At 53.6% G+C, this 57,671-nt stretch carries 49 protein-coding genes (1 of these 49 cut by a window edge); 24 read left to right on the top strand and 25 right to left on the bottom strand.

The annotated features are described in order from the left end of the window. On the top strand, positions 1 to 1,229 hold the 3' portion of the coding sequence (der, locus tag HVX64_RS16850) for a ribosome biogenesis GTPase Der (RefSeq protein WP_042999836.1). Its footprint begins 244 nt before the window's first position; 1,229 of the gene's 1,473 nt are visible here — the last part of the coding sequence; its start codon lies off the left edge, out of view; it ends in the stop codon at positions 1,227 to 1,229. A gap of 58 nt (positions 1,230 to 1,287) precedes the next feature. After that, positions 1,288 to 1,509 (top strand): zinc ribbon domain-containing protein, encoded by a 222-nt coding sequence (locus HVX64_RS16845; RefSeq protein WP_042999837.1) that lies wholly within the window; start codon positions 1,288 to 1,290, stop codon positions 1,507 to 1,509. Here the strand turns inward: HVX64_RS16845 and HVX64_RS16840 are convergent. Both HVX64_RS16840 and HVX64_RS16835 read right to left on the bottom strand, forming a co-directional pair. Beyond that, positions 1,506 to 1,856, bottom strand: a complete 351-nt coding sequence (locus HVX64_RS16840) for a protealysin inhibitor emfourin (protein WP_042999838.1) — start codon at positions 1,854 to 1,856, stop codon at positions 1,506 to 1,508. The two genes, HVX64_RS16845 and HVX64_RS16840, sit on opposite strands and share 4 nt — an antisense overlap. Continuing rightward, positions 1,857 to 2,876: a M4 family metallopeptidase gene (locus HVX64_RS16835; protein ID WP_044253068.1), complete on the bottom strand. Its 1,020-nt coding sequence runs from the start codon at positions 2,874 to 2,876 to the stop codon at positions 1,857 to 1,859. A gap of 159 nt (positions 2,877 to 3,035) precedes the next feature. On the opposite strand from HVX64_RS16835, the gene HVX64_RS16830 reads away from it, so the two are divergent. Next, a complete protein-coding gene (locus HVX64_RS16830) occupies positions 3,036 to 4,169 on the top strand; it encodes an MFS transporter (RefSeq protein WP_044253066.1) in 1,134 nt (377 codons plus the stop codon). A gap of 7 nt (positions 4,170 to 4,176) precedes the next feature. Here the strand turns inward: HVX64_RS16830 and xseA are convergent, their stop codons facing one another. Then, on the bottom strand, positions 4,177 to 5,547 hold the full coding sequence (xseA, locus tag HVX64_RS16825) for an exodeoxyribonuclease VII large subunit (protein ID WP_044253063.1): 1,371 nt from the start codon (positions 5,545 to 5,547) through the stop codon (positions 4,177 to 4,179). A gap of 161 nt (positions 5,548 to 5,708) precedes the next feature. Here xseA and guaB point away from each other — a divergent pair, with 161 nt between their 5' ends. Together guaB and guaA are read left to right on the top strand one after the other, a co-directional pair. Further along, a complete protein-coding gene (guaB, locus tag HVX64_RS16820; RefSeq protein WP_042999842.1) occupies positions 5,709 to 7,175 on the top strand; it encodes an IMP dehydrogenase in 1,467 nt (488 codons plus the stop codon). 67 nt (positions 7,176 to 7,242) lie between these two features. After that, entirely contained in the window at positions 7,243 to 8,820 is a 1,578-nt protein-coding gene (gene guaA / locus HVX64_RS16815) for a glutamine-hydrolyzing GMP synthase (protein ID WP_042999843.1), read from the top strand. A 112-nt stretch (positions 8,821 to 8,932) separates the two neighbouring features. Here guaA and HVX64_RS16810 read toward each other — a convergent pair whose 3' ends face one another. Continuing rightward, entirely contained in the window at positions 8,933 to 9,124 is a 192-nt protein-coding gene (locus HVX64_RS16810) for a YfgG family protein (protein WP_042999844.1), read from the bottom strand. A 348-nt stretch (positions 9,125 to 9,472) separates the two neighbouring features. Here HVX64_RS16810 and HVX64_RS16805 point away from each other — a divergent pair, with 348 nt between their 5' ends. Then, positions 9,473 to 11,713 (top strand): sensor domain-containing phosphodiesterase, encoded by a 2,241-nt coding sequence (locus tag HVX64_RS16805; RefSeq protein WP_042999845.1) that lies wholly within the window; start codon positions 9,473 to 9,475, stop codon positions 11,711 to 11,713. A gap of 7 nt (positions 11,714 to 11,720) precedes the next feature. Here HVX64_RS16805 and ppx read toward each other — a convergent pair whose 3' ends face one another. The 4 genes from ppx to purM all read right to left on the bottom strand — a co-directional run bounded on the left by ppx (position 11,721) and on the right by purM (position 17,197). Continuing rightward, on the bottom strand, positions 11,721 to 13,262 hold the full coding sequence (gene ppx, locus HVX64_RS16800; protein ID WP_042999846.1) for an exopolyphosphatase: 1,542 nt from the start codon (positions 13,260 to 13,262) through the stop codon (positions 11,721 to 11,723). A gap of 4 nt (positions 13,263 to 13,266) precedes the next feature. Continuing rightward, positions 13,267 to 15,333 carry a polyphosphate kinase 1 gene (ppk1, locus tag HVX64_RS16795; RefSeq protein WP_042999847.1) on the bottom strand — a complete coding sequence of 689 codons (2,067 nt, stop codon included), beginning with the start codon at positions 15,331 to 15,333 and terminating at the stop codon, positions 13,267 to 13,269. A gap of 188 nt (positions 15,334 to 15,521) precedes the next feature. Beyond that, on the bottom strand, positions 15,522 to 16,163 hold the full coding sequence (purN, locus tag HVX64_RS16790) for a phosphoribosylglycinamide formyltransferase (protein ID WP_044328044.1): 642 nt from the start codon (positions 16,161 to 16,163) through the stop codon (positions 15,522 to 15,524). After that, on the bottom strand, positions 16,160 to 17,197 hold the full coding sequence (gene purM, locus HVX64_RS16785) for a phosphoribosylformylglycinamidine cyclo-ligase (RefSeq protein ID WP_044256983.1): 1,038 nt from the start codon (positions 17,195 to 17,197) through the stop codon (positions 16,160 to 16,162). Before purM ends, purN begins: the two co-directional genes overlap by 4 nt. Before the next feature lie 262 nt (positions 17,198 to 17,459). On the opposite strand from purM, the gene HVX64_RS16780 reads away from it, so the two are divergent. The 4 genes from HVX64_RS16780 to HVX64_RS16765 all read left to right on the top strand — a co-directional run bounded on the left by HVX64_RS16780 (position 17,460) and on the right by HVX64_RS16765 (position 21,881). Further along, entirely contained in the window at positions 17,460 to 18,890 is a 1,431-nt protein-coding gene (locus HVX64_RS16780) for a 6-phospho-beta-glucosidase (protein ID WP_042999849.1), read from the top strand. Positions 18,891 to 19,072: 182 nt separating this feature from the next. Then, positions 19,073 to 19,699, top strand: a complete 627-nt coding sequence (upp, locus tag HVX64_RS16775) for a uracil phosphoribosyltransferase (RefSeq protein ID WP_003037929.1) — start codon at positions 19,073 to 19,075, stop codon at positions 19,697 to 19,699. Positions 19,700 to 19,794: 95 nt separating this feature from the next. After that, positions 19,795 to 21,084 carry a uracil permease gene (uraA, locus tag HVX64_RS16770; RefSeq protein WP_042999850.1) on the top strand — a complete coding sequence of 430 codons (1,290 nt, stop codon included), beginning with the start codon at positions 19,795 to 19,797 and terminating at the stop codon, positions 21,082 to 21,084. 95 nt (positions 21,085 to 21,179) lie between these two features. After that, positions 21,180 to 21,881: a DnaA inactivator Hda gene (locus tag HVX64_RS16765; protein ID WP_061069784.1), complete on the top strand. Its 702-nt coding sequence runs from the start codon at positions 21,180 to 21,182 to the stop codon at positions 21,879 to 21,881. Positions 21,882 to 22,000: 119 nt separating this feature from the next. On the opposite strand, the gene HVX64_RS16760 is transcribed toward HVX64_RS16765, so the two are convergent. From HVX64_RS16760 to celB, 3 genes are read right to left on the bottom strand one after another with little or no spacing between them, the layout of a single operon-like run. After that, positions 22,001 to 23,446, bottom strand: a complete 1,446-nt coding sequence (locus HVX64_RS16760; protein ID WP_044256921.1) for a leucyl aminopeptidase family protein — start codon at positions 23,444 to 23,446, stop codon at positions 22,001 to 22,003. After that, positions 23,446 to 24,402 (bottom strand): N(4)-(beta-N-acetylglucosaminyl)-L-asparaginase, encoded by a 957-nt coding sequence (locus tag HVX64_RS16755; protein ID WP_042999853.1) that lies wholly within the window; start codon positions 24,400 to 24,402, stop codon positions 23,446 to 23,448. Before HVX64_RS16755 ends, HVX64_RS16760 begins: the two co-directional genes overlap by 1 nt. 3 nt (positions 24,403 to 24,405) lie before the next feature. Beyond that, positions 24,406 to 25,725 (bottom strand): PTS cellobiose transporter subunit IIC, encoded by a 1,320-nt coding sequence (celB, locus tag HVX64_RS16750; RefSeq protein ID WP_042999854.1) that lies wholly within the window; start codon positions 25,723 to 25,725, stop codon positions 24,406 to 24,408. A 156-nt stretch (positions 25,726 to 25,881) separates the two neighbouring features. Between celB and HVX64_RS16745 the strand changes: the two genes are divergently transcribed. Then, entirely contained in the window at positions 25,882 to 26,724 is an 843-nt protein-coding gene (locus HVX64_RS16745; protein WP_044256919.1) for a homeodomain-like domain protein, read from the top strand. On the opposite strand, the gene arsC is transcribed toward HVX64_RS16745, so the two are convergent. After that, a complete protein-coding gene (gene arsC / locus HVX64_RS16740; RefSeq protein ID WP_042999856.1) occupies positions 26,725 to 27,084 on the bottom strand; it encodes an arsenate reductase (glutaredoxin) in 360 nt (119 codons plus the stop codon). A gap of 12 nt (positions 27,085 to 27,096) precedes the next feature. Then, entirely contained in the window at positions 27,097 to 28,560 is a 1,464-nt protein-coding gene (bepA, locus tag HVX64_RS16735) for a beta-barrel assembly-enhancing protease (RefSeq protein ID WP_044256917.1), read from the bottom strand. A 223-nt stretch (positions 28,561 to 28,783) separates the two neighbouring features. On the opposite strand from bepA, the gene HVX64_RS16730 reads away from it, so the two are divergent. Beyond that, positions 28,784 to 29,848: an AI-2E family transporter gene (locus HVX64_RS16730; protein ID WP_181825064.1), complete on the top strand. Its 1,065-nt coding sequence runs from the start codon at positions 28,784 to 28,786 to the stop codon at positions 29,846 to 29,848. A gap of 183 nt (positions 29,849 to 30,031) precedes the next feature. Here the strand turns inward: HVX64_RS16730 and bcp are convergent, their stop codons facing one another. Both bcp and HVX64_RS16720 read right to left on the bottom strand, forming a co-directional pair. Continuing rightward, a complete protein-coding gene (gene bcp / locus HVX64_RS16725) occupies positions 30,032 to 30,502 on the bottom strand; it encodes a thioredoxin-dependent thiol peroxidase (RefSeq protein WP_042999859.1) in 471 nt (156 codons plus the stop codon). Next, a complete protein-coding gene (locus HVX64_RS16720; protein WP_044256915.1) occupies positions 30,502 to 31,074 on the bottom strand; it encodes a glycine cleavage system transcriptional repressor in 573 nt (190 codons plus the stop codon). Before HVX64_RS16720 ends, bcp begins: the two co-directional genes overlap by 1 nt. A 145-nt stretch (positions 31,075 to 31,219) precedes the next feature. On the opposite strand from HVX64_RS16720, the gene dapA reads away from it, so the two are divergent. The 6 genes from dapA (at position 31,220) to ypfH (ending at position 37,762) form a co-directional block, all read left to right on the top strand. Next, positions 31,220 to 32,098, top strand: a complete 879-nt coding sequence (gene dapA / locus HVX64_RS16715) for a 4-hydroxy-tetrahydrodipicolinate synthase (RefSeq protein WP_042999861.1) — start codon at positions 31,220 to 31,222, stop codon at positions 32,096 to 32,098. A 16-nt stretch (positions 32,099 to 32,114) separates the two neighbouring features. Further along, positions 32,115 to 33,149 (top strand): outer membrane protein assembly factor BamC, encoded by a 1,035-nt coding sequence (gene bamC, locus HVX64_RS16710; protein WP_042999862.1) that lies wholly within the window; start codon positions 32,115 to 32,117, stop codon positions 33,147 to 33,149. A gap of 112 nt (positions 33,150 to 33,261) precedes the next feature. Next, positions 33,262 to 33,975 (top strand): phosphoribosylaminoimidazolesuccinocarboxamide synthase, encoded by a 714-nt coding sequence (gene purC / locus HVX64_RS16705; protein WP_044256914.1) that lies wholly within the window; start codon positions 33,262 to 33,264, stop codon positions 33,973 to 33,975. A gap of 124 nt (positions 33,976 to 34,099) precedes the next feature. Next, positions 34,100 to 34,966, top strand: a complete 867-nt coding sequence (locus tag HVX64_RS16700; RefSeq protein ID WP_042999864.1) for a neutral zinc metallopeptidase — start codon at positions 34,100 to 34,102, stop codon at positions 34,964 to 34,966. Between the two features lie 14 nt (positions 34,967 to 34,980). After that, complete coding sequence (locus HVX64_RS16695; protein WP_042999865.1) at positions 34,981 to 36,990, top strand: GNAT family N-acetyltransferase; 2,010 nt, start codon at positions 34,981 to 34,983, stop codon at positions 36,988 to 36,990. Between the two features lie 73 nt (positions 36,991 to 37,063). Next, positions 37,064 to 37,762, top strand: a complete 699-nt coding sequence (gene ypfH / locus HVX64_RS16690; RefSeq protein ID WP_181825063.1) for an esterase — start codon at positions 37,064 to 37,066, stop codon at positions 37,760 to 37,762. Positions 37,763 to 37,802: 40 nt separating this feature from the next. Here the strand turns inward: ypfH and HVX64_RS16685 are convergent, their stop codons facing one another. The 3 genes from HVX64_RS16685 to HVX64_RS16675 are packed head-to-tail and all read right to left on the bottom strand — an operon-like array spanning position 37,803 to position 39,517. Beyond that, positions 37,803 to 38,003 (bottom strand): YpfN family protein, encoded by a 201-nt coding sequence (locus HVX64_RS16685; RefSeq protein WP_012906607.1) that lies wholly within the window; start codon positions 38,001 to 38,003, stop codon positions 37,803 to 37,805. 26 nt (positions 38,004 to 38,029) lie between these two features. After that, on the bottom strand, positions 38,030 to 39,157 hold the full coding sequence (gene dapE / locus HVX64_RS16680) for a succinyl-diaminopimelate desuccinylase (protein WP_042999867.1): 1,128 nt from the start codon (positions 39,155 to 39,157) through the stop codon (positions 38,030 to 38,032). Positions 39,158 to 39,160: 3 nt separating this feature from the next. Next, positions 39,161 to 39,517 carry an ArsC family reductase gene (locus HVX64_RS16675; protein ID WP_042999868.1) on the bottom strand — a complete coding sequence of 119 codons (357 nt, stop codon included), beginning with the start codon at positions 39,515 to 39,517 and terminating at the stop codon, positions 39,161 to 39,163. 388 nt (positions 39,518 to 39,905) lie between these two features. Here HVX64_RS16675 and ypfM point away from each other — a divergent pair, with 388 nt between their 5' ends. Continuing rightward, complete coding sequence (gene ypfM / locus HVX64_RS16670; protein WP_001386977.1) at positions 39,906 to 39,965, top strand: protein YpfM; 60 nt, start codon at positions 39,906 to 39,908, stop codon at positions 39,963 to 39,965. Positions 39,966 to 40,058: 93 nt separating this feature from the next. On the opposite strand, the gene acrD is transcribed toward ypfM, so the two are convergent. Both acrD and narQ read right to left on the bottom strand, forming a co-directional pair. Then, entirely contained in the window at positions 40,059 to 43,172 is a 3,114-nt protein-coding gene (gene acrD / locus HVX64_RS16665; RefSeq protein WP_054176573.1) for a multidrug efflux RND transporter permease AcrD, read from the bottom strand. Between the two features lie 168 nt (positions 43,173 to 43,340). Then, positions 43,341 to 45,047, bottom strand: coding sequence for a nitrate/nitrite two-component system sensor histidine kinase NarQ (gene narQ / locus HVX64_RS16660; protein WP_044256907.1), 1,707 nt, complete (start codon positions 45,045 to 45,047; stop codon positions 43,341 to 43,343). A 212-nt stretch (positions 45,048 to 45,259) separates the two neighbouring features. Between narQ and aegA the strand changes: the two genes are divergently transcribed. From aegA to HVX64_RS16645, 3 genes are all read left to right on the top strand, one after another. After that, positions 45,260 to 47,221 (top strand): formate-dependent uric acid utilization protein AegA, encoded by a 1,962-nt coding sequence (gene aegA, locus HVX64_RS16655; protein ID WP_044256905.1) that lies wholly within the window; start codon positions 45,260 to 45,262, stop codon positions 47,219 to 47,221. Positions 47,222 to 47,393: 172 nt separating this feature from the next. Next, complete coding sequence (gene nudK / locus HVX64_RS16650; RefSeq protein WP_044256903.1) at positions 47,394 to 47,969, top strand: GDP-mannose pyrophosphatase NudK; 576 nt, start codon at positions 47,394 to 47,396, stop codon at positions 47,967 to 47,969. Between the two features lie 125 nt (positions 47,970 to 48,094). Continuing rightward, complete coding sequence (locus HVX64_RS16645) at positions 48,095 to 49,135, top strand: DUF1176 domain-containing protein (protein WP_042999873.1); 1,041 nt, start codon at positions 48,095 to 48,097, stop codon at positions 49,133 to 49,135. Positions 49,136 to 49,180: 45 nt separating this feature from the next. On the opposite strand, the gene tkt is transcribed toward HVX64_RS16645, so the two are convergent. Beyond that, on the bottom strand, positions 49,181 to 51,175 hold the full coding sequence (gene tkt / locus HVX64_RS16640) for a transketolase (protein ID WP_044256901.1): 1,995 nt from the start codon (positions 51,173 to 51,175) through the stop codon (positions 49,181 to 49,183). 20 nt (positions 51,176 to 51,195) lie between these two features. Further along, positions 51,196 to 52,146: a transaldolase gene (gene tal, locus HVX64_RS16635; protein WP_044256900.1), complete on the bottom strand. Its 951-nt coding sequence runs from the start codon at positions 52,144 to 52,146 to the stop codon at positions 51,196 to 51,198. 274 nt (positions 52,147 to 52,420) lie between these two features. Between tal and maeB the strand changes: the two genes are divergently transcribed. Together maeB and HVX64_RS16625 are read left to right on the top strand one after the other, a co-directional pair. Then, positions 52,421 to 54,700, top strand: coding sequence for an NADP-dependent oxaloacetate-decarboxylating malate dehydrogenase (gene maeB / locus HVX64_RS16630; protein ID WP_044264854.1), 2,280 nt, complete (start codon positions 52,421 to 52,423; stop codon positions 54,698 to 54,700). 217 nt (positions 54,701 to 54,917) lie between these two features. After that, entirely contained in the window at positions 54,918 to 55,982 is a 1,065-nt protein-coding gene (locus tag HVX64_RS16625; protein WP_044256896.1) for a glycosyltransferase family 9 protein, read from the top strand. A 58-nt stretch (positions 55,983 to 56,040) separates the two neighbouring features. Here the strand turns inward: HVX64_RS16625 and HVX64_RS16620 are convergent, their stop codons facing one another. From HVX64_RS16620 to HVX64_RS16610, 3 genes are all read right to left on the bottom strand, one after another. Then, complete coding sequence (locus HVX64_RS16620) at positions 56,041 to 56,271, bottom strand: RHS repeat-associated core domain-containing protein (RefSeq protein WP_256434246.1); 231 nt, start codon at positions 56,269 to 56,271, stop codon at positions 56,041 to 56,043. Positions 56,272 to 56,376: 105 nt separating this feature from the next. Beyond that, positions 56,377 to 56,787 carry a hypothetical protein gene (locus HVX64_RS16615; RefSeq protein WP_156135243.1) on the bottom strand — a complete coding sequence of 137 codons (411 nt, stop codon included), beginning with the start codon at positions 56,785 to 56,787 and terminating at the stop codon, positions 56,377 to 56,379. Positions 56,788 to 56,841: 54 nt separating this feature from the next. After that, a complete protein-coding gene (locus HVX64_RS16610; RefSeq protein WP_044256895.1) occupies positions 56,842 to 57,243 on the bottom strand; it encodes a hypothetical protein in 402 nt (133 codons plus the stop codon). Positions 57,244 to 57,671: the final 428 nt, after the last annotated feature.

The raw sequence follows: 57,671 nt of genomic DNA, 5'->3' as shown, positions 1-57,671 counted from the left end.
CGGATGTGGTGCTGTTCATGGTGGATGCGCGCGCTGGCCTGATGCCTGCCGATGAAGCGATCGCCCAGCATTTACGCTCTCGTGAAAAACCGACGTTCCTGGTCGCCAACAAAACGGACGGACTTGATCCGGATCAGGCTATCGTTGATTTCTACTCGCTGGGCCTGGGTGAAATCCATCCGATCGCCGCGTCTCATGGCCGTGGCGTGCTCAGTCTGCTGGAACACGTTCTGCTGCCGTGGATGGACGATGCCGCGCCGCAGGAAGAGGTGGACGAAGACGCCGAATACTGGGCACAGTTTGAAGCTGACGAGAACGGTGAAGAAGAGCCTGAAGATGACTTCAATCCGCAGGATCTGCCGATTAAGCTGGCTATTGTCGGTCGTCCGAACGTCGGTAAGTCCACACTGACTAACCGTATCCTGGGTGAAGACCGCGTGGTCGTTTATGACATGCCGGGCACCACGCGTGACAGTATTTATATCCCGATGGAACGTGATGAGCGCGAATACGTGCTGATCGATACCGCCGGGGTACGTAAACGCGGGAAAATCACCGATGCGGTAGAAAAATTCTCCGTTATCAAGACGTTGCAGGCGATAGAGGACGCTAACGTGGTGTTGCTGGTGATTGATGCCCGCGAAGGTATCTCTGACCAGGATTTGTCGCTGCTGGGCTTTATCCTCAATAGTGGGCGCTCACTTGTTATCGTAGTGAACAAGTGGGATGGCCTGACTCAGGAAGTGAAAGAGCAAGTGAAAGAGACGCTGGACTTCCGTCTGGGCTTTATCGATTTCGCGCGTGTGCATTTTATCTCTGCGTTGCATGGCAGCGGTGTCGGCAACCTGTTTGAATCCGTCCGCGAAGCCTATGACAGCTCCACCCGTCGCGTTAGCACGGCGATGCTGACCCGAATCATGACGATGGCGGTTGAAGATCATCAGCCACCGCTGGTCCGTGGTCGTCGCGTGAAACTGAAATATGCTCATGCGGGGGGCTATAACCCGCCGATTGTGGTGATTCACGGTAACCAGGTCAAAGACCTGCCGGATTCCTATAAGCGCTACCTGATGAACTACTTCCGTAAATCGCTGGAAGTGATGGGGACGCCGATCCGTATTCAGTTTAAAGAGGGCGAGAACCCGTATGCCAACAAGCGCAATACGCTGACCCCGACTCAGATGCGCAAGCGTAAACGTCTGATTAAGCACATCAAAAAAAGCAAATAATTCATTACGCCCTCTCCCGGCGGGGAGGGCGCCATCAACAGGAATATGAGGAGAAAGTGTGGAACTCATTTGTCCCGTTTGTCAGCATCCGCTCGATCGTCATGGCGATAACGCACATTGTGAAACCTGTCAGACAGACTTTAGCGTAGAAGCGCGTTGCCCGGACTGTCATCAGCCGCTCCAGGTCTTGAAAGCCTGCGGCGCAGTCGATTATTTCTGTCACAACGGTCACGGGCTGATTTCGAAAAAACGCGTTGAGTTTGTGCTGTCGCAGGATTAATCGCAGATACAGGCTTCGCCCTTTTGCCAAAGATCGACCAGTGAGGCTGGCGCATCGTTTTCCGGTACCAGTACGATGATGTCGGTAACGCCTGCCTGATTATGCTGTGTCCAGATGATCTGTATACGAAAGTAGCGCTGGTCGCCGCGACCCGGCGATCCCGTCTGTCCCGGAGGCATACCGACGGTCAGGCTCTGCCGGAGAATGTCGGCCACGCGCTGACGCTGAACAGTCGATAAGGTCGACAGCGCAATTTTGCGCTGCCGTGCCAGTTTGGGCATAAACGCGACGCCACCTTCCCGGGCCAGTTCTACCACGGCGTCATCGGTTAATTCTGGGATCTCCATTCACATCACTCCTGTGGCTTTCCAGGCCGCTTCTATCGCCTTCGCCGTTTCCGCGCCGCTGCGCTTGTCGCCGTGATAAACGGTTAAGCGGGCAAAATCAATGAAGTCTGCATCCTGTGCCAGTTGTCGATCGCAGACCGTATCATACCAGGCATAACCTGCTTTTTCCCATGCGTAGCCGCCGAGCGCGGTGGCTGCCAGATAAAACGCCCGGTTCGGGATGCCAGAGTTAAGATGAACACCGCCATTGTCTTCGCGTGTCTTAATAAAGTCCCGCATATGCGCAGGTTGTGGGTCTTTCCCAAGCAACGGGTCGTCATAGGCTGTGCCCGGTGCTGACATGGAGCGCAATCCCTTGCCATTAATGCTGTCCGCCAGCAATCCTTGCCCGATAAGCCAGTCAGCCTGATCGGCGGTTTGTTTGAGATGATACTGTTTAACCAACGCACCAAATACATCGGAAACCGATTCGTTGAGCGCCCCGGCCTGTTCAAAGTAAATCAACCCTGCTTCTGATTCGGTGATCCCGTGTGCCAGTTCATGAGCCACGACATCAATGGCAATCGTAAATCGATTAAATATCTCACCATCGCCGTCGCCAAAGACCATCTGCTGACCGTTCCAGAACGCATTCTGGTATTCATGCCCGTAATGCACGGTCCCGGTGAGAATTAAGCCTTTGTTATCCAGCGAGTCGCGGCGCCAGTTTTTCCAGAAAAAGTCATGCGTGACACCGAGGTAATCATAGGCTTCGTCCACTGCAACATCCCCGTTTGAGGGATGGCCTTCATAGCGCACCTGCGTGCCGGGTAATTCCTGCCTGTTTTTCGCATCGTAGATATCACGTTCAAGTTGACCGGGTTGATTCACATGCGGCGCCGCTGGTTTTCCGGGCATGTGCGCCATCAGGGTTTGTACATGAGTCAGCGTCTGGCGTGCGCACTGTTGCTGCATCGCCGAACCGCTTTCAATAATGCGTCGCAGGATATAGGGCGGGATCACACTGTAAGCATGGGACATAAGGCTCTCCTGAGTCTGGCAATGCCGAAAAAGTAAGCATGTTAAGTGTAAATCATAGAAGCAAACCTGCAGGAAAGTCGGACAAATCAGCGCTGCTGAAAGTGGCGCAACTGACTATCAGGGTTTACGTTTTTAACGACGCATAAGGTGAGGGGAACAATGAATAAACATGTCGCGCTGGGGATGACGGGTTTCTCACTGATTGCTGTGACTTACGGAATGGCGAGATTTTCATGGGGAATCATGCTGCCTGATATCCGTCAGGCGATTCCCTTCACGCCAGAAGTTGCCGGGATAATTGCGGCCTGCAGCTATGTTGCCTACTGTTTATCCGTTTTTTTGGCCTCCTTTCTGACGGATCGCTTTGGTCCACGACTCCCGGCCGTTCTGGCGGGGATCTCCGCAGCAATTGGATTAGTTATCCTGGCGTTGGCGTATTCCCCCCTTATTCTGGCGACAGGTCTTTTTATCGCCGGGCTCAGCTCCGGGCTGGCCTCACCGTCCCTTGCCGCAGCGGTGAGTAAGCGAATCTCTGCGGAACGGCAAACCCAGGTAAATACCCTTATCAACGCCGGAACGAGTGGGGGGATCATCCTGTCGGTTCTGGTGTTACGGGTTATGTCGGGTAACTGGCGCATGGCATGCATCGTCTTTGCAGTCATGGCGCTACTCTGTCTGTTTGCCGCTCTGCGTACGTTGCCTGGGGAACACGCGGAACAACTCCGAGCGCCGCCGCGCTGGCGCGTTGTCCTTGCGAAATCGGGGATGTTTCGCCTGCTGGTGATAGCCTTTGTTAGCGGTGTCGCCAGCGCGGCATGGTGGAGTTTTGGCCCCGAATTGCTGCAGCGCCATACCGGGCTGGACAGTGCCATCACCCATATGCTGTGGCTGGTCAGCGGTGGTGCAGGAATTGCCGCTGTATTTACCGGAAGTGCGGCAAAGCGTATCGGTATGCGCGGGGTTTACTGTTGCTCGCTGCTGTTTATGGCGGTTTCGCTAGTGTCCCTGGCGCTAAGCCACGGTTTCGCCTGGTGGCTGTTTCCGGTGGCGGCGTTAAACGGGGCGGGATATGTCATTTTATCCGGTGTGCTGTTGGTGCGGGGCGCCGCGCTGGCGGAGCCTTCACCAGCGGCGGGCGTCAGTCTGGCTTTCCTGATGCTGGCCGTTGGGCAAATTGTTGGCTCAGTGGCATTTGGTCAGCTTTATGGCGCGATTGGCGCGGCGGGGGCACTGGTTGTTTTTTCTGGGCTGTCGGGGGCATTGCTGTTCATTTCACCTGAAGACGAACGCTAGCCTGATGTCAGGCTTTTTTTCGCGCGCGTTTTTTCACCGGCGTTATGCTTTTGACTTCACTTTCTACCCAGCCGTCTTCCAGCCGGGTCGTCATCACATCACCGGCTTTCACTTGTGTCACTTTTTTCAGCACTTTGCCGTCGGTGGCCGTAGAGACGCTGTAACCACGCGCCAGGGTCGAGAGTGGGCTGACCGCTTCCAGGTGGGTAACTGCGTTGCCAAAGCGTTCCCGCGTGGCGCTCAGACGGGAACGCACATTCTCCGCCAGACGATATTCCAGTTGCTGAATGCGGGTTTGCGCACGATGAATGCGTGGCTGCGGATTTTGCTGGTTCAGGCGTTGCAGCAGACGGGATTGCCGCTGGCTGGTGCGCTTCAACTGGCCGTCGATGGCCACGTTCATACGCTGATTCAACCTCTCCAGTGCCGTCTGCTGACGAGCGAGACGCAACTGCGGATGTTGCTGTTGCAGGCGATGATAAATCTGAGTGAATCGACGACTGCGGTTCGCCAGAAAGTAATCCATCGCCATGCCGAGACGCTGCTGTGCAGACAGGATCTGACGCAGCAACTCATGCTGATTGCGGCTGACCATTTCAGCGGCGGCCGAAGGCGTCGGCGCACGCAGGTCGGCAATAAAATCGGCAATAGTGACGTCCGTTTCATGGCCGACGGCGCTGACCACCGGAATCGCGCTGGCAAAAATAGCCCGTGCGACACGCTCGTCGTTAAAACTCCATAAATCTTCCAGCGAACCGCCGCCGCGACCGACGATCAGGACATCACACTCCTGGCGCGCATTCGCCAGTTCGATTGCACGGACAATCTGTCCCGGTGCGTCGTCACCCTGGACGGCGGTCGGATAGATGATAACCGGTAAAGAGGGATCGCGACGTTTCAGAACATGGAGAATATCGTGCAGTGCGGCCCCGGTTTTCGAGGTAATCACCCCCACGCAGTGGGCGGGAGAGGGAAGTGACTGCTTATGCTGCTGATCAAAAAGCCCTTCAGCCTGCAGTTTAGCTTTTAACTGTTCATATTTTTGCTGGAGCAGACCTTCACCGGCAGGCTGCATGCTTTCGACGATAATCTGATAATCGCCGCGCGGCTCGTACAGGGTGATATTGGCGCGAACCAAAACCTGCTGGCCGTGCTGGGGGCGAAAGGTCACCCGACGATTGCTGTTGCGGAACATGGCACAGCGAACCTGTGCCGTGTCATCTTTTAGCGTGAAGTACCAGTGCCCCGATGACGGCTGTGAGAAATTGGAAATCTCGCCGCTGATCCAGACCTGTCCCATTTCCTGTTCTAACAGCAGACGAACCGTCTGATTAAGGCGGCTAACAGTAAAAATTGCGGAGGTCTGAGAGGATAACATGTGAGCGGGATCAAATTCTAAATCAGCAGGTTATTCAATCGATAGTAACCCGCCTGAGCAGGAGCGCAAGCATTATTTGCAAAAAAGTGTGGATGCAACCGATTACGCTCTGTATAATGCCACGGCAATATTTATCCACCCCCAGGTTAGAGATATTGCCCATGCTACGTATTGCTAAAGAAGCTTTGACGTTTGACGACGTCCTCCTCGTTCCCGCTCATTCCACCGTTCTGCCGAATACTGCTGACCTCAGCACGCAGTTGACGAAAACGATTCGTCTGAACATTCCTATGCTCTCCGCAGCGATGGATACCGTGACTGAAGCGCGCCTCGCGATTGCACTGGCACAGGAAGGTGGCATTGGTTTTATCCACAAAAACATGTCGATTGAGCGTCAGGCAGAAGAAGTCCGCCGCGTGAAAAAACATGAATCTGGCGTAGTAACTGACCCGCAAACCGTTCTGCCGACGACTACCCTGCGTGAAGTGAAAGAACTGACTGAACGCAATGGCTTTGCAGGTTATCCTGTCGTGACCGAAGACAATGAGCTGGTTGGGATCATCACCGGTCGTGACGTGCGTTTTGTCACCGATTTGAGCCAACCGGTCAGCGTTTACATGACGCCGAAAGAGCGTCTGGTCACCGTTCGCGAAGGCGAAGCGCGTGACGTCGTGCTGGCAAAAATGCACGAGAAACGCGTTGAGAAAGCGCTGGTTGTTGATGACAGTTTCCATCTGCTCGGCATGATCACCGTAAAAGATTTCCAGAAAGCTGAACGTAAGCCGAACTCCTGTAAAGATGAGCATGGCCGTCTGCGCGTTGGCGCTGCGGTTGGCGCAGGCGCTGGCAACGAAGAGCGTGTTGATGCGCTGGTCGCGGCAGGTGTTGACGTGCTGCTGATTGATTCTTCTCACGGCCATTCTGAAGGTGTTTTACAGCGCATTCGTGAAACCCGTGCGAAATACCCGGATCTGCAAATCATTGGCGGTAACGTGGCGACCGGCGCGGGGGCTCGTGCCCTGGCGGAAGCGGGCGTGAGCGCGGTGAAAGTGGGTATTGGCCCTGGCTCCATCTGTACCACTCGTATCGTGACTGGCGTGGGTGTTCCGCAGATCACCGCAGTGTCTGATGCTGTTGAAGCGCTGGAAGGGATGGGGATTCCCGTTATCGCTGACGGCGGTATCCGTTTCTCTGGCGATATCGCCAAAGCTATCGCGGCTGGTGCAAGCGCGGTGATGGTGGGTTCCATGCTGGCGGGCACGGAAGAATCCCCGGGTGAAATCGAACTTTACCAGGGCCGTTCCTACAAATCCTACCGCGGTATGGGCTCTCTGGGCGCAATGTCCAAAGGTTCTTCTGACCGTTACTTCCAGAGCGATAACGCCGCAGACAAACTGGTGCCGGAAGGTATCGAAGGCCGCGTTGCCTATAAAGGCCGCCTGAAAGAGATTATTCACCAGCAGATGGGCGGCCTGCGCTCCTGTATGGGGCTGACCGGCTGTGGTACTATCGACGAATTGCGTACTAAAGCGGAATTCGTACGTATCAGTGGTGCGGGTATTCAGGAAAGCCACGTTCACGACGTGACCATCACCAAAGAGTCCCCGAATTACCGTATGGGCTCCTGATAAGTTTCCGCGCCCGGTTTTAACCGGGCGTTTTGTTATTGTTTCACTTGCCTCGGAATTAGCGTCAATGACAGACAATATTCACAAGCATCGCATTCTCATCCTTGATTTCGGATCGCAGTACACACAACTGGTTGCACGTCGCGTACGTGAACTGGGCGTTTACTGTGAACTGTGGGCGTGGGATGTAACTGAAGCACAGATTCGCGAGTTTAATCCTAGCGGCATCATTCTTTCCGGTGGCCCGGAAAGCACCACGGAAGCAAACAGCCCACGTGCACCGCAATACGTTTTCGAAGCCGGCGTTCCGGTCTTCGGCGTGTGCTACGGCATGCAGACGATGGCGATGCAGTTGGGCGGTCATGTTGAAGGGTCGACTGAGCGTGAATTCGGCTATGCGCAGGTTGAAGTTGTAACCGATAGCGCGCTGGTTCGCGGTATCGAAGACTCCCTGACCGCTGACGGCAAACCGCTGTTGGATGTGTGGATGAGCCACGGCGATAAAGTGACGGCAATCCCGTCCGACTTCGTCACCGTTGCCAGCACCGAAAGCTGCCCGTTTGCCATTATGGCGAACGAAGAAAAACGCTTCTACGGCGTTCAGTTCCACCCGGAAGTGACCCATACCCGTCAGGGGATGCGTATGCTGGAGCGTTTTGTCCGCGATATCTGCCAGTGTGAAGCGCTGTGGACGCCGGCAAAAATCATCGACGACGCCGTTGAGCGTATCCGCCAGCAGGTTGGCGATGACAAAGTGATCCTCGGCCTTTCCGGTGGCGTGGACTCTTCCGTCACGGCGATGCTGCTGCACCGTGCGATTGGTAAAAACCTGACCTGTGTCTTCGTCGATAATGGTCTGCTGCGTCTGAATGAAGCCGGGCAGGTGATGGATATGTTCGGTGATCACTTTGGTCTGAACATTGTTCATGTTCCGGCTGAAGATCGTTTCCTGACCGCGCTGAAAGGCGAGAACGATCCGGAAGCGAAACGTAAGATCATTGGCCGCGTTTTTGTTGAAGTCTTCGACGAAGAAGCGCTGAAGCTGGAAGATGTGAAATGGCTGGCGCAGGGCACCATCTATCCTGACGTTATCGAATCTGCCGCTTCTGCGACCGGTAAAGCGCATGTCATCAAATCTCACCATAACGTAGGTGGTCTGCCTAAAGAGATGAAGATGGGTCTGGTTGAGCCGCTGAAAGAGCTGTTCAAAGACGAAGTGCGTAAAATTGGTCTGGAACTGGGCCTGCCGTACGATATGCTCTACCGTCACCCGTTCCCGGGACCAGGTCTGGGCGTGCGCGTGCTGGGTGAAGTGAAGAAAGAATATTGCGACCTGCTGCGTCGTGCGGACGCTATCTTCATTGAAGAACTGCACAAAGCCGACCTGTACAACAAAGTGAGTCAGGCGTTCACCGTGTTCCTGCCGGTTCGCTCTGTTGGCGTGATGGGCGATGGCCGTAAATACGACTGGGTGGTTTCTCTGCGTGCGGTTGAAACCATCGACTTCATGACCGCGCATTGGGCACACCTGCCGTATGACTTCCTGGGCCGTGTGTCTAACCGCATCATCAACGAAGTGAACGGCATTTCCCGCGTCGTGTATGACATCAGCGGTAAGCCGCCAGCTACGATCGAGTGGGAATAATATCCCCACACGTCACTGACGGATAATCGACAAAACCCTCTGTTTAGACAGGGGGTTTTTGTTTTATTTGGGCGTATAAAAGACCAAATGGCGTCTGTCTGAAATAACAGGATTAACGTTGAGCAGGCGTTTCGACAGACAGAGTAGACTGTTGCGCGTCTTTTTTGTCCTGATGATGATGCCAGGCGCCGATAGAAGAGTAGACAAAACGTCCAAAAAAGAAGATAAAGCTGATAAGCAATACGATACGGGTCATGCGACTGTTAAATCGATGTCGTTTTCGCATACTGGTTGCCTGACTCACAAAAGGTTCCTTAAGGGATGCCCATACGGGCGATAGATACATTAAGGCACACTGTGTCAGGCGGGTCAATTCTTGATTATGTAAAATTGCGTCAGTTGAACCATATCTCGTTGTTATGAAGAATAATGATATTATTTACATTAATAATATGAGAATGATAACACCGTGAAATAAAGGTAATAATTGATTAATGGGGACGGAATTATTTGATATACGTCAAAAATAACTTCCCGTTGATAACTAAAATCTGTGCGACATGTATGGTGAGTTTTTCATCTTAATTTTGACGTCAGGTGGGATGCCTGTCTGATTCACCCCTTAAGGATCCAGGGGTTCCGCTGAGCGTCTATGCGACTGAATAAAACTTATATTGCAATCAGAGATAAGTGGTGGGGACTGCCTCTGATTTTGCCTTCCCTGTTTTTACCGCTCGTGAGCCATACGAATACCTATGCGCATGTGGCCACCGGGGATGTCATCCTTTTCTACTTACCGTTATCACTCATGATGAGCCTGATGATTTTTTTCGGTTGGGCGGCATTACCCGGTATTGTTCTGGCGGTTTTTATTCGCAAATATCCGCAGGTAGGTCTGGCGGAAACATTGCCTGTTATTGCGCATTTTCTTATTGCTGTCGTGCTCAGTTGGGGCGGTTACCGTGTTTTTACGCCCCGACGTAACAACATCTCGCATGGTGACGCGCAGCTGGTCTTCCCCCGCATTTTTTGGCAAGTTTTTTGCCCCGCAACGCTATTTCTGGTGCTTTTCCAGTTCGCAGCCTTTGTGGGGTTGTATGAAAGCAAGTTGAGCTTAATGGGGGGAACACCATTTAACATCAACGCATTAATAAACTACCAGGGTATTCTGGTGGGCAATTTGATTGGTGTACCGCTCTTCTACTTTATTATTCGCGTTATTCGTAACCCGCTACATTTACGCGGCTATTATTCGCAATTAAAGTTACAGTTTGATGCCAAGGCCTCGCAAAAAGAGATCATTATTTGGTTGCTGGTATTGTCCGCTTTAATGTCTTTGCTTTGTATGCCACTGAATGAAAATAGTTCCATATTCAGCACGAACTATACTATGTCATTATTACTCCCGGTTATGTTATGGGGAGCGATGCGTTATGGCTATCGATTCATATCACTGCTATGGGCGCCAGTTTTAATTATTGCGATCCATAATTACAGAAGCTATACGCCCTATTATTCAGGTTACGATGTACAACTGGCGATTACCTCTTCCAGTTTCCTGGTTTTTTCTTTTATTGTGAATTACATGGCGGTGCTGGCGACGCGTCAGCGGATTGTGAGCAGTCGTGCCCGACGGCTTGCGTTTCTTGATCCGGTTGTCCATCTTCCCAATCTTCGTGCGCTCAACCGCGCGCTGAGAAATACGCCCTGGTCTGCGTTGTGCTTTCTGCGCGTTCCTGAACTCGAGTTTCTCGTGAAAAATTACGGAATAATGCTGCGTATCCAGTACAAGCAACAGCTCTCCCACTGGATTGCCGAAAAGTTGGGTCCTGATGAGCATGTTTACCAAATGTCCGGGCCTGACCTGCTGCTACGCTTAAATACAGAGTCACATCAGCAACGCATTGACGATCTGGATGAGCATATCAAGATGTTCCGGTTTGTCTGGGATGGCATGACGTTCCAGCCACAGGTGGGGATGAGCTATTGCTATGTGCGTTCCCCGGTAAATCACATTTACCTGTTGCTGGGGGAGTTGAGCACGACGGCTGAGCTGTCCATCATGACCAACACGCCGGAAAATTTAGAGCGTAGTGGTGCGATGAACATGCAGCGTAATCTGCGAGACAAAGTCGCAATGATGAACCGGTTACAGCATGCGCTGGAGCATGACCGTTTTTGTCTGATGGCGCAGCCAATCGAAGGGCTTCGCGGCGATGTTTATCATGAGATTTTACTGCGATTGCTGGATGATGACGGTGGCATGATCAACCCTGATGCCTTCCTGCCCGTCGCGCATGAGTTTGGTCTCTCCTCGAGAATTGATCTCTGGGTTATCGAACACACGTTACGCTTTATGGCGGAGAATCGTGCGCAGATGCCTGCCCGTCGCTTTGCGCTTAACCTGTCGGCGTCCTCGGTCTGTCGGGCCAGGTTTGCGCAGGATATCAGCAAACTACTGAGCAAATACCAGATCGAAGCCTGGCAATTGATATTTGAAGTGACAGAAAGTCAGGCGCTGATGAATGCCGGACAGGCGGAGGCAACGCTGCAAAACCTGCAACAACTGGGCTGCCAAATCGCTATTGATGACTTCGGTACGGGTTACGCCAGTTATGCAAGGCTGAAAAACGTTAACGCCAATATTCTGAAGATTGACGGTAGTTTCATCCGCAATATCGTTTCGAATAGCCTCGACTATCAGATTGTGGCCTCAATCTGTCATCTGGCGCGTATGAAGAAAATGCAGGTGGTCGCTGAATTTGTCGAAAGCGAGGAGATTCGCCATGCCGCGATCTCTCTGGGGATTGACTATATGCAGGGATATTTAATCGGGGTGCCGCAGCCGTTAAGCGACACGCTGAAAGAGCAGGTGCCAGTGACTGGCACCTGAGTGTGCTTCACGCGGCGATTTCCGGTGAGCGTTCTTCTTCAATTTTCAGACGCCAGCCGGTCACCGCTTCCCAGTATTGCTGTTCTTTTTCCAGATCGAGCAAAACCAGCGCGTTCTGGCTGAACCAGTCGTGAGGGAAACGCAGGGTCCAGTGGTTGTCATCGGTGATGAGCGTCAGCGTAGGCGGTGTGGTCGTGGCCTGGCGCTGGTTGTTCAGCAGTACGCCAAGACGCAATAGCTGAATGAGCGGCAGGAACTGCTTCTTCTTAAACAGCGTAAAACGGGGGAGATCGTCCAGCTTCACCGCCTTACGATGGTAGCGAACCAGCGTGGCCATCATGGTTTGCTGCTCCTGATTAAAACCAGGCAAATCGCTGTTTTGCAGGATATACGCCGAGTGACGGTGCAGGCCGCTGTGATTAATGTTCAGTCCAACCTCATGCAACATCGCTGCCCATTTCAGCAACGCTTCAAGCTGCGGATGCGCCAGCTTCGGCTGCTGCGTTTGCCATTGGTCATACATCTGCATCGTGGTTTCCAGCACGCGTCGCGCCTGTTCGCTGTCGATATTGTACTGATTCGCCAGGCTGCTGGCGGTGCGACTGCGGACATCCTGATGGCGGAAGCGACCTTCCATTTCGTACAGCACGCCTTCGCGCAGCGCACCATCGGAAAGGCGTAACTCGCGGATCGCCAGCGCATCAAAGACACCGCATAAAATCGCCAGACCTGGAACAAAGACCGCTTTTCGCTCTTCAGATAACCCCGGCAGGCTTAGCGACTCGAAACTGCGGTGTTGCAGCAGTTCGGTTACCAGTCGGTCCAGACGTTCTGGGGTGATGAACCCGTCTTTCTCGCCCATTTCTAAGAGTACTTCGTGCGCGGCTTTGATGGTGCCAGAGGCCCCCAGCGCAACGTTCCAGCCCTGAATACGGAATTGCCAGGTCAGGGTTTCAAGCTTCTGCGCCGCCGCCATTCTGGCACGCTGGAAGTTTTCCTTGCTGATGACGCCGCCGGGGAAATAGATCTGGGCAAAACTGACGCAACCCATACGACGGCTTTCAACCAGCTTCGGTTCGAAGTTTTCGCCAATGACCAGCTCCGTCGAGCCGCCGCCAATGTCGATGACCAGCTTGCGGCCTTTTTCCGGTTGCGTATGTTCTACGCCCATAAAGATCAGACGCGCTTCTTCATTACCGGAAATGATCTCGATCGGATAGGGGATAACCTTTTCCGCTCGTTTGAGAAAATCGGTGGCGTTTTGCGCCTGACGAAGCGTATGGGTACCGACAATACACACGCTGGAGGGGGCGAACCCCTGAAGACGTTCAGCAAACAGTGACAGGCAGCTTAGCCCGCGCTCCATTGCCTCTTCGCTCAGCATGTTGTCTTCGCCGAGACCATCCGCCAGATGCACGCGCTGTTTCAGGCGACCGATAATCTGCATGGCGCCATCCACCACACGGGCAATCACCATGTGAAAACTGTTTGAACCGAGGTCGACCGCCGCAAACTCCTGCGGTCGTGGGGTCTTATCATGTATTGGCATAGCGTTAGTCAGATTGCTCGAGTGATTTGATATAGTCGTAAATAGCCAGTTGCGACTGCACTTTGCGGCGGTTTCCACGCGGCACGTAGCGATTACTCAGTTCTTTATCGATGTAGCGGGCTTTTACCGTATCGCTGAACAGGATGTCAATAATATCCAGCACCCGCTGCTTCAGGCGCGGATCAAGCAGCGGCGTCGCCACCTCAATGCGGTAGTCGATGTTACGCGTCATCCAGTCGGCGGAAGAGAGATAGACCTGCTTATCGCCGCCGTTTTCGAAGATATACACCCGGTCATGCTCAAGATAACGGTCCACAATACTGATGACGCGGATATTATCGCTGATACCTTCCAGATTCGGAATAAGCGAGCACATACCACGAATCAACAGATTGACCGGTACACCTGAGCTGGAGGCGGCATACAGCCGATCGACCAGCCCTTTGTCCACCAGGTTATTCAGTTTCAGTGTGATGCCGGAGGGGAGTCCCTGTTGAGCGTTGGCGATTTCACGATCGATCATCTCATACAGCAGGCGGCGCGAGTTTTGCGGCGAGACCAGCAGATAATCAAACGTCACCGGGCGATACGGGTTCTCGATAAAATTGAACACCCGACGGACTTCGTTAGTGATCCGCGCGTCGGCGGTCAACAGCGAATAGTCGGTATACAGACGCGCGGTTTTTTCGTTGAAGTTACCGGTGCCGATATGGGCGTAACGCACCACCTCTTCGCCTTCTTTGCGCGAAATCAGGAACAGCTTGGCGTGAATTTTTAAGCCGGGCGCGGAGAAGATGACATGCACGCCCGCTTCCGTCAGGCGTTTCGCCCAGTGAATGTTGGCCTCTTCATCAAATCGTGCCTGTAACTCCACCACAACGGTCACTTTTTTACCGTTATGGGCGGCGTGGATCATTGAGTCGATGATCCGCGAGTCTTTTGCCACGCGGTAGATGTTGATTTTGATTGCCAGCACGCTCGGGTCAAACGAGGCCTGGCGCAGCAGTTCCAGAACGTGCTCAAAGGTGTGATACGGATAGTAAAGCAACACATCGCGTTCACGAATGGCGTCAAATCCGTTACGGAACTTCTCTTTATCAAACCAGATATGGCGTAAGCGCGGCAGCGGCTTATTCACCAGATTGGCTTTGCCGACATTAGGGAAGTTAATGAAATCTTTGAAGTTGTGATAACGCCCGCCGGGAACGATAGAGTCATAGCGTGAAATCGTCAGCTTCTCGCGCAGCACTTCGACCAGTGCATTAGGCATGTCGCGCTGATAAACAAAACGCACCGGCTCGGCGGTCAGACGCTGTTTCAGGCTGGAGGACATCAGCTCCATCAGGCTGGATTCCATCTCGTGCACCAGATCGTACTCGGCGTCACGGGTCATCTTCATGGAATAGGCATTCAGTGCGTCATAATCAAAGAAGCCCTTAAAGATGTCGTCCAGACAGTAGCGCAGAATGTTATCCAGCAGGATCATTGGCTTACGGCGACGCGGGGCTTCCGGCGGCAGATTCACAAAGCGTGGAACCTTGTCTGACGGAATTTCCAGCAGCGCATAGCGAATGGTGTCGCCGCGAATAATTTCGACTGCCAGATAGGTGTAGTCATCCTTCAGGAACTGTACCAGATCCGTTTCGCGGTTAATTAAAATTGGGGTGATGTGCTGGCGCAGATACTGCTTAAAATAGTGGCGCAGCCAGCTTTGCTGATTGACTGACAGTTGACGCTCGTTGATCAGGAAGATCTGATTACGCGCCATCTCCAGCAGCAGTTCGTTATACAGGCCATCGAATTCCTGGTCGGCTTTCAGTACGCGGGACTGGATTTTGCCTAACAGGTGGCGAGAATGTGAATTTGAACCCTGTTCTTCGCTGATGATGATGCGACGTTTGAGCTCTGCGAAGCGAACTTTGTAGAATTCATCCAGGTTATTGGAATAGATGCCTAAGAAACGCATCCGTTCAATTAGCGGGTTTGATTTATCCGCGGCTTCCTGAAGCACACGTTCGTTGAACGCTAACCAGCTGAGCTCTTTCTCGATATAAAGCTTTTCCTGACCCATTAATACTTATACTCCGTTTTATTCACGGGACACTGCCTGATTATTATGGCGAGCATTGCGCTCAGATGTCCAACTGTGCCAGAAAAATATGACAATAAACCGTCTGATCGCAAAGGGGAAGGGGGACTGGAGGTCTGAAGAGAAGCGCTGGCCGGATAAGGGATGACATCCGTTATCCGGCACCGTTTTTACTCGTCGGCAGCGTAGCCCTGTGGCGGCAGGCGAACACCGTCCAGCCAGGCGGCGTTATCGCGCATTTTCAGCCGTCCGTCCACAAACCAACTGACGACCAGCGGGTAAATGGCGTGTTCCTGAACCTGAACGCGGGCGGTGATTTCATCTTCGTCATCGCCCTCAAAAACCGGAACTTTGGACTGCAAAATGACCGGTCCGCCGTCGAGCTCGTCAGTGACAAAGTGGACCGAGGTGCCGTGTTCCTCATCGCCGTTTTCCAGCGCCTGACGGTGGGTGTGCAAACCGGGATATTTGGGCAACAGGGAAGGGTGAATATTCAGCAGTCGACCGTTATAGTGCGCGACGAACGCCGGGCTCAGAATGCGCATAAAACCGGCCAGCACCACAACGTCAGGCGCATACGCGTCGATCTCAAGGATCAGCTCGCGGTCAAATGCTTCACGGCTGGAAAACTGATCCGCCGTTAGCGTATGGGCCGGGATTGCCGCTTTTCTGGCACGCTCAAGGCCGAACGCGTCGGCCTTGTTGCTGAATACTGCCCGCAGGGTGCCATTGATTTTCTTCTCTTTGCAGGCATCAATAATCGCCTGCAAATTGCTTCCGTTACCGGAAATAAGCACCACAATATTCATTATTCAATAACCACGCGCTGCGCGGAATCGGAAGCCTTGATGACGCCGAGCTTCCAGGCTTTTTCACCTTTTGCCTTCAGCAGGGTAAGGGCGTTGTCTACTTCTGCCGCCGGAAGAGCAATGACCATGCCGACGCCGCAGTTAAAGGTACGATACATTTCATGCTGGCTGACGTTACCGGCGCTTTGCAGCCAGTTAAAAACAGCTGGCCACTGCCAGGAGGATTCATCGATCACCGCCTGCGTGTTGTCCGGCAGTACGCGCGGAATGTTTTCCCAGAAGCCGCCGCCGGTCAGGTGCGCGATAGCGTGCACATCAACCTTTTCAATCAATTCCAGAATCGATTTCACGTAGATGCGGGTCGGCGCCAGCAGGTGGTCGGCCAACGGTTTGCCTTCCAGAACCGTCGTTTCTGGATCGCAGCCGCTGACTTCAACAATTTTACGTACCAGTGAGTAACCGTTGGAGTGCGGACCGCTGGAACCCAGTGCAATCAACACATCGCCATCGGCCACTTTGGAACCGTCAATGATGTCTGATTTTTCGACCACGCCGACGCAGAAACCCGCGACGTCATAATCTTCACCGTGATACATCCCCGGCATTTCAGCGGTTTCCCCGCCGACCAGCGCGCAGCCGGATTGCAGGCAGCCTTCGGCGATACCGTTAATCACGCTGGCTGCGGTATCCACATCCAGTTTGCCAGTGGCGTAGTAGTCGAGGAAAAACAGCGGCTCAGCACCCTGAACGACCAGGTCGTTGACGCACATCGCCACGAGATCAATGCCGATGGTATCGTGACGCTTCAGATCCATCGCCAGACGCAGTTTTGTCCCGACGCCATCAGTACCGGAAACCAGCACTGGTTCACGATATTTTTGCGGCAATGCGCACAGCGCACCGAAGCCACCCAAACCACCCATCACTTCCGGGCGGCGAGTTTTCTTCACTACGCCTTTGATTCGATCCACCAGAGCATTACCCGCGTCAATATCAACACCGGCATCTTTGTAGCTAAGAGAGGTTTTATCGGTCACTGCCTGGTTCCCCACGTTTTCTTACGGTAAAAGTAAAATTCGGCGCAATTCTAGCAGGGAAAGCAAACGTTTGCGAGCCTGTGTTGCATCCGTTTTTATCTGTCGAGATTTGCTGCATTTTCTCCGCGGCGCGGTGTTTTTATGACCTGAACCACGAAAATGAAACCGGGTTCAGTTTCACCCTTGAAAGCAGTGCCGGGATTGCTCAGTATCATACTGAAACCGGTTTCTGTTTTGTCATAGCAAATTAACGAGGGAAACTATGTCTGGATTTAACGCGAATTTCATGTGGGGCGGGGCGGTCGCCGCTCATCAGCTTGAGGGCGGCTGGCAGGAAGGCGGAAAAGGGATCAGCGTTGCTGACGTCATGACGGCGGGCGCTCATGGCGTGGCGCGAGAAATTACCGATGGCGTGCTGCCCGGCAAAAACTACCCTAACCACGAGGCGATCGATTTTTATCATCGCTACAAAGAAGACATTAAGCTTTTCGCGGAAATGGGCTTTAAATGTTTCCGGACGTCCATTGCCTGGACGCGCATTTTCCCACTTGGGGATGAAACGCAGCCAAACGAGGCGGGACTGCAATTTTACGACGATCTGTTTGATGAATGCCTGAAGTATGGCATTGAACCGGTAATTACCCTGTCGCATTTCGAGATGCCCTACCATCTGGTGACGGAGTATGGCGGCTGGCGCAACCGGAAGCTGATCGACTTTTTTGTCCGCTTTGCGAAGGTCGTCTTTACCCGCTATCAGGGCAAAGTGAAGTACTGGATGACCTTCAATGAGATCAACAACCAGGCCAATTACCATGAGGATTTTGCACCGTTCACGAACTCCGGCCTGAAGTATCAGCCAGGTGAAGATCGTGAACCGGTAATGTACCAGGCGGCGCACTATGAACTGGTGGCCAGTGCGCTGGCGGTGAAGGCGGCACGAGAAATTAACCCGGCATTGCAGATCGGCTGCATGATCGCCATGTGCCCCATCTACCCACTGACCTGTGCGCCAAACGACATGATGATGGCGATGAACGCCATGCACCGTCGCTACTGGTTTACCGATGTGCATGTGCGGGGGAAATATCCGCAGCATATACTCAACTATTTTACGCGCCGCGAGTTTGACCTCGATATCACGGAAGAAGATCGTGTTGCTCTGTCCGAAGGCTGCGTCGACTACATCGGTTTTAGCTATTACATGTCGTTTGTCACCAAAGCGACAGACGATAACCCGCAACTCGATTATGACGAGAGCAAAAGTCTGGTCTCCAATCCCTACGTACAGAAATCGGACTGGGGCTGGCAGATTGATCCGGTGGGATTGCGCTATTCGCTGAACTGGTTCTGGGATCACTACCAGTTGCCGTTGTTTATCGTTGAGAACGGGTTTGGTGCGATTGATGTTCAGTTGCCTGACGGCACCGTGGATGACAGCTACCGTATCGAGTATATGGCGGCACATCTTCGTGAAATGAAAAAAGCGGTGGAAGAGGATGGCGTGGATCTCATGGGGTACACGCCGTGGGGATGTATCGATCTGGTCTCTGCGGGAACGGGAGAGATGAAAAAGCGTTACGGGTTTATCTACGTTGATAAAAATAATGACGGCAGTGGGACACTGGCGCGCAGCCGTAAGAAATCATTCGCCTGGTATCAGCAGGTGATAAAAAGTAACGGTGAATCCCTCTGATTTCAGCCACTTGATACTTGGCCCCGCACAGAATGCGGGGCGTGTTTTATACTCATCACCCAAACGTATACTACTTTGCTTGATCCAGGTCATGCATACGTTATGTTGCGCCAGAGAGGAAAAGCGGTATAATCCGGCGATTTTTTTTGTGGTTGCCACTCGTCTGAGGAAAGGAGAAGAGTATGAAGATCGTGGAAGTCAAACACCCACTCGTCAAACACAAGCTGGGTCTGATGCGTGAGAACGATATCAGCACCAAACGCTTTCGTGAACTCGCCTCGGAAGTAGGCAGTCTGCTGACCTACGAAGCGACTGCGGGCCTGGAAACCGAAAAAGTAACCATTGAAGGCTGGAATGGTCCGGTCGAAGTGGATCAAATCAAAGGCAAAAAAATTACCGTTGTACCTATCCTGCGTGCCGGTCTGGGCATGATGGAAGGCGTGCTGGAAAACGTACCCAGCGCACGTATCAGTGTGGTCGGCATGTACCGCAACGAAGAAACGCTTGAGCCGGTCCCGTATTTCCAGAAGCTGGTGTCCAATATCGACGAGCGCATGGCGCTGATCGTCGACCCGATGCTGGCAACCGGGGGTTCTGTTATCGCCACTATCGATCTGCTGAAAAAAGCGGGCTGCAGCAGCATCAAAGTGCTGGTGCTGGTGGCGGCGCCGGAAGGGATCGCCGCGCTGGAAAAAGCGCATCCGGATGTGGAACTCTACACCGCGTCGATCGACCAGGGCCTGAACGAGCACGGATACATTATTCCGGGGCTGGGTGATGCCGGCGATAAGATTTTTGGTACGAAGTAAGTGAATAACTGATAAATAGCCGACTCTAAGAGTCGGCTTTTTTTTGAATAAAACAACTCAACGATTCATAACAAACACACTCAGAGGAAAACACTATGACGCGCCGTGCTATCGGGGTGAGTGAAAGACCGCCACTTTTACAGACAATCCCGCTTAGTTTGCAACACCTGTTCGCCATGTTTGGCGCAACCGTGCTGGTGCCAGTTCTGTTTCATATCAACCCGGCTACCGTTCTGTTGTTCAACGGGATCGGGACCTTGCTGTATCTCTTTATCTGTAAAGGAAAAATTCCTGCCTATTTAGGTTCAAGCTTCGCGTTTATCTCACCGGTTCTGCTGCTGTTGCCGTTGGGATACGAAGTGGCGCTGGGCGGTTTCATCATGTGTGGTGTGCTGTTCTGCCTGGTTTCTTTCATTGTCAAGAAAGCGGGAACCGGCTGGCTGGACGTGATGTTTCCTCCTGCGGCAATGGGCGCAATCGTTGCCGTCATCGGTCTTGAACTGGCAGGCGTGGCCGCTGGTATGGCTGGATTGCTGCCTGCGGAAGGACAATCTGCGGATTCGAAGACCATCATTATCTCGATGGTGACGCTGGCGGTGACCGTGTTTGGCTCGGTGCTGTTTCGTGGTTTCCTTGCGATTATCCCGATCCTGATTGGGGTACTGGCAGGTTATGCACTGTCATTTGCGATGGGCGTGGTTGATACCACACCGATTGCCGAGGCGCACTGGTTTGCGCTGCCGACCTTCTACACGCCGCGCTTTGAGTGGTTCGCCATTCTGACTATTCTGCCTGCGGCGCTGGTGGTGATTGCCGAACACGTCGGTCACCTCGTGGTCACGGCGAATATCGTCAAAAAAGATCTGGTTCGCGACCCGGGCCTGCATCGCTCGATGTTTGCCAACGGTTTGTCGACGGTGATTTCTGGCTTCTTTGGCTCCACGCCGAACACCACCTACGGTGAGAACATTGGTGTAATGGCAATCACCCGTGTTTACAGTACCTGGGTAATTGGCGGCGCGGCGATTTTCGCGATTCTGCTGTCCTGCGTCGGGAAACTGGCGGCGGCGATCCAGATCATTCCGCTACCGGTGATGGGTGGGGTGTCATTGCTGCTGTACGGGGTGATCGGGGCATCCGGTATTCGCGTGCTGATTGAATCGAAAGTGGATTACAACAAAGCGCAGAACCTGATCCTGACCTCTGTCATTCTGATCATTGGCGTCAGCGGCGCGAAAGTGCACATTGGCGCGGCGGAGCTGAAAGGAATGGCGCTGGCGACGATCGTTGGGATCGGTCTGAGCCTGATCTTCAAGCTGATTTCTGTCCTGCGCCCGGAAGAAGTGGTGTTGGACGCGGAAGATGCGGATACGCCGAAGCCGTAAAATGGGATCCGGGCAGTGATGCTGCCCGGTTCTAACGCGACGGAATTCTGTGGTAAACTCATCACGATTTTAATGAAATCTGGGTTGAGGTCTCTCTGAACACACCGGCACAGCTCTCTTTGCCACTTTATCTGCCTGACGACGAAACGTTTGCAAGTTTCTGGCCGGGAGATAACGCCTCTTTACTGGCCGCACTGCAAAACGTGCTGCGCCAGGAGCATAGCGGATACATCTATCTCTGGTCGCGTGAAGGCGCCGGCCGCAGCCATTTGCTGCATGCTGCCTGTGCTGAATTATCGCAGCGTGGTGATGCCGTGGGCTATGTGCCGCTGGACAAGCGCACCTGGTTTGTACCGGAAGTGCTCGACGGGATGGAACACCTGTCGTTAGTCTGTATCGACAATATTGAATGTGTCGCGGGTGATGAAGAGTGGGAGATGGCGATTTTTGATCTCTACAACCGCATTCTGGAATCCGGAAAAACGCGGTTACTGATCACCGGCGATCGTCCTCCACGGCAGTTAAAGCTGGGGTTGCCCGATCTGGCCTCGCGTCTGGATTGGGGGCAAATCTACAAGCTGCAACCGCTGTCGGATGAAGATAAGCTGCAGGCGCTACAGCTACGCGCCCGACTGCGCGGATTTGAACTCCCGGAAGACGTGGGGCGCTTCTTGCTCAAACGGCTCGACAGAGAAATGCGCACGCTGTTTATGACGCTCGATCAGCTTGATCACGCCTCCATCTCCGCGCAGCGCAAATTGACCATTCCGTTCGTGAAAGAAATTCTGAAGCTCTAGCCGAAATACAAGATTACGCATCGCAGTCGGTCTGATAAGCGTAGCACCATCGGGCAGAACGGTACGGATGCCGGAGGGCGACGTCGCCTTATCCGGCCTGATTACCCAAACAAACGCCCTCACTCAGAGGGTGACTCCTCAACTGCCAGATCGTTAAGTAAATGCTGCATCAGCAGTGGAATCGGCCTGCCCGACGCCACGCTTCTTCCTCCTTCGCGCCACAACGCCGTACCGCTGACGTCGAGATGCGCCCATGGAATCGTCGCCGGACAAAAATGATGAAGCAGCCAGGCCGCCGATGCGCTGATTGCCGCGTTGTTAGTCGGCGTATTGCACAGATCGGCAATCGCGCTCTCCGTTTGTTTTTTCAGGTGAGCGTCCAATGGCAGCGACCAGACTCTATCTCCGCTCTGCTCACCGGCAACGGTTAACGCCGCACGCAGCGCGCTATCCTGGGTCATCAATCCACTCAGCTCATAGCCCAGCGCTTTCACCACGGCGCCGGTCAGCGTTGCTAAATCAATGATATAGCGAGTCTCTTTGTGGCGCTGGCTGGCCCAGGCAATGGCGTCAGCAAGTACCAGTCGTCCTTCGGCGTCGGTGTTGTTGATCTCCACCGTCATCCCGTTACAGGCGCGTGCTACGTTACCCGGTTGCATGGCGTCGGGACCAATGGCGTTTTCCGCCAGCGCCAGTACGCCCATGACTCGAACCGGCAGCGCCAGCCGGGCAATACTCAGCATCAGCCCAAGCACGTTGGCTGCGCCGCACATGTCGTACTTCATGGTGTACATGCCCGCGCCTTCTTTCAGCCACAAACCGCCGGTGTCGAAAGTGATGCCTTTCCCGACATAGCTGCGCACCGGGCCGCTGCTGACGCCGTCGTAATGAATCGCCAGCAGGCGGGGCGGGCGGCTGGAGCCTTTCCCCACGGCGTGCAGCAAGCCAAGGCCTTGCGCTACGATGGCTTGTTCGTCCAGCACTTCGCAGCGCAGGTCAGGGTAAGCCGCGCATAGACGTTGGGCCTCTTCGACAACGACCTGCGGCGTACACTGCTCGGATGGCATATCCGCCAGGCGGCGGGCGGCGACCATGCCGTTGGCAATGGCCTGCTGCCGACGGAAAATTTCCTCTAACGCTTCCTGCTGTTCGGGTAAACAAAGCGCCGTTATGTGGTCGAGTCGTATCGTCGCGTTGTCTGTAGTTTTCAGTTGCAGGTCGTCAAGGCGATGTACCTGATTGAACAGAAAACGCAGAACCTGAAGCAGCACGGTTTCGTGTATTTCGCGAACATCAATGATCACGTGAGAACTGACCGGCGTGGTGAACAGTGGACGTAATGCGTTCAGCAAACCGTCGGTCAGGTTGTCCTGCCACAGTGCTGATGGAATGAGGGTGATGCGTTTGTAAGGGGCGCAGCCAAAACAGGTATCCGCCATGTTACCCGTGGCACGCATTTCGTTTATCAGCGCGGTGTCTGGTAACTGTTGGCTTGTGGGACGGGCAATCAGGTGCGCGTTGGGTTGCGCCTCTGAAAGGGACTGAATGAACTGATATGTCATCATTATTCTTCCTCTATTGGCGCACGGATCCGTGCCGCATAGGCCTGCATCCACGCCTCATCGACTGGCTGGTAATACGTCTTTTCGTGCCGACGTTCCGCGAGATAGACGGTGAGTGGATGACTGGCGGTGGCAACGGTAAACGAGAAGGTTTTGATATTGGTCGCCGCGCCAAATTCTCCCCGGTGATTCATACACACGACGGATAAATCGCCCACCCTGCCAAAGCGGGACATCAGGTTGTCCTCCAGTTCAAAAACCACTGAGTCCGCAGCCTGCTGCGGCGTCATGCCCTGTGCCATACGGCGAACGATTTCGTAGCTGGTGCAACCCTTCATCAGGTCTTCGCCAACGCCAGTGGCGGTCGCGGCGCCGATTTGACTGTCGCAGTAGAAGCCGGAACCAATAATCGGGGAATCTCCCAGACGACCGCGTTTTTTCATAAACAGACCGCTGGTGGAGGTCGCCACGCTCATCGAACCTTGTGTGTCCAGTCCGATAATGCCGACGGTATCATGGCCGTCATAAGGACTCAGTCCCTTATCCAGCGTCTCGCGGCAGCGTTTGCGATAGTGTTGGATGGCACGGTCGGTAAGCATGGTTTTTTCTGCAAACCCCTGGCTTAACGCCCATTCTCGGGCACCCTGGCCGACAAGCAGGCTGTTATACCGTTGACGACTCAGGGCGTGCGCAACGCGTACCGGATTGGCGATATCCACGAGATTGCCCACGGCGCCGAACGCCAGCGTGTCGCCATCCATGAATGCGGCATCCAGTTCCACCTCACCCTTTTCGGTTGGCAGTCCGCCGTAGCCAACGGACTTGTATAATGGGAAGTCCTCAACTGCGGCAACGGCATCGACTACCGCACTGGCCGCTGTTTGGCCTGCAGCCAGCGCGGAAGCGGACTCAGTAACGCCTTCAAGCGCCATTCGCCAGGTGGCGATAATTCCCCACATGTTTTACTCCTGTTTAACGGGTGTACTCTCGTTTTGGGCCAGCGTGGTGACTTCCGCCGCGCGGTACTGTTTATCGACAATGCGCATAAATGGCAGATAGAGCATTGCGCCAATCAGTAAATTGATGATCTGCATGACGCTACCGCTGAGATGGCCTGTGACGATAAAACCACTGATAACCGGCGGCAGCGTCCATGGAATAAACACGCCCGTCGTGACGGCAACAGCGCCAATTTTCATTGCGACGTACTGGATGGTGACTAACACCAGAGGCACCAGGTTGAACGGTATTAGCATGATGGGGTTCATGATGACCGGCAGACCGAACAGAATGGGTTCGTTGATATTGAAAATCGATGCGCCGGCTCCCAGTCGGGCCACTTCCCGCATGTTTTTACTGCGGGCAAAAATCAGCATTGCGATAACCAGCGATAAGGTTGCGCCAGCGCCCCCCATCCAGATCATGTCAAAAAACTGCTCGGTGATAATATGCGGTGGCGTAACGCCCGCCTGAATGGCGGCGATGTTATCCGTCTGGTTCTCCATCCACAGTGGCCGGATAATGCCGTTGATCATTGAGCCTGAGTTAATCCCTACCGACCATAAAATCGTAATGCTGAAAACCGTCATCAGCGCGCCAAAATAGGAGGTGCCATAGTGACGAACCGGCGTCGCAACCACTTCATAGATAAAGCGGTGAATTGTCTGGTAGTGGGTATTTTCAAACAGGATGCGAATAATCAGCACCAGGATCATTACCAACAGGGCGGGGATCAGCGCGGCAAATGATTCCTGCACGGCAGGCGGAACCCCTTCGGGCATCTTGATGACCAGTTTTTTGCGTTTCAGCCAGCAGAACAATTCTGTCCACAGCAACGAGCCAATCATTGCCACAAATAGCCCTTTAGTGCCGATCCATTCTACTGGTATCACGGTGATGCCGCCGTTATCCGCAACTTTGATAAACGGGGTGAGGATCAGGAAGCAGACCAGCGCCAGGATGCCGCAGGAGATACGGTCTTCACCGTAATGTTCCGCCAGACGGTAGGCAACCAGGAAACTGATGAACAGTGACATCGTTGAGAACACCGCGTTAAACGGGATCTCGATAATACTGCTCCAGCTTTCACCAAACGCGCCAGACATAAATTGCTGATAGGTCTGGTTCGGAAAGGAGGAAATAACCAGCAGAATGGAGCCGACGATAATGAACGGCATAAAGGAAACATAGGCGCCGCGGATCGCGCCCAGGTGACGCTGCTGCGCCGTTTTGGCCGCAAGCGGCATCAGTTTTGCTTCAAGAAATCCCAGAACATTGTTCATTGTGAACTCCGTACAAGATCGGATGAGAGTATTTATGGTATGCCAGAGGATTATCAGGGAAGCTCCGCAGTCGAAAGGTGAATCTGGTCACAATGTGTTCGCCTTATAAATATAAATCTCATATCATTAGTTATCTCTTTGGAAAAGGATTTGGCGATGGAAATAAAACTGCATGCCAATGCCACCACGACACCGCGCATCCGTCGTTATCTGCAGCAGTCGGATAAAAGCGACAGAGCGCTGGCCACTGAGCTGGGGATTTCCGTCACCACGGTCAGGCGCTGGCGACAACGTGAGCAGACTGCCGATCGGCAAACTACGCCGAAAGTGATACACAAAGCGATGAGACAAGAGCAGATTGCGCTGATTAACGGACTGCGGGATGCGACCGGCGCGCCGTTAGATGAGCTTTTGTTACTGGTCAATGAAGGGCTGGGCATTCACGTTTCCCGTGCGACGCTAAATCGTTATCTTAAACCTGCAAGGTTGATGCGTCAGGGGACACCTTTGCAGGGGAAAAAGGCACTGAAGGCCGGGCATTTCCCTCATGTGCTTGAGGTGCATCACCTCCCGCTTTCACTGCATATGGAGGATAGCGGGGAGCATCATGTGCTCTGGGCTCGTGAACCGGTGAGCGGCTGGTGCTACGCGCGACTGTATGCCGGGATTTCGCCGCATCTGGTCATGAAATGGCTGGATGCGCTGCTGACAGCCTGTCCAGCTGATATACAATCTATTGAGACATTCTTTTCTGACACCTATCTTGATGGGCTGGAACAGGGGCTGATAGCACGAGGGATGACGCACAACATAAACCATAACGTGCAGAATGCGATTCAGGTTAACCTTCCACTGGTGGCGATTGTGCCGCGGGTAAAGGACGTATCAGCCAGTCAACTGCTGGCAGAGATTTGCGAAAGTTATAATACCGGCAAGGCGCAGAAAAAACTGGGGGAGATGACGCCGCAGGCTTTTCTCGAAGCACTACGGCGGGAGTGATTAGCCGATGATTTCCAGCACGTGTTCCGGTGGACGGCCAATACGCGCCTGGCCGTTCGCCACTACAATTGGACGTTCCATCAGTTTCGGGTGTTCCACCATCGCCTGAATCAATTCATCTTCACTCAGACTGCTGTCAGCCAGGTTGAGCGACGCGTAGAGATCCTCTTTTCGGCGCATCAGTTCCCGGGCGCTTTCCATGCCCAGCATCTTCAACAACTGACGCAGCGTTGCGGCATCGGCAGGCGTTTCCAGGTAAAGCACCACTTCTGGCTCCACACCGTGCGATTGCAGCAGGTTCAGCGTTTCGCGGCTCTTGGAGCAGCGCGGGTTATGGTAGATTTTTACGGCCTTTGACATGGAGAATCCTTTTTACATTTTCGTGTACGGCTTAAAGCGTTCCTGCAACTGGCGCAGTTGGTCGATGCGCGCATCGTAACGCGCCTGTTGTTGGCTGCCCAGCTTCACTTGCGAACTGGCGCTGCTCAGTAACGAGATGGCCTGATCGAGACGGCCCGCCAACGCATACCCTTCCGCACGCGCGGCCAGTTCCTGATCGCGGTTATACAACGCGGCTTCCGCCTGCGCCAACAGATCCCAGCCGTTGGCGTCGTCCTTGTTGTTAAAGGTATAACGGTTAAGGATGGTTGCCGCTTCTTGTGGCTGACCGCCCTGTAGCAGGGCGTTCGCAAGGTTAAGTTGCAAAACCGGGTTGATTCGCAAATCACGCGCTTTTTTCAGTCGGGCAATCGCGTCACTGGTTTTCTTTTGCCCGAGGTCGATGTCGGTGGCCAGATCCAGATACCAGGCGTTATTGGGCTCTGCGGACAGCAGCGGTTGCAGCGCTTTGCGAGCCTCGTCGTATTTATTGGCTTCCATCGCCTGTAACGCACGGCCATACTGCGCTGCGCGCTGCTGTCGGACGTTACCTTTTGCCCACTCGTCGAGCATGTCGCTGGTCAGTTGGTTTCGCCCGGAGTTATACATCCCCAAAGTTCGCGCTTTCGCCAGATAGAAATCTTCAGAGGATTGCACCACCACCGGACGCATCTGGTTTGCGCGATTGCGGGTATCTGAAAGACGACTTTCCGGCAGGGGGTGGGTCAGCAAAATTTCAGGCGGACGCGAGGAGTAACGCGCCTGGTCGAGCAGTTTTTCCAGGAAGGTCGGCATCGCCTGCGGATCGAATCCAGAACGTTGTAAAACCTGAATGCCGATACGGTCTGCTTCCTGTTCATTTTGCTGCGTGAAGCTAATCATCCCTTGACGCGATCCCGCCAGCGTGCCGGTGAGCGCGGCCATCCCGGCCTGAGGGCTCGCCATCGCCAATAGAATGGAGCCTAACGCGCCAACCCAGGTCAGCGGCGCGCTGCGTTTCTGATCTTCCATGGCGCGCGCCAGGTGGCGTTGGGTGACGTGTGAGATTTCGTGCGCCATAACTGAGGCGAGCTGACTTTCGTTATCGGAATAGCGAAACAGGGCAGAGTGCAGCACGACGTTACCGCCAAAAAAAGCAAAGGCGTTGATTTCGTCATTGTTAATCAAAAAGAAATGGAAGGGCGTCTTGACCGAATCGGCGTGTGAAACCAGACGCATACCCAACCCATTAATGTACTGAACCAGCAGCGGATCGTTAATCAGCGGCGCGCTGCCACGCAGCTGGCGTACATAATAATCGCCCATCTGCATTTCCTGACCGATGGAAAGCGTACTTGCCGCCGAGGTTCCCATGTCTGGCAAGCTGTCCGCGGAGTTTGCGAACGCGGGAGCCACCTGACTCAGGGTCAGCGCGGCAATGAGGGTAGCAACCAGGTTCTTCTTAAACTGCCTGAACATAACCTCTGTCCTGTTTTCTTTGAGATAGTCATTTGACCGATGCCGGGTCGTATCGTTCCGTGTCTGCCGACACAGGCAGTGTAACGGCGAAATTTGTCGATGAATACCCTGCACAAATGACTTTTCAGTTTCCAGAATCAGCAATAAAAAGCGAAGTCTTTTTTGTGACATTTCGATACAATTCGGGATCGCAATCCCGCTATTGAGGTTCAGGGAAGGTTTTATGCTCGAAATGTTGATGCAATGGTATCGCCGTCGCTTTAGCGACCCCGAGGCGATTGCCTTGCTGGTTATTCTGGTTGCCGGGTTTGGCATTCTTTTCTTTTTTAGCGGATTACTGGCGCCGCTGCTGGTTGCCATTGTGCTGGCGTACCTGCTGGAATGGCCAACGGTGCGTCTTGAAGCCATCGGCTGCTCGCGCCGCTGGGCGACCTCTCTCGTGCTGATCGTATTTGTCGGCATTTTGCTGTTGATGGCCTTTGTGGTGATGCCGGTGGCATGGCAACAGGGGATCTTACTGATTCGCGACATGCCAGGCATGTTGAACAAACTGTCGGATTTTGCCGCTACGCTGCCGCGTCGTTATCCGGCTTTAATGGATGCGGGCATTATCGATGCGATGGCGGAAAATATGCGCACCCGCATGCTGACGATGGGCGATTCGGTAGTGAAATATTCGCTGGCCTCTTTGGTCGGGCTGCTGACTCTGGCGGTCTATCTGGTGCTGGTGCCGCTGATGGTGTTCTTCCTCGTCAAAGATAAAGAGCAAATGCTGAACGCCGTGCGTCGTGTGCTGCCGCGTAATCGCGGGCTGGCGGGGCAGGTCTGGAAGGAGATGAACCAGCAAATCACCAACTATATCCGCGGCAAGGTGCTGGAGATGGTGGTGGTGGGCGTGGCGACCTGGCTGGGCTTCCTGATGTTTGTCCTCAACTACTCACTGCTACTGGCCGTGCTGGTGGGGTTCTCGGTACTCATTCCTTATATTGGCGCTTTTGTAGTCACCATTCCTGTGGTAGGCGTTGCGCTGTTCCAGTTCGGTCTGGGGACCGAGTTCTGGAGTTGTTTCGCCGTCTATTTGATTATCCAGGCGCTGGACGGCAACCTGCTGGTGCCGGTGCTGTTTTCTGAAGCAGTCAATTTGCATCCGCTGGTGATTATCCTGTCAGTGGTGATCTTTGGCGGCCTGTGGGGATTCTGGGGCGTGTTCTTCGCCATTCCGCTGGCGACGTTAATCAAGGCCGTTGTCCATGCCTGGCCGGATGCGCAGGTCGTTGACGAGTCCTGATGCGTTTATGTAACAGGGAAGTGGTGAACTGTGTGCTAGTCGATGCGCTCTGAGCGAAAGGCAAAAAGGTAGCGCGAGATAAAAAGGCGAGTGTAAAAAAGGACGCTTAAACAGACAGCCGATTACCCGGCCTACACACGGTAGGCCGGACAGGGCGTCAGCCGTCATCCGGCAGCGTGAAAGTCAGGCGTTTTCTTTCAGCCAGTTCAGCACCACATCGTGGTGATTACTGGTTTTGAAATCATCGAAAACGTGTTCAATCTTACCGTCAGCGTCAATCAAGAAGCTGATGCGATGGATCCCATCATAGGTTTTCCCCATAAAGGATTTCTCGCCCCAGACGCCAAACTGCTCGCAGACCTGATGATCCTCGTCGGACAGCAGGGTAAAGTTAAGCAGCTCTTTTTCGGCAAAACGGGAAAGCTTTTCAGGCTTGTCAGTGCTGATGCCCAGCACGTCTACACCTGCTTTTTTCAGCTCATCCATGTTATCTCGCAGGCCACAGGCCTGAACGGTACAGCCTGGCGTCATGGCTTTCGGATAGAAATAGACCAGCACACGCTGTCCCTGGAAGTCGGTCAAATTTACTTGTTCTCCGTCTTGATCCGGCAAGCTAAATTTCGGTGCGATGTCACCGGCTTTCAGTGGATTCATTACTTAACTCCATCCTGTTCATCATGTTGTGAATAATTAACAACGTTAATACTGCCTTGTGCATTGAGTTCTGTACATAGTGCTTTAAAGGCCAGTTCAATATTTGCGGCATCATCCGACGCCGGACTGTGGGCGGTAATCTGGATGTATAACTGCGCCGCCTTATCATTTTCAGCAGGTTGCGTGCGCGAAACCAGTTCCGCAATGTTCATTCGATGGTTATCAAACAGGGCTGTAAATCGTTCAATTAAATGTGGCGAATCCGGTACATCAACCTGAACCCATACCGTTGCCGGCATTGGCGGACGGGGATGCGCCGTCGTACGCTTCATCACAATCAGTAAATCCAGCTCTGCACCTTTCAACGGCAGGGTCGATTCGATCAGGGTGATGGCATTCCAGGTACCCGACAGCAGCATGATAAACGTAAACTCATCGCCCAACATGGCCAGGCGACTGTCTTCGATATTACAGCCGCAACTGCTGACATGGCGGGTGATCGTGTTCACAATTCCAGGGCGATCGGCACCCAGCGCAGTAATAACCAGATAATGTTGCGATGAAGGTGTCAAACCTGTTCTTCCTTTGAGAGGTGGGGTAATCATAAGGAAAGCATAAAAAAAACCTGCATACAACAATCAGAAGGGCTCTCGTCGCTTGCTTTTATTGTCGTACCAAACGTAACATTGAGACACTTGTTTGCACAGAGGATGGCCCATGTTCACGGGAAGTATTGTCGCGCTTGTTACACCGATGGATGAAAAAGGTAATGTCTGCCGGTCAAGCCTGAAAAAACTGATTGATTATCATGTCGCCAGTGGCACCTCGGCGATCGTTTCTGTTGGCACTACCGGTGAGTCCGCTACGCTGAGTCATGATGAACATGGCGATGTGGTGATGATGACGCTGGAGCTGGCTGATGGGCGTATCCCGGTGATTGCCGGTACGGGCGCGAACGCGACCGCAGAAGCCATTAGTCTGACGCAGCGTTTCAATGACAGCGGAATTGTCGGCTGCCTGACGGTAACGCCTTACTACAACCGTCCGACTCAGGAAGGTTTGTTCCAGCATTTCAAAGCCATCGCGGAACATACTGACCTGCCCCAAATTCTGTATAATGTGCCATCCCGTACCGGTTGCGATATGCTGCCGGAAACCGTTGGTCGTCTGGCGGAATTAAAAAATATTGTCGCAATTAAAGAGGCGACAGGGAACTTAAGTCGGGTTCACCAGATCAAAGAGCTGGTTTCCGATGATTTTCTGCTGCTCAGCGGCGATGACGCGACCGCGATGGACTTTATGCAGTTAGGCGGTCATGGCGTGATCTCCGTGACGTCTAACGTTGCGGCGCGTGATATGGCGGAAATGTGCAAACTGGCGGCGGAAGGGCGTTTTGCCGAGGCGCGTACCATTAATCAGCGTCTGATGCCGTTACATAACAAACTGTTTGTCGAACCCAACCCAATCCCAGTGAAATGGGCATGTAAGGCGTTGGGCCTTGTGGCGACCGATACGCTGCGCTTGCCGATGACACCCATCACAGACAATGGTCGTGAAATTGTCAAAGCGGCGCTCAAGCATGCCGGTTTGCTGTAAAGTTTAGGGAGATTTGATGGCTTACTCAGTACAAAAGTCGCGCCTGGCCAGGGTTGCGGGTGTTTCGCTTGTTTTGCTGCTCGCGGCCTGTAGTTCTGACTCGCGCTACAAGCGCCAGGTGAGTGGTGATGAATCCTATCTGGAAGCCGCACCGCTTGCTGAACTTCATGCGCCTGCCGGTATGATTCTGCCGGTGACCACGAGCGACTACAACATTCCGGTCACCAACGGCAGCGGTGCTGTTGGGAAAGCGTTGGATATCCGTCCGCCGGCACAGCCGCTGGCGCTGGTTTCCGGTGCCCGGACCCAGTTTGCGGGTGATACCGCCACGCTGCTGGTGGAAAACGGGCGTGGAAATACGCTGTGGCCGCAGGTGGTCAGCGTGATTCAGTCTAAAAACTACACGATTGAAAAACGTGATGATGCCAGCCAGACGCTGACAACCGGTTGGGTTGACTGGAACCGTCTGGACGAAGACGAGCAGTACCGTGGCCGTTATCAAATCTCGGTTAAACCGCAGGGCTATCAGCAGGCGGTGATGGTGAAACTGGTCAACCTTGAGCAGGCCGGTAAGCCTGTGGCGGATGCCGCTTCACTGCAGCGTTATAGCACTGAGATGATGAACGTGATTTCTGCGGGCCTTGATAAGACCGCGACTGACGCCGCGAATGCTGCACAGAACCGTTCTGCCGCCACGATGGATGTGCAGAGCGCCGCGGATGACACCGGTTTACCGATGCTGGTGGTGCGTGGCCCATTCAACGTCGTCTGGCAGCGCCTCCCGGCAGCACTGGAGAAAGTCGGCATGAAAGTGACCGACAGTACCCGTTCGCAGGGGAGTATGGCTGTTACCTACAAACCGCTGTCCGATAGCGGCTGGCAGGAGCTGGGCGCTCGCGATCCAGGGCTCTCTTCCGGTGACTACAAACTGCAGGTCGGTGATTTAGACAACCGCAGCAGCTTGCAGTTTATCGATCCGAAGGGGCATACCCTGACGCAGAGCCAGAACGACGCGCTGGTTGCTATCTTCCAGGCAGCGTTTAGCAAGTAAAAAAACAGGGCTGGAGAAATCCGGCCCTTTTTATTTCCGTGCTACGCAAACGTGTGCGTGGCATAATATTCCCCGTTTTGAATACAAATGATCACACCCAGGAGTAATGAAGATGCAAAAGCAAGCTGAGTTGTATCGTGGTAAAGCGAAGACCGTATACAGCACGGAAAACCCGGACCTGTTGGTGCTCGAATTCCGCAATGATACGTCAGCAGGGGATGGCGCGCGCATTGAGCAGTTTGATCGTAAAGGTATGGTGAATAACAAGTTCAACTATTTCATCATGACCAAACTGGCCGAAGCGGGTATCCCGACGCAGATGGAGCGACTGCTCTCTGATACCGAATGTCTGGTGAAAAAGCTGGATATGGTGCCGGTCGAGTGCGTGGTGCGTAACCGTGCGGCAGGCTCTCTGGTTAAACGTCTGGGTATTGAAGAGGGCATCGAACTGAATCCGCCGTTATTCGACCTGTTCCTGAAAAACGATGCAATGCATGACCCAATGGTCAACGATTCCTACTGCGAAACCTTTGGTTGGGTGAGCAAAGAGAATCTGGCACGAATGAAAGAGCTGACCTATCAAGCGAACGATGTGCTGAAAAAAATGTTCGATGACGCAGGACTGATCCTCGTCGACTTCAAACTGGAGTTCGGTCTGTACAAAGGCGAAGTGGTGCTCGGCGATGAATTCTCTCCGGACGGTAGCCGTCTGTGGGACAAAGAGACCCTCGAGAAAATGGACAAAGACCGTTTCCGTCAGAGCCTGGGTGGCCTGATTGAAGCCTATGAAACCGTGGCGCGTCGTCTGGGTGTGAATCTCGACTAACTTACCTTTCGGGTCGGGGACGCTCTCCGACCCGCTCTTCGCACTTCAATCTTGTTTTCCTGTGGTAATCTTCCGCTGAACCGCCTACGATCATCATCATAACGAATAGAATGTTGAGGTAAGTATGCGCTGGCAAGGGCGTCGTGAAAGTGACAATGTGGAAGACAGGCGCAGCAGCTCAGGCGGTGGTCCCTCTCTGGGCGGGCCAGGATTTCGTCTGCCGAGCGGCAAAGGCGGGATTATTCTGCTCATCGTCGTGCTGGTTGCCGGGTATTACGGCGTCGATTTAACCGGACTGATGACGGGACAACCGGTCTCTCAGCAGCAGTCTCAGCGTTCCATCAGCCCGAATGAAGATGAAGCGGCAAAATTTACCTCGGTGATTCTGGCAACGACAGAAGACTCCTGGGGACAGCAGTTTGAAAAAATGGGGCGTACCTATCAACCGCCAAAGCTCGTGATGTACCGTGGTGCAACGCGAACTGGCTGCGGTACCGGACAATCCATCATGGGGCCGTTTTATTGCCCGGCGGATAGCACGGTCTATATCGATCTCTCCTTCTACGATGACATGAAAGACAAACTGGGCGCGGACGGTGATTTCGCTCAGGGGTATGTGATTGCTCACGAAGTCGGTCATCACGTCCAGAAACTGCTTGGCATCGAGCCGAAAGTGCGTCAGATGCAGCAGAACGCCTCGCAGGCGGAAATCAACCAACTCTCTGTCCGTATGGAACTACAGGCGGACTGCTTTGCCGGTGTCTGGGGCAACAGCATGCAGCAGCAGGGCGTACTGGAGTCCGGCGATCTGGAAGAAGCATTGAATGCCGCCGAAGCGATTGGCGACGATCGTCTCCAGCAGCAAAGTCAGGGGCGCGTCGTTCCGGACAGCTTCACCCACGGGACGTCAGAGCAGCGCTATCGCTGGTTTAAGCGCGGTTTCGATAGTGGCAATCCGGCGCAATGTAATACCTTTGGTAAAGGTTTTTAACTTCTGAGGCAGGGATGTCTGGTTACACCGCGCTGAATGCGTTAACCGCGCAAATGACCCGGGAGGGGATTCGCCGCCTGCTGGTGCTGAGCGGCGAGGCGTCCTGGTGTCATGAACAAGTACAGCACCTGCGCGACACGTTGCCCGGCGACTGGCTATGGGTTTCCCCTGATGCCGCCGCCGAACCCAGTTGCACGCCGCTGGCGCTGCAAACGTTACTGGGACGTGAATTCCACCATGCCGTTTTCGATGCTCTGGCCGGGTTTGATGCGGCGGCTTTTGCTGCCTTAAGCGGAACGCTGCGCGCGGGCAGTTGGCTGGTGTTACTCACGCCGCCACTGGCGCGCTGGCATCTCTGTCCTGATAATGATTCGCTGCGCTGGAGCGACTGCGCGCAACCTATTGCGACTCCCCATTTTATCCACCGCATTCGTCGCCTCATCGCGGCGGATGAACAGACGCTGTGCTGGCAACAGTCGCAGCCGTTTTGCGTACCGTATTTTTCAGAACGTCCTCACTGGCAGTCCGCAACCGGTGCGCCGCTGCCGGAACAGGCCGCTATTCTGACGCAACTGCTCCGGATGCCCGAAGGGATCGCCACGGTGACCGCCGCGCGTGGACGTGGGAAATCGGCGCTGGCCGGTCAGTTGATTTCACGTATTACGGGCAACGCCCTTGTGACGGCACCGGCGAAAGCGGCAACGGACGTGCTGGCGCAATTTGCCGGTGACCGTTTCCGCTTTATGGCGCCAGATGCGCTGCTGAGTGCGGAGGTTGATGCCGACTGGCTGGTGGTGGATGAGGCGGCGGCGATCCCTGCGCCGCTCCTTCAGCGTCTGGTTTCCCGTTTTCCGCGCGCCCTACTGACAACGACCGTACAGGGCTACGAAGGCACCGGACGCGGCTTTTTGTTAAAATTTTGCGCCCGCTTCCCGGAACGACAGCGTTATGAACTTCAGCAACCCGTCCGCTGGGCGCAGGGATGTCCGCTGGAGAAATGGGTTAGCGACGCGCTGGTTTTTGATGATGACGATTTTGCGACTACCCCGCAGGGCTGCATGGTGATTAGGCCTTTCGAACAGGACGCCTGGCAGACGCAACCGGAAATGCCTCTGGCGGTCTATCGGCTGCTTTCCGGGGCGCATTATCGTACCTCTCCGCTGGATCTACGCCGAATGATGGATGCGCCGGGGCAGCATTTTTTCCACGCCACCTGTGACAGGGAAATCGTCGGGGCACTCTGGCTGGTTGAGGAAGGCGGTCTTGCTCCCGAACTCAGCCAGGCGGTCTGGGCGGGATTTCGGCGACCGCGGGGGAATCTCGTCGCGCAGTCGCTGGCGGCACACGGTGGCGATCCGCTGGCGGCTACCCTGACCGGTCGTCGAATCAGTCGCATTGCCGTCCATCCGGGACGTCAGCGTGAGGGGATTGGACAACAGCTGATCGCGCAGGCTCATACGGCACACTGTGACTATCTTTCCGTGAGCTTTGGCTATACGCCGGAGCTGTGGCGCTTCTGGCAGCGCTGTGGTTTTATCCTGGTGCGGGTAGGCAACCACAAGGAGGCCAGTAGCGGCTGCTATACCGCAATGGCGCTCTTACCGCTAAGCGCGGCAGGCAGGCGCCTGGCCGAATATGAGCACCACCGTTTGCGTCGCGATGCGGATATTCTTACGCGGTGGAATGGGGAGGCGATCCCGGTTGAACCGCTGAAAGCGACTACGCTTAATGAAGATGACTGGCAGACGCTGGCAGGGTTTGCTTTCGCGCACCGTCCGTTGTTGACCTCTCTCGGTGGTCTGAACCGCCTGCTGTCGACCAGCGCGTTGCCGCTACCGGCGCTGCGGGGCAGCCTGCAAGCACGCCTCAGCGATGCGGAACTCTGTGTGACATTGCGCCTTTCAGGGCGCAAAGCACTGCTGAAGCGTCAGCGGGAAGAGGCGGCGCAGGCGTTAGCCGGGCTGGATCCCGCACGGACTGAGCATGACCGTAATCGCATTCTGCAATGGCAATTTTTTCACTAACTCCTTCAATTTTCTGGCATGGTCATTGCGATTGAGCAGCGTAGAATTAACGACATCAGTTAAGGAGATCGCCATGAAACATGACCATTTTGTTGTTCAAAGTCCGGCCCAACCTGCTCAACAGCTGTTGCTGCTGTTTCATGGCGTGGGTGATAACCCCGTTGCGATGGGAGAGATTGGTTCGTGGTTTGCCCCTCTCTTCCCGGACGCGCTGGTGGTCAGTATCGGCGGCGTTGAGCCGAGCGGACCGGCATCCGGGCGGCAGTGGTTTTCCGTGCAAGGGGTGACGGAAGAGAACCGTCAGGCACGGATTGACGCTATCATGCCGGTGTTTATCGAAACCGTACGTTACTGGCAAAAACAGAGTGGCGTAGGGGCAAATGCCACGGCGCTGATTGGTTTCTCGCAGGGCGCGATTATGGCGCTGGAGAGCATCAAAGCCGAGCCTGGGCTGGCCTCGCGGGTGATTGCGTTTAACGGACGCTACGCCAGCCTGCCGGAAACGGCATCGACCGCCACCACGATTTATCTGATTCACGGTGGGGAAGATCGGGTCATTGAGCTTTCGCATGCGGTAGCCGCCCAGGACGCGCTGTTAAGCGCAGGCGGGGATGTCACGCTGGATATTGTGGAAGACCTCGGTCACGCGATTGACGACCGTAGCATGCAGTTTGCACTCGACCATTTGCGCTATACCGTGCCGAAGCACTACTTTGATGAAGCGCTCAGCGGCGGTACGCCGAACGATGATGACGTAATTGAGATGATCTAAAAGACAAAGCCGGAATGGGGAAACCCCTTCCGGCTCTGGTTTATTTCTTCGGTTGGTCTTTCTTCGGCCAATCGTCGTCGTCATCCCACTTATCGTTAAAATCACGATGCGGGGGAAGTTCCGGTTTATTCGCGAGGAATTTTTTGTGGTCGACGCGTTTGAGATCCTTGATCACATTCAGCAGCACACCTACCAAAAACACCAGCACCAGAATCCACCAATATTTTGCCAGCCAGTCCATGCGCGTTACCTCTTGCAGGAACCTCGTCAGGCGACGAGTTGTTCCATTATACGTTGATACATACGGGCAAGCAGTTGCAGGTCGGCGGCGTTCACACATTCATTAATTTTATGAATCGTGGCATTCACCGGACCGAGCTCTACGACCTGCGCCCCCATACGAGCGATAAACCGTCCATCGGACGTACCGCCCGTGGTCAGTAACTGCGGTTTAATTTCATTATAGTGCTCGATGGCGTTCACGACTGCATCCACCAGTTTCCCGCGATCGGTCAGGAACGGCTGGCCAGAGAGCCACCAGTCAACGGTATAGCGCAACTGATGTTTCTCGAGCAGCGCGTGCACCCGCGCTTTGATCATCTCGTCAGTCAGTTCGGTACTGAAACGGAAGTTGAACTGCACAAACAGTTCACCGGGGATGACGTTATTGCTACCGGTACCCGCCTGGACGTTGGCAATCTGCATGCTGGTGGCCGGGAAAAACTCATTGCCCTGATCCCACTCAATATTCACCAGTTCATTGAGCATCGGCGCGGCGCGATGTACCGGGTTATCCGCCAGGTGTGGATAGGCGACGTGACCCTGCACACCGTGGATAGTCAGGTTACAGGTGAGCGATCCGCGACGGCCGTTTTTCACCACGTCACCCACGACTTCGGTACTTGAGGGTTCGCCAACCAGACAGTAATCCAGGCGCTCATTTCGCGCCATCAGCGCCTCAACCACCTTAACGGTGCCGTTTTTCGCGCTGGCCTCTTCATCGGAGGTGATCAGAAACGCCAGCCGCCCTTTGTGGTTAGGGTGCTGAGCGACAAAACGCTCTGCCGCCACCACCATGGCCGCCAGCGAACCTTTCATATCCGCCGCGCCGCGGCCGAACAACATCCCGTCGCGGATGGTTGGCTCGAAAGGTGGGTTGATCCAGCGATCGGCATCGCCCGCCGGCACGACGTCGGTGTGACCGGCAAACGCCAGCGTCTCACCCTGTCCGCGCCATGCCCAAAAATTCTGTGTATCCGCAAAATCCATGCGCTCAACGGTAAAACCGATCGCACGCAGGCGCTCAATCATCAACGCCTGACATCCGGCATCATCCGGGCTCAGGGAAGGGCGGCGAATAAGCTGTTGTGTCAGCTCAATAACCGGGCACGACATAGACTACACCTCGTCAAAAAACTGCTGATAACTGGATTCACTAAAACCCAGCAGCATAGGCTTCCCGGGCGCACAGAGCAATGGGCGTTTGATGATTGCCGGCATTTCAGTCATTAATGCGGCGGCGGACGCGGCATCCGTGATGTGACTGCGTGTGGTTTCATCCAGTTTTCGCCACGTCGTCCCACGGGTGTTGAGAAGCGGTTCCCACCCTAATTCATTGATAAATGAAGTGAGAAGTGTGCTGTCCAGACCATCGACACGGTAATCATGAAAACGGTAGTCAATGCCGCGCGCTTCCAACCAGCGGCGGGCCTTTTTAATGGTGTCGCAATTTTTAATACCGTAGAGGGTAATCATGTGCATCCTTATTAACGTAAACTGATTATATAATCATCAATATCGTTACGTCCGATAATACATCTTGTCATTTAATCGTGATCGGTAAATATAACATTGTTGAAGTAATGTGAATAATAATTCCTGAATTTGTTGGAATTTTCTTCTTAATCAAAATTCGGAATTTTCTCCGACGCAGTCACTTGTTTTTAATCGAAATTGAAGAAGTACCAGATAAGGTATGATTGTTGCGAATTATTGCAGTAAGTCACATAAAATTTATGATGACCGCGCCATAGTAATCACATCAACCACACCCCGGAGGATGTAATCACAGCAATCGGTTAATTTGTCTTCACCAGATGAGAATGTTTTTGTAGAATACCCATAATAAGAAGCAGAGGTTGTTATGATTGAACGCGAACTGGGGAACTGGAAAGATTTTATCGAAGTTATGCTTCGCAAATAAATTTCTGGAAGGATGACCAAATAACAGAACATATCGTGTGAGATTCATCACACAGAAAGGGCGACCCGTTGGCAGGTCGCCTTTTTTTGTCTGTTATTCCGGACGCGGCTTCAGTGGGAAGCGGCGACGTACCAGCACGAAAAACAGCGGCACGAAGTAGATTGCCAGCACCGTTGCCGAGATCATCCCGCCCATGACGCCCGTCCCGACGGCGTGTTGACCGCCGGAGCCTGCGCCGCTGCTGATCGTCATCGGCAGTACGCCAAAGATAAACGCCAGTGAGGTCATCAGGATCGGACGTAAGCGCTGCCGACATGCATGTAGCGTCGCATCCAGCAGATCGTGTCCTTTCTCATTCATCTCATTGGCAAATTCAACGATCAAAATGGCGTTTTTCGCCGAAAGCCCAATGACCGTCAACAGCCCGACCTGGAAATAGACATCGTTTTCCAGGCCACGCATCCAGGTCGCAAGCAGCGCGCCGATGACCCCCAACGGCACCACCAGCATCACTGAGAACGGTACTGACCAGCTTTCATACAGCGCAGCCAGGCACAGGAATACCACCAACAGTGAAATGGCATACAGGGCCGGCGCCTGCGCTCCGGAGAGTCGCTCCTGGTAAGACATGGCGGTCCATTCCAGTCCAAATCCGGTCGGCAACTGACGCACCAGCGACTCCATCACATCCATCGCTGTCCCGGTACTCACCCCTGGTGCGGCTTCACCGACAATTTCGACGGCGGAATAGCCGTTGTAGCGCTCCAGACGTGGAGAACCCGTCTCCCAGCGAGAGGTGGCGAAGGCGGAGAAAGGCACCATACCGCCGCTGTTATTGCGCACGTACCACAGGTTGATGTCGTCTGGCAGCATACGGTATTTCGCTGCCGCCTGGACGTAGACCTTCTTGACGCGGCCACGGTCCATAAAGTCGTTGACGTAGCTCGATCCCCATGCGGTCTGCAACGTATCGTTGATGTCGTCAATGGATACACCCAGCGCCTGCGCTTTGCGTTGGTCGACATCAATTTGCAACTGAGGACTGTCGTCCAGACCGTTGTGTCGTACACGAGTCAGGGCGCTATCCTGCGACGCCAGGCGAAGCAGTTGGTCACGCGCGGCCATTAAGGCGTCATGACCGGCGCCGGCGTGATCTTGTAGTTCCATATCAAAACCTGCGGAACTGCCGAGACCGCTGATGGCAGGCGGACTGCTGGCGAACACGCGCGCCTCTTTGATTTTGTTAAACGCCTTCGTCGCACGTTCGATAATGGCAAACGAGGTGCCAGTCGTCGGGTCGCGTTCGCTCCAGTCTTTCAGGCGTACAAACATACGCGCCACGTTCTGACCGTTGCCCCCTGGGCCAGAACCGACCGTCGCAAAGACGGACTGGACGGTATCCTTTTCCTGGGTGAAATAATATTTCTCGACTTCCTGTACCACTTTTAAGGTTTGTTGCTGCGTTGAGCCGCTTGGCAACTGAACCGAGGTGATAAACATGCCGCGATCTTCCAGCGGCAGGAACGAGGTCGGCAGACGCAGGAACAGAACCACCATCGCGCCAAGCAGCAGCACATAAATCAGGAGCCAGCGCAGGCTGCGATGCAGAATTTTGGCAACGCCTTTTTCGTAGCGTTCGGCGTTACGGTTGAAGGTACGGTTAAACCAGCCGAAGAAACCGGTTTGCCCGTGATGCTCGCCTTTATGCAGTGGTTTAAGCAAAGTGGCGCACAGGGCAGGGGTAAGGATCATCGCCACCAGAACGGAAAGCACCATGGCCGCCACAATGGTAATGGAGAACTGACGGTAGATTGCCCCGGTGGTTCCGCCAAAAAAGGCCATCGGTACGAAGACGGCTGACAGCACCATCGCGATACCGACCAGCGCACCCTGAATTTGTCCCATCGATTTTCGCGTCGCCTCGCGCGGCGTGAGGCCTTCCTCACTCATAATACGCTCGACGTTTTCCACAACCACGATGGCGTCATCCACCAGCAGGCCGATTGCCAGTACCATCGCAAACATCGTCAGGGTATTGATGCTGTAGCCGAAGGCATAGAGCACCGAAAACGTCCCCATCAGTACCACCGGTACGGCAATGGTGGGGATCAGCGTGGCGCGGAAATTTTGCAGGAACAGGTACATCACGAGGAACACCAGCGCGATGGCTTCCAGCAGTGTTTTCACCACGTCTTCAATCGAGGCTTTAACGAAGGAGGTGGTTTCATAGGCCACCTTGTACTCAAGACCATGTGGGAAGTATTGCGCCAGTTCATCCAGACGCTTAATGACCTGGGTCGCGGTGGCCATTTCGTTGGCCCCCGACGCCAGTTTCACTCCAAGACCGGATGCCGCATTGCCATTGAAGCGGCTGAGATAGTCATACTTCTCAGCCCCCATTTCGACGGTGGCGACATCGCCCAGGGTTACTTCTGAGCCATCCTGATTGACACGTAACGTAATGGCGCGAAACTGTTCCGGCGTTTGCAGCAGCGACTGGGCGTTAATGGTGGCATTCAGCGCCTGGGTATCAATGGAAGGGGTTCCGCCAAGCTGTCCGACGGCGATCTGCGCGTTCTGCGACTCAATGGCGTCGGTGACATCTTTCGCCGTCATCTGGAAGCTGTTGAGCTTTGCCGGATCCAGCCAGATGCGCATGGAATATTGCGAGCCGTAGGCATCGATGTCGCCGACGCCGCTCACCCGGCTGAGCGGATCCTGAATATTACTGGCTACGTAGTCCGCGATATCCTGCTTATCCATCGACCCGTCGGTGGAGACAAAAGCAATCGTCAGGATGTTGGTATCCCCGGTCTTACGGACCGTGACACCCTGGTTCTGTACCGCCTGCGGCAGTTTACGCATCGCCGACTGTAACTGGTTCTGGACCTGTTGTACGGCTTCATCCGGATCGGTGCCCGCCACGAAGCTCAGTGTAACTGACGCTTGCCCGGTGCCGCTGCTTTGCGATGACATGTACATCAGATTATCGAGGCCGGTCATGTTCTGCTCAATGACCTGGGTTACGGTGTTTTCCAGCGTTTGGGCGGAAGCGCCAGGATAGTTTGCCGTGATGCGCACGTTTGGCGGCGCCAGATCAGGATATTGCTCAACCGGCAAAGAGAAAATCGCCAGGGTACCTGTCAGACATAACAGAATAGCCAGCACCCAGGCAAATATGGGGCGATCGATAAAGAAATTCGCCATCAGAAAGAGGACCTCATTATTCTACATATCTTTATAGGTATGACTTGCTTCACTGTATCGGGAAGGTACGAGCCAAACGTGGAGAAAAAAAGGAGATAATGTAAATTATCATGCCTGATTACAGTGTTTGTCAGCTTCCCACATGCTCACGTCCGGTTTTGTGCGATTTTATGCCAGATGACTCGCATCCTCTTCTGATTCTGTCGAGCGAAAGCTAATGCTCACTAACGTCCCACCGCCGGAAGGCTGCGAAAAACTTAACGTGCCGCCAAGACGTTCCGCGCGCTCGCGCATAATGTTCAGGCCGTAATGCCCCGCCGGTTCTTTAGGTTCGCCAATGCCCACGCCGTTATCGCGAATATACACCGTGTGATTGCCATCCGGCGCTGTCACACAGCTGACGGCAATCTCACTGGCACTGGCGTGCTTCATCGCGTTGAGCACCGCTTCCCGGATAATCTGTAACAGATGGACCTGCATCTGCGCATCGAGCGCCAGCGTCGGCAACCGGCAGTCCAGAGTGAGTTTAGCGGCAGTTTGTCCTTGTAGCGCTTCGAGCATTTCATGCAGTGCGGAAGGTAAATCAGCCTGTTGCAGGGTCAGGCGGAAGGTGGTCAGCAGTTCACGCAGTTGACGATAGGCGTCGTTCAGCGCCCGCGAGAAGTCATCCATAATGGCCTGCGCCGGGGCGTTATCCTCAGGAATGGCGCGTTTGAGCAGCGTCAACTGAATGCGCAGATACGAGAGCACCTGCGCCAGAGAGTCATGCAGTTCACGGGCAATAGTGGCGCGTTCTTCCATCAGCAACAGTTGCTGGAAGTGTTTCTGCGCATGGTTGAAGTACAGGCCGCGCCCCAGCATTGTCGATACGCTGTTTAACAGCGGGATCGCGCTGGCGACATGCTGACTTTGCCAGTGCAGCTCGCCGTAGACCGTCTCCTGCATGGTCACCGGCAGGATTTGCATCGGCAGGTCGGCCTGTTTTTCACCTTCACTGATACGCCAGTTTTCGCCGACGGTAAGCTCCAGAAATAGTGCCGCTTCGTTATCACGGACAATCTGCAAAATATGGCGGAAGCAGTGCACATCAATCTGACTGGTATTTAGCGCCTGAGAACACTGGTACAGCACTTCCAGACGTCGCTTGGCTTCATGGAGATCGTGTGTCTTTTCTTCGACCTTCGCTTCCAGCGAGCGGTACAGCTTATGCAACTCGCTCGACATCTGATTAAAGGTCTTCGCCAGTAGCCCCAGTTCGTTGGGAAGGTGCGTATCCAGCGGCGGCGAATCAAACTGACCGTGTTCGATGCGCTGGCTGGCCATTACCAGTTGGTTCAGCGGGCGCACAACCTGATGACGAATACGGCGCAGGGTGAAAAAGACGAGGGTAAAAATCCCGATACCGCCCGCCAGCGAGATCCCCACCACCAGCATCACTTTGCGCTCGGCATAGTGCTGCAAGGCCAGCACGAAGAGATCGATCTTATCGACGTAGGCGTTAATGTTGTTCTGATACCACTGCAGATCCCCATCAATCAGGCGGGCATTCATCTCCAGCCAGTTGGCATGCAGTTGCGCGTAGCGACCTTTCACCGCCTGAGGCACATACCAGGCATTCAGATTGCTTAACGCCGATGAGTTGAGGGCCTGTTGAAAGAGCAGACGATGGGCGTTTAATTGCGGGCTGTGGCTTTGCAGATCGTACCCCAGACGATAGCTCTGCATACGTAATGAACCCGCCACGTTAATGGCTTCGGCATCCCGCAGGCTGCTGGCCAGCGTCAGTAACGCCACGCCGGTTGAGAGAATCGAGAGCAGGACAATGTAAAAAAAGGCCCGGGCCAGGCTGGCCGAGACGGGGCGTTTGACGATCACACGCGTAATTTCCTTTAAAAGTGCTTACGGTAAAAATCTCTCGCAGATCTGAAACGTAATTTCACTCTGGCTGAAATAAATTGATCTGCCACAGGTTCTGTAGAAATAGTTGTGCTTCCTGGGCAAATGAACATTGCCGACGTGTGGTCAGTCGGTTAATAACAACACTTATATAAAGAATAAGGTTTTTACAACCAAAAAAGAAGGTCGCCATGAACCGTTTTATTATGGCCAACAGCCAACAGTGCCTGGGATGCCATGCCTGTGAAGTCGCTTGCGTTTTGGCCCACAATGAAGAGCAACACGTCCTTAGCCAACGTCACTACCAGCCCCGGATCACGGTTATCAGGCATCAGCATCAGCGAAGTGCAGTGACCTGCCACCATTGCGAAGATGCTCCCTGCGCCCGCAGTTGTCCGAATGGAGCGATAAGCCACGTCAACGACAGCGTGCAGGTCAATCAGCAAAAGTGTATCGGCTGTAAATCCTGCGTGGTGGCTTGTCCGTTTGGCACCATGCAAATCGTCCTGACCCCCGTCGCCAACGATCAGGTCAAAGCCACAGCACATAAATGCGACCTCTGTCAGGGGCGGGAAAAGGGGCCGGCCTGCGTGGAGAACTGTCCTGCGGACGCACTGCAACTGGTGACGGAAGGGTCGTTAACCCGGCTGGCGAAAGCGCGACGTTTACGTACTGCCCGGCAGGAGAATCAGCCGTGGCATGCCGATGCCACAGCGACCGCTTTCCCCGCAATGAGCAAAATTGAGCAAATGCACGCGACGCCGGCGCGCGGTGAGCCGGATAAACTGGCTATCGACGCGCGAAAAGTCAGCTTTGATGAAATCTATCTGCCGTTTCGCACGGCTCAGGCGGAGCGGGAGGCCTCACGCTGCCTGAAGTGTGGTGAACACAGCATTTGCGAATGGACCTGCCCGCTACATAACCACATCCCTCAGTGGATTGAACTGGTGAAAGCCGGAAATATTGATGCGGCAGTGGAGTTGTCTCACCAGACGAATTGTCTGCCGGAAATCACCGGGCGCGTTTGTCCACAAGACCGACTGTGCGAGGGCGCCTGTACGGTGCGCGACGAGCACGGCGCGGTGACGATCGGCAACATTGAACGCTACATTTCTGACCGTGCGCTGGGTAACGGCTGGCGGCCGGATCTGAGTCATGTCCAGAAGGTCGATAAGCGTGTGGCGATTATTGGCGCCGGTCCGGCAGGGCTTGCCTGCGCCGACGTGCTGGCGCGTCACGGTGTCAGCGCCACGGTTTTTGATCGTCATCCTGAAATCGGCGGACTGCTGACCTTTGGCATCCCGGCCTTCAAACTGGATAAATCACTGCTGGCGCGTCGTCGGGAAATTTTTAGCGCGATGGGGATCCATTTTGAGCTGAACTGCGAAGTGGGCAGGGATGTGAAAATGGAGGCGCTGCTCGAGGATTACGATGCCGTATTTGTCGGCGTGGGAACCTATCGTTCGATGAAGGCCGACCTGCCTAACGAAGAGGCTCCGGGCGTCTATGACGCGCTGCCATTCCTGATCGCCAATACTAAACAGGTGATGGGACTGGACGAATGTCCTGAAGAGCCGTACATCAACACCGCCGGACTTAACGTGGTGGTGTTGGGCGGTGGCGACACGGCGATGGACTGTGTCCGTACCGCGCTGCGTCATGGCGCAAGCCAGGTCACCTGCGCCTATCGCCGTGACGAAGCCAACATGCCGGGTTCGAAGAAAGAGGTGAAAAACGCGCGTGAGGAAGGGGCGAAGTTCGAGTTCAACGTCCAGCCGGTCGATCTGGAACTGAGCGCGGACGGGCGCGTTTGCGGCATTCGTTTTCTGCGTACGCAATTGGGTGAGCCGGATGCCCAGGGACGCCGCCGTCCGGTGCCGATTGCTGGCAGTGAATTTGTGATGCCGGCAGATGCTGTGATCATGGCGTTTGGTTTCCATCCGCACGGGATGCCGTGGCTGGAGAGCCATGGAGTGCAAGTGGACAGCTGGGGGCGCATCGCGGCAAACGTGGAGAGTGCATACCGTTACCAGACTAGTAACCCGAAAATTTTTGCCGGCGGCGATGCTGTTCGCGGCGCCGATCTGGTGGTCACCGCGATGGCGGAAGGGCGCCATGCGGCGCAGGGGATCATCGACTGGCTGGGGCGGTAAACGTTTGACTATCCCGTAGGCCGGATAAGGCGTAACCGACATCAGGCTTGATAGCGCTGCGCTTATCAGGTCTACAATTCACCTCTGTCCGGCATAAATCAGCCTTATCTTACACAGACAAATCCGGCTTCACGGCGTAGTATAATTTCTCTTCTTACGCTGTGGAGTCGATATGTCGCAAAAAATCACCCTCGTTAAAGACAAAGTCCTTTCTGATAACTATTTCATCCTGCGCAATATTACCTACGATCTGACCCGCTCGAACGGCGATGTCATCCGCCACAAACGTGAAGTGTACGATCGCGGCAATGGGGCAACGATCCTGCTGTATAACGCAGAGAAAAAGACGGTGGTGCTGATTCGTCAGTTCCGCGTAGCGACGTGGGTGAACGGTAACGAAAGCGGGCAGTTGATTGAAACCTGCGCCGGGTTACTGGACAACGACGAGCCGGAAGCCTGCATTCGCAAAGAGGCCATTGAAGAGACAGGCTATGAAGTAGGTGAGGTGCGCAAGCTCTTTGAGCTGTACATGTCTCCCGGCGGTGTGACGGAGCTGATTCACTTTTTTATCGCCGAATACAGCGAAAGCCAGCGTGCTAACGCGGGGGGTGGTGTCGAAGATGAAGACATCGACGTGCTGGAATTACCGTTTACTCAGGCACTGGAGATGATTAAAACCGGTGAAATACGAGACGGTAAGACCGTGTTATTGCTCAACTATTTACAATCCTCACATTTAATGGATTGATAAATAAGGTTTATATTTCTTTACGAATGATTGAATCTATCCGACAAATCCGATTGAGCATGGTCAACAGCACAACGAAGATACGACCTGTGTTGTTCGTTTGACTTCTGGGGTTATTACCGTCCATGCGCTATCGCGTTATTTTCCTTTTCCTGCTCGGCCTGATTCCGGCCCGCTTGCTGTGGGCCGCGCCCGCGCAACAGGCCTTTTCTGACTGGCAGGTAACCTGTAATAACCAGAATTTTTGCGTCGCGCGTAACACCGGTGAACATGGCGGGCTGGTGATGACGCTGAGCCGCAGTGCCGGGGCGCATACCGATGCCGTCTTGCGCCTCGATCTTGGCGGATTGACCGCGCCCACCAACGAAGCGGATATCGCGCCACGCCTGTTGCTGGATGGCAAACCGTTGGCGCTGAGCCCAGATCACTGGAGAATGACGCCGTGGCACCTGATGACAGACGACCCGGCGACTATCGCTGAATTTCTGCTGACGATTCAGGACGGGAAGGCGATTACCCTGCAAAAGGGCAATCAAACCATTTCGCTGGCCGGGCTGAAAGCGGCGCTGTTGTTCATCGACGCGCAGCAGAAGCGGGTGGGCAGCGAAACGGCGTGGATTGAAAAAGGGGACGATCCTCCACTGAGCGTGCCACCGGCACCGGCGCTGAAAGGCGTAGCCGTCGTTAACCCAACACCCACACCGCTCTCCCTCGACGAACGCAACGACCTTCTTGATTACGGCAACTGGCGAATAAACGGCATTAAGTGTTCACTCGATCCTTCACGCCGTGAGGTGCGGGTGACCGCCCTTACCGATGACAAAGCCCTGTTGATGATCGCCTGCGAAGCCGGAGCGTACAACACCATCGATCTGGCGTGGATCGTGTCGCGGAAAAAACCACTGGCCTCACACGCCGTACGGCTACGTTTACCGTTTAACAGCGGCGCGGAAAGTAATGACATGGAGTTAATGAACGCCGTGTTTGATGAGAAGTCGCGTGAACTGGTTACCCTGGCAAAAGGGCGGGGATTAACGGACTGCGGCATCCAGACTCGCTGGCGTTTTGACGGTCAGCGTTTTCGTCTGGTGCGTTATGCCGAAGAGCCGAGCTGTGATGGCTGGCATGGGCCAGATGCCTGGCCCACGCTGTGGATCACGCGTTGATTTTTTATCGGATGACGACGCAGTCGTCATCCGGCGTTGCAGACATCAGGCGTTCAAAACCTTGTGTGCTTTCTCCACAATGTTCTCCACCGTAAAGCCGAAGTAAGGGAACAGCTTCTCTGCTGGCGCGGATTCACCGTAGCCGGTCATCCCGACAATCGCCCCTTTTAAGCCCACATATTTGTACCAGTAATCGGCAATACCGGCTTCGACCGCGACGCGCGCGCTGACGTTCGATGGCAGCACCGACTCGCGGTATGCCTCGTCCTGGGCATCGAAAATATCCGTTGAGGGCAGCGATACCACGCGGACGTTACGCCCTTCGCCGGTCAGTTTCTCCGCGGCCTGCAGGGTAATCTCCATTTCTGACCCGGTGGCAATCAGAATGATATCCGGTTTGCCGCCGCTGTCTTTCAGCACGTAGCCACCGCGGGCGATCGCTTTCACCTGCTCCGGCGTGCGTTCAACCTGTGCCAGGTTCTGTCGTGACAGGATCAGCGCCGTGGGACCATCATGGCGCTCGACCGCCAGCTTCCAGCCCACTGCAGCTTCAACCTGATCGCACGGACGCCAGGTGCTGAAATTGGGCGTCAGACGCAGGCTGGCCAGTTGTTCCACTGCCTGGTGGGTCGGACCATCCTCCCCCAGGCCGATGGAGTCATGGGTATACACCATGATTTGTCGCGCTTTCATCAGTGCCGCCATGCGCGCGGCATTACGCGCATATTCAACGAACATCAGGAAGGTGGCGGTATAGGGCACGAATCCGCCGTGATGGGCGATGCCGTTGGCGATGGCGGTCATACCAAATTCACGCACGCCATAGTGAATGTAATTGCCCGCCAGATCCTCTTTTAGTGAGGTGGAACCTTTCCAGATTGTCAGGTTGCTTGGCGCCAGATCCGCCGAACCGCCTAACAGCTCCGGCAGAAGTGGGCCGTAGACGTTGAGAGTATTTTGCGATGCCTTGCGGGTGGCGATTTTGGCGGGGTTCGCCTGTAACTCGTTGATGTATTTCTGTGTGGTTTTTTCCCACGCCTCTGGCAGACCGCCGGTCATGCGGCGCGTGAACTCTGCGGCCAGTTGCGGGTGCGCTTTCTGGTAAGCGGCGAATTTTTCGTTCCAGTGCTGTTGCGCTTTCTCGCCTTTTTCGCGGGCGTCCCAGGCGCGATAAATCTCTTTCGGGATCTCAAATGCCGGATGGTGCCAGCCGAGTTTTTGGCGGGTCAGCGCCACTTCTTCTTCGCCCAGCGCCGCGCCGTGGGATTCCTCTTTCCCTGCTTTGTTCGGTGAGCCAAAGCCGATCACCGTGCGGCAGATAATCAGCGACGGTTTGTCCTTCACGCTCTGCGCTTCCTGAATCGCTCTCTTCACCGCTTCCGGGTCGTGGCCATCAATCTCGTGGACGACATGCCAGTGGTAGGCCTCAAAGCGTTTGGCGGTATCATCGGTAAACCAGCCGTCGGTTTCACCATCAATGGAGATACCGTTGTGATCGTAAAAACCGATCAGCTTGCCCAGCCCCAGCGTTCCCGCCAGCGAACAGACCTCATGCGAAATGCCTTCCATCAGGCAGCCGTCACCCATAAACACATACGTGAAGTGATCGACAATCTCGTGGTCCGGCTGGTTAAACTGTGCCGCCAGCGTGCGTTCGGCAATGGCTAAACCGACGGCGTTCGCCAGCCCCTGGCCCAGCGGCCCGGTGGTGGTTTCCACGCCTGGCGTATAGCCGATTTCCGGGTGGCCTGGCGTTCTGGAATGCAACTGGCGGAAGTTTTTCAACTCTTCAAGCGGCAGGTCATAGCCTGACAGATGCAGCAGGCTATAGAGCAGCATAGAAGCGTGACCGTTCGAAAGAATAAAACGATCGCGATCGTACCAGGTTGGATCGGTCGGGTTGTGCTTAAGAAAATCGTTCCACAGCACTTCGGCGATATCCGCCATTCCCATCGGCGCGCCGGGGTGACCGGAATTGGCTTTCTGAACAGCGTCCATACTGAGCGCACGAATGGCATTGGCAAGGTCTTTACGGGACATAGAACACTCCGTGGCAAGGTTTAGAGTTTGGCCGCAAGCAGGTCTTCCAGTTTGCGTTGGTCAACGGCGAACAGACGGATACCGTCAGAGAGTTTCTCTACCGCCATCGCATCCTGGTTATGCTCCCAGCGGAATTCAGCTTCGCTCATGGGGGCGGGACGATGGAAGGTTTGCGAAGACGGCACCAGCTTGCGCACGACCGGTTCTTCTTTTTCCTGTAATTCTTTCAGGAGATTGGGGGCAATCGTCAGGCGATCGCAGCCGGCCAGCGCGAGGATCTGCTCAGTGCGGCGAAAACTGGCGCCCATGACGATGGTGTCATAACGATGCTGTTTGAAGTAATCGTAGATATTGCGCACCGACTTCACGCCGGGATCTTGCTCGACAACGTACGGGTCCATCGGGCTGCGCGCCTGATACCAGTCATAGATGCGCCCGACAAACGGAGAGATCAAAAAGACGCCCGCTTCAGCGCAGGCGCGGGCCTGAGCAAAGGAAAACAGCAGCGTCAGGTTGCAGTTAATTCCCTCTTTCTCTAACGCTTCTGCCGCGCGAATACCTTCCCATGTGGAGGCCAGTTTGATCAGTATGCGGGATTTATCGATCCCCTGCTGCTGGTACAAATCCACCAGGTGGCGGGCCTTGTCGATACTCTTTTGTTGATCGAAGGAGAGGCGGGCATCCACTTCGGTCGACACGCGTCCCGGAATGCTTTTAAGAATTTCCGCACCAAAATTGACCGCCAGTTTGTCGCAGGCTTCGGCAACCTGCTGTTCCTGGGTTTTACCCCGCTGCTTTCCCCAGCGGATCGCATCGTCAATCAGATGCGCGTAGTGCGCCAGGCCAGCGGCTTTCAGCAGCAGGGAAGGGTTGGTGGTGGCATCCTGGGGTTGGTAATGACGAATAGACTCAATATCGCCGCTGTCGGCCACGACAGTGGTGAATTGTTTGATGCCGTCTAACTGGTTCATAGGAAATACTCCTTGAAAAGTAACGTGTTAGGTGAGTGCTTAAAATCACACTTCTGAGAAATTCATGATGTGCACCACAAAAAAGCATAGCAGACAGGCATGGTATTGCTGGCTTAAGCAGGTAACATGGTTGTTATGAGTTGATTACGAAATCTTTATTTAAGTCGTGATAGTTTGGGGACCTTCAAAGTTTGCGTCCCGCAGTGCGGTGATAATGTGCGACGCACCTGGCTGCGCGTGACTTTTTTGAACGATACGTGAAAGGAACAACAAGATGGATGACCAGTTAAAGCAAAGCGCCCTTGATTTCCACGAATTCCCGGTACCTGGTAAAATCCAGGTTTCTCCGACCAAGCCCCTTGCCACGCAGCGCGATCTGGCGCTGGCCTACTCGCCGGGCGTCGCGGCACCTTGTCTTGAAATCGAAAAAGACCCGCTGGCTGCGTATAAATACACCGCGCGTGGCAACCTGGTTGCCGTTATATCTAACGGGACGGCGGTGCTGGGCTTAGGCAATATCGGTGCGCTGGCCGGTAAACCGGTCATGGAAGGCAAAGGCGTTCTGTTTAAGAAATTCGCCGGTATTGATGTGTTCGATATCGAAGTCGATGAGCTCGATCCGGACAAATTTATTAACGTCGTTGCCGCGCTGGAACCGACGTTCGGCGGGATCAACCTGGAAGACATCAAAGCGCCGGAGTGTTTCTACATCGAACAGAAACTGCGCGAACGCATGAATATTCCGGTGTTCCATGACGATCAGCACGGCACCGCGATCATCAGTACCGCCGCCATTCTTAACGGCCTGCGGGTGGTAGAGAAAAATATCTCCGACGTGCGGATGGTGGTATCCGGCGCGGGCGCGGCGGCGATCGCTTGTATGAACCTGCTGGTGGCGCTGGGAATGCAGAAGCACAACATTGTGGTCTGCGACTCCAAGGGCGTTATCTACAAAGGTCGCGAGCCGAATATGGCTGAAACCAAAGCGGCCTACGCGGTAGACGATGACGGCAAACGGACGCTGGATGACGTTATTGACGGCGCGGATATTTTCCTTGGGTGTTCAGGCCCGAAAGTGCTGACCCAGGAGATGGTCAAGAAAATGGCCCGCGCGCCGATGATTCTGGCGCTGGCTAACCCGGAACCAGAAATTCTGCCGCCGTTGGCAAAAGAGGTGCGTCCGGACGCCATCATCTGTACCGGCCGTTCCGACTACCCGAACCAGGTCAACAACGTCCTGTGCTTCCCGTTCATTTTCCGTGGCGCACTGGACGTTGGCGCGACGGCAATCAACGAAGAGATGAAGCTGGCTGCGGTCCATGCCATTGCCGAACTGGCGCATGCCGAGCAAAGCGAAGTCGTGGCCTCGGCCTATGGCGACCAGGATCTGAGCTTCGGCCCGGAATATATCATTCCAAAACCGTTCGACCCGCGTCTGATTGTTAAAATCGCACCAGCGGTTGCCAAAGCAGCAATGGATTCCGGCGTGGCAATGCGTCCCATTGCCGACTTTGACGCTTATGTCGACAAGCTGACGGAATTTGTCTACAAAACTAACCTGTTCATGAAGCCGATTTTCTCGCAGGCACGCAAAGCACCGAAGCGTGTCGTGTTGCCGGAAGGGGAAGAGGCGCGTGTGCTGCACGCAACGCAAGAACTGATCACGCTGGGTCTGGCGAAGCCGATCCTGATCGGCCGTCCGGGCGTAATCGAAATGCGCATTCAAAAACTGGGGCTGCAGATCAAAGCAGGCGTCGATTTTGAGATCGTCAACAATGAATCCGATCCGCGCTTTAAAGAGTACTGGAGCGAGTACTACCAGATCATGAAGCGTCGAGGCATTACCCAGGAGCAGGCGCAGCGTGCGGTGATCGCCAACACCACGGTGATTGGGGCGATCATGGTACAGCGCGGTGAAGCGGATGCGATGATCTGCGGCACTATCGGTGATTACCATGAACACTTCAGCGTGGTGAAAGCGGTGTTTGGCTACCGTGAAGGCGTCCATACCGCCGGGGCGATGAACGCGTTACTGCTGCCGAGCGGCAACACCTTTATTGCCGATACCTACGTCAATGACGATCCTGAGCCGGAAGAGCTGGCGGAAATCGCCGTGATGGCGGCGGAAACCGTGCGTCGCTTTGGTATCGAACCGAAAGTGGCACTGCTGTCGCATTCTAACTTTGGTTCGTCCAACTGTCCGTCTGCCGGCAAAATGCGCGCCGCGCTGGAGATTATCAAAGCACGTGCGCCTGACCTGATGATTGACGGCGAAATGCATGGTGATGCCGCGCTGGTGGAAAGCATTCGTAATGACCGGATGCCGGACAGCCCGCTGAAAGGCTCGGCCAATATTCTGGTGATGCCGAATATGGAAGCGGCGCGTATTAGTTACAACCTGCTGCGTGTTTCCAGTTCGGAAGGGGTCACTGTTGGGCCGGTACTGATGGGGGTCTCGAAACCCGTTCATGTATTAACGCCGATCGCCTCTGTTCGTCGAATCGTTAATATGGTCGCGCTGGCGGTGGTTGAAGCACAAACACAGCCGCTGTAATTCATTGTCATGATGATTTAAGTCCCGTTCTTACCCTGACTGACTCAGGGTAAGAACGTTCTTTATGTATCCTGTCCACATTATTATTAAGCAGATCGTCACCGGTGCGCTATCTGTTTCTTTCTCGTTGCCTCCAGATTAAAACGCCATTAAATTCCTTGCGCTGGCTGAATGAAATCGAAATAATGTTCTCTCGCATAAATTCTGGTTGCTGAAAATGTCTTTGAAATCAATTTTAAGAGGTTTTTTTTATCGTTTTTGTGATTATCAGTCTTCTTATATTGATAATTCAAATATAAAGCTAGCGGTTATTCATATCCCTGACCAAATCGGGGATGCGATGTCAATTTTTCCGGTAATACGTGCGCTGGAATCGAATAATGTAGAACATGTGTTAATTGTATCGTCAACGATTAATCAGTCAGTATTTGAGGCACTTTCGATGCGACAGACAAAATTGACCGTAATAAGCATGACGATGCAGGACTCTGCCACGTTGAATGAAATAAAAGCGGTCGCCAGAAAAATAAGACGGGAATATGGAGTTCCCGATATCTGCATCGAAGCCATGCGCCGGAAGAACCTGAAAACAATGGTGTTCATCAATGGATTAAGGGCAAAAACGAATCTTCAGGCGGCTGGATTAATGATGAAGTGTTATTCCCCGGTGTGTAAAATTGCTTCAAGAATGGATCAGGTCCTTCGTGCTCCAGTGCCAATGACCTGGGCAATTTTGATGAGGGAAGCGGGATTCCCTGCGGTAAGGGCTGCTTTCGAACTCCCACTCAGCGAAGTGGTGTTAACAGAGGTTCGCCGTGAGACCTCGACGTTAGGGCGGTATATCGCCCTGAATTTAGAAGGCAGTGCGCAGGAACGCTCGTTCTCACACGCAGTTGCCGAAAAGCTCATCGCGATTATCAAACAAGAGATTGAACTGCCGATTATCATTGTCCATGGGCCGAAGGGGATCGATAATGCAGTATCATTAACGCAGTCGTGTGAAAATGTGCATCGACTGTCTTTATCGCCATCCATAATGCGTTCCGCTGCGGTTATCAACGGAGCCTTTCTGGCCATTACGCCAGATACGTCCATATTACATATGACAAGTGCATACAATATTCCTGTCATTGCGGTTTATGCCGACTATAAAACACGTTGGCCGGCAATGCAGGATATTTCAGAAACGATAGTGGTCGGCAAAGAGATTGACTATATCAATCTGGATGAATTTAACGTTGCAATAAAGCGTGTTATCGCGCGGATTCAAAATTGCTCATAAGAGCATAAACTTTGGGATCTATTTTTTGGATTGGCCTTAGAACATCTTCATAAAGATTCTATCCCCCCATCAACCCAATTGGGTCCTGCGTGATATACCTTCCCTGTAACGGGTCGTAGTACCGGTGCCGGTTATAGTACAGCCCTGTCTCCTCGTCATACTGCTGTCCCGGCAAACGAATAAGCTGTTCCAGGTTATGCGGGTTATCTTCCCGTAGGATATTCCCCCATTCATCAAACTCTGCGCGCCACGCAATGGCCCCGTGAACGTCAATCAGTGCCAGCGGCAGGCCCCGGTGGGCGCTGCAAGTTATGGTGATAGCAAATTATAACTTAATCTGGTTTGCCATTATCTCTTGAGAGGTCTTATGTTAAGACTGTAATTCATTCTTAATCTAATTCTTATGGCTAGAATACTTATCTAACTTTTCTCTATATTTGGAATTTAGAATCAAGGCGATTGAAAGTATCCAACCGCCTGATAAGAAAGTTACCGAGCAGAAATAGAAAGCAGCATTGTCATTGATAGTGTTTAATAATGATGCAGGAAAATAAAGCCATTCTATTAATGTATAAACTATGAATGGAATAGAAAACATAACCGTTAGAAGAGTGATCCTAAAAATTTTTCCATTTACATTTCCATAAATGGAATTGATAATCAAAAATGATATTAAGCTTGAAGCAAAGACATAAGGCCAGTTTTCTCTACCGACTTTATGTGTTCCTGCCAATATATAGCATTGAAGAATACAGCATATAATGGAATTTATATATAAATATATACATTGTTTGGTTTTTAACATCAGGTCACCCCTGTAAGTAAAATTATTATCACTTCACTCCAGCTTTTGAATAGTCTATGCCTGCATTTCTAAATAAATCCCCTGGGAAAAAAGTTCCCCCTGTAACACGAGGAAAAAAGGAGAACCTTCAAGAATAGTAGATATTGTTGTGGCGCATGCAGGACCAGACCTATCACCTAACTCCATAACTTTTTTATAGAAATTCATTTCTGCCTCAGCAGTAGTTTCATAGTTGCAGGTAATATCGACAGTAGAATTATCATGTTTTCTATAGAAATCTTTATATATCTCAAATGACGCATTGTCATGAAATAACTGTTCCCCGTACCCTGTATCAATTGATCTTGCATATGAACCAGAAGGTTCATATATTACAGGCTCATACTGTCCGTTATCAATATAAGCTCTTTCAATAAATAACGACGCATGGTCTCTGAATCCTAGCAGCAATGACATTCATCCTTTTGTTACTAAGATACAGGTTTTTAATCCCATCGGATCTATATTATTCATTGTGTCTAAAGGATATCTGTAAGCGTTTAGCCTCCTTCTAGCTCCTCAAGTACTACGTGTAGCTTCGGTTTTTGCGTGCTGTCCGGCCTCAAACAGGCTTCAACAATTACGCCTACTGGTATAGGCTCTAATACTGATTATATGAAAATATCATCACTTATTATTTTTTATAAAAATCACCAAAATATAGATTATTTTAGAAAATATATATCCAATAATACTATATTGAATGCACCCTATAATATATAAAAATGCAATATCAAAAATTATATTCCTTGAGATGTGAAAAATGCCAATTATACTGTAAAACACACTTGATAAGGGAATGTTTATGATCGCAATAATCCAAATCGATTCATATGACTGTGAAA

It is taken from the genome of Citrobacter sp. RHB20-C16, from assembly GCF_013890155.1.
Lineage (GTDB): Bacteria > Pseudomonadota > Gammaproteobacteria > Enterobacterales > Enterobacteriaceae > Citrobacter_A > Citrobacter_A amalonaticus.
The sequence above is the reverse complement of the archived record's forward strand: the minus strand, read 5'-3'. Positions and strand labels throughout refer to the sequence as shown.

What these genes read in the sequence shown, in the direction of transcription:
- HVX64_RS16840 (WP_042999838.1), bottom strand. Translation starts at nt 1,856, where the DNA reads ATGGAGATCCCAGAATTAACCGATGACGCCGTGGTAGAACTGGCCCGG.
- HVX64_RS16835 (WP_044253068.1), bottom strand. Translation starts at nt 2,876, where the DNA reads ATGTCCCATGCTTACAGTGTGATCCCGCCCTATATCCTGCGACGCATT.
- HVX64_RS16830 (WP_044253066.1), top strand. Translation starts at nt 3,036, where the DNA reads ATGAATAAACATGTCGCGCTGGGGATGACGGGTTTCTCACTGATTGCT.
- xseA (WP_044253063.1), bottom strand. Translation starts at nt 5,547, where the DNA reads ATGTTATCCTCTCAGACCTCCGCAATTTTTACTGTTAGCCGCCTTAAT.
- guaB (WP_042999842.1), top strand. Translation starts at nt 5,709, where the DNA reads ATGCTACGTATTGCTAAAGAAGCTTTGACGTTTGACGACGTCCTCCTC.
- guaA (WP_042999843.1), top strand. Translation starts at nt 7,243, where the DNA reads ATGACAGACAATATTCACAAGCATCGCATTCTCATCCTTGATTTCGGA.
- HVX64_RS16805 (WP_042999845.1), top strand. Translation starts at nt 9,473, where the DNA reads ATGCGACTGAATAAAACTTATATTGCAATCAGAGATAAGTGGTGGGGA.
- ppx (WP_042999846.1), bottom strand. Translation starts at nt 13,262, where the DNA reads ATGCCAATACATGATAAGACCCCACGACCGCAGGAGTTTGCGGCGGTC.
- ppk1 (WP_042999847.1), bottom strand. Translation starts at nt 15,333, where the DNA reads ATGGGTCAGGAAAAGCTTTATATCGAGAAAGAGCTCAGCTGGTTAGCG.
- HVX64_RS16780 (WP_042999849.1), top strand. Translation starts at nt 17,460, where the DNA reads ATGTCTGGATTTAACGCGAATTTCATGTGGGGCGGGGCGGTCGCCGCT.
- upp (WP_003037929.1), top strand. Translation starts at nt 19,073, where the DNA reads ATGAAGATCGTGGAAGTCAAACACCCACTCGTCAAACACAAGCTGGGT.
- uraA (WP_042999850.1), top strand. Translation starts at nt 19,795, where the DNA reads ATGACGCGCCGTGCTATCGGGGTGAGTGAAAGACCGCCACTTTTACAG.
- HVX64_RS16760 (WP_044256921.1), bottom strand. Translation starts at nt 23,446, where the DNA reads ATGATGACATATCAGTTCATTCAGTCCCTTTCAGAGGCGCAACCCAAC.
- HVX64_RS16755 (WP_042999853.1), bottom strand. Translation starts at nt 24,402, where the DNA reads ATGTGGGGAATTATCGCCACCTGGCGAATGGCGCTTGAAGGCGTTACT.
- celB (WP_042999854.1), bottom strand. Translation starts at nt 25,725, where the DNA reads ATGAACAATGTTCTGGGATTTCTTGAAGCAAAACTGATGCCGCTTGCG.
- HVX64_RS16745 (WP_044256919.1), top strand. Translation starts at nt 25,882, where the DNA reads ATGGAAATAAAACTGCATGCCAATGCCACCACGACACCGCGCATCCGT.
- arsC (WP_042999856.1), bottom strand. Translation starts at nt 27,084, where the DNA reads ATGTCAAAGGCCGTAAAAATCTACCATAACCCGCGCTGCTCCAAGAGC.
- bepA (WP_044256917.1), bottom strand. Translation starts at nt 28,560, where the DNA reads ATGTTCAGGCAGTTTAAGAAGAACCTGGTTGCTACCCTCATTGCCGCG.
- HVX64_RS16730 (WP_181825064.1), top strand. Translation starts at nt 28,784, where the DNA reads ATGCTCGAAATGTTGATGCAATGGTATCGCCGTCGCTTTAGCGACCCC.
- bcp (WP_042999859.1), bottom strand. Translation starts at nt 30,502, where the DNA reads ATGAATCCACTGAAAGCCGGTGACATCGCACCGAAATTTAGCTTGCCG.
- dapA (WP_042999861.1), top strand. Translation starts at nt 31,220, where the DNA reads ATGTTCACGGGAAGTATTGTCGCGCTTGTTACACCGATGGATGAAAAA.
- bamC (WP_042999862.1), top strand. Translation starts at nt 32,115, where the DNA reads ATGGCTTACTCAGTACAAAAGTCGCGCCTGGCCAGGGTTGCGGGTGTT.
- purC (WP_044256914.1), top strand. Translation starts at nt 33,262, where the DNA reads ATGCAAAAGCAAGCTGAGTTGTATCGTGGTAAAGCGAAGACCGTATAC.
- HVX64_RS16700 (WP_042999864.1), top strand. Translation starts at nt 34,100, where the DNA reads ATGCGCTGGCAAGGGCGTCGTGAAAGTGACAATGTGGAAGACAGGCGC.
- HVX64_RS16695 (WP_042999865.1), top strand. Translation starts at nt 34,981, where the DNA reads ATGTCTGGTTACACCGCGCTGAATGCGTTAACCGCGCAAATGACCCGG.
- ypfH (WP_181825063.1), top strand. Translation starts at nt 37,064, where the DNA reads ATGAAACATGACCATTTTGTTGTTCAAAGTCCGGCCCAACCTGCTCAA.
- HVX64_RS16685 (WP_012906607.1), bottom strand. Translation starts at nt 38,003, where the DNA reads ATGGACTGGCTGGCAAAATATTGGTGGATTCTGGTGCTGGTGTTTTTG.
- dapE (WP_042999867.1), bottom strand. Translation starts at nt 39,157, where the DNA reads ATGTCGTGCCCGGTTATTGAGCTGACACAACAGCTTATTCGCCGCCCT.
- HVX64_RS16675 (WP_042999868.1), bottom strand. Translation starts at nt 39,517, where the DNA reads ATGATTACCCTCTACGGTATTAAAAATTGCGACACCATTAAAAAGGCC.
- acrD (WP_054176573.1), bottom strand. Translation starts at nt 43,172, where the DNA reads ATGGCGAATTTCTTTATCGATCGCCCCATATTTGCCTGGGTGCTGGCT.
- aegA (WP_044256905.1), top strand. Translation starts at nt 45,260, where the DNA reads ATGAACCGTTTTATTATGGCCAACAGCCAACAGTGCCTGGGATGCCAT.
- nudK (WP_044256903.1), top strand. Translation starts at nt 47,394, where the DNA reads ATGTCGCAAAAAATCACCCTCGTTAAAGACAAAGTCCTTTCTGATAAC.
- HVX64_RS16645 (WP_042999873.1), top strand. Translation starts at nt 48,095, where the DNA reads ATGCGCTATCGCGTTATTTTCCTTTTCCTGCTCGGCCTGATTCCGGCC.
- tkt (WP_044256901.1), bottom strand. Translation starts at nt 51,175, where the DNA reads ATGTCCCGTAAAGACCTTGCCAATGCCATTCGTGCGCTCAGTATGGAC.
- tal (WP_044256900.1), bottom strand. Translation starts at nt 52,146, where the DNA reads ATGAACCAGTTAGACGGCATCAAACAATTCACCACTGTCGTGGCCGAC.
- maeB (WP_044264854.1), top strand. Translation starts at nt 52,421, where the DNA reads ATGGATGACCAGTTAAAGCAAAGCGCCCTTGATTTCCACGAATTCCCG.
- HVX64_RS16625 (WP_044256896.1), top strand. Translation starts at nt 54,918, where the DNA reads ATGTCTTTGAAATCAATTTTAAGAGGTTTTTTTTATCGTTTTTGTGAT.
- HVX64_RS16615 (WP_156135243.1), bottom strand. Translation starts at nt 56,787, where the DNA reads ATGTTAAAAACCAAACAATGTATATATTTATATATAAATTCCATTATA.
- HVX64_RS16610 (WP_044256895.1), bottom strand. Translation starts at nt 57,243, where the DNA reads ATGTCATTGCTGCTAGGATTCAGAGACCATGCGTCGTTATTTATTGAA.